The sequence below is a fragment of the Sphaerisporangium album genome, assembly GCF_003323745.1.
Taxonomy (GTDB): Bacteria; Actinomycetota; Actinomycetes; order Streptosporangiales; family Streptosporangiaceae; genus Sphaerisporangium; species Sphaerisporangium album.
Map to the genome: position 1 here is coordinate 384,455 of NZ_QOIL01000002.1, position 57,671 is coordinate 442,125.

A 57,671-nucleotide genomic window follows, 5' to 3' on the forward strand; every position below is an offset into this window, starting at 1 on the left:
CCGGCGGCGGGGCGTGATCCCCCCCCCGGCGAACGCCCCGCCCGAGGGCGAGCGGGGCTACGGCCGGCGCTCGCGCTTGGCGGCGTGGGGGAACGGCCAGGGGTTCGGCCGGCAGCCCTGCAGGGAGATGGTCTGCTGGGTCATCACGGGGGCGAGGCCGCGCGGGGAGGGGCAGTTCTCGTGCCCGTGGCCGAGCGCGTGGCCGACCTCGTGGCTGATCACGTACTGCCGGTAGAGGGGCAGGTTCCCCCGGTACCCCGGCGTGCCCATCGCCCAGCGCCGCGCGTTGATCACCGAGCGGCGTCCGTTCCAGCAGGACACCTCGCCCAGGGTGCGCAGCGGCAGGCACTGCCGGTCGGTGAACGCGGGGCTGGACAGGGACACGCGGAACCGCACCGGGCCGCGGTCGACCCGCTTGAACCGCATCCGGCCACCCGCGCCCCATCCGCGTGGGTCGTTGAGCGTCTCGTGCACCTGGGCCGCGAACTCCTCCGGGTCGAACGGAAGGCCCTTCTCGACCTCCACCATGTACCGGACGAGCCGCCCCTCGCGGCCCTTCGGCGGCCGGGCGACGCCATGCACGAGCGCGTACGCGCCCTTCGCCGCCCGGGGCACCTCGACCTCGTCCGGCCGTAACGCCTCCTCGCGGGAGCCCCGGTGCCGCCTGCGGTCCGACAGCTCGTCGAAGGGCTCGTCGTCGTCCTCGGAGGGGTCGCCGGTGACGTCGAGCGGCACGCCGTCCGCGACCGGGAAGGGCGAGGGGCCCGGGGTGCCGGCGGGCACGCCGGGCGAGGCGGCGGGGTGCGGCGGGCCGGGGCTCCCGGCGCCGACCGCGGCGCCGCTCACGACCACGGCCCCGCCCGCGCTGACGACGACCCCGGCCGCCCAGGCGAGCAACAGGCCCGTCCGCCTCCATGGACCAGGGACAAGCGGCATCGTATTTCTCCGCACAAGGCTCGACGGCGATGATCGACGGCAAAGCCTAATACCCCCGCCCACCTCAGGCGATTCGGGGGGAAGGCCGCCCTCCGCCCGCCCAGGGGCGCGCCGCCCGGCCGAAGGGGGCCGGGCGGCGCTTGGCACGGACGATCGGTGCGATCGGTGGTCGTGGGCGGACGGTCAGCGAGGGTTGTCGGTGGACAGGCGGTAGCTCTGCCCGCCGAACGTCACGGTGAAGTTGGACGGGGACGCGATCGGCAGGTCGTAGCGGAGCTGGACCTCCTTGGACTGGCCGGGGGCGATGCTCTCCCAGGTCGGGACCGTCAGCCGGACCCGGTGGAAGTCGCCCTTGAGCCCGCCGGCGTTGGGCCCGGTGTGCCCGGTGGACACGATGGAGAGCGTCCACCCCGTCTGCTGGGACATGGTCGCCGGCGCCGAGGTGCCGTAGTCGAACTCGATCGTGGCCCCGCCGGGGATGGTGGTCGTGGAATTGTTGGTGAACTTCAGCTTCGGCGAGATCGGGTAGTTCGCGTCGCCCACCGCGTACCCGTACAGATCGGCCGACACGTTCAGCGTCTGCGCCGGCATCGCCCGCGTGCCCGCCTTCAGGTTCCCGTACGGCGCGGCCGTCCTGAAGGTGTCGTAGATCTTCGTGGTGAGCGTGTCGCCGATGAAGTACTCGCCCCGGCCGCCGTCACGCTGCGGGTAGTAGGCGTAGTCGCCGGCCAATTCCCAGATCATGATGCCGCCGAGGCCCTTGCTCGCCACGTAGTCGGCCTTGGCCTGCACGGACTGGTCGTCCTCGGTGGACAGGAAGACCTTCTTGTCGTTGTTCCACAGCCAGGGCGCGACCATGGACGCCGAGTACTTGCGCGCGTAGGTGCCCGAGACGCGGTCGGTCGGGTCGGTGTCGGGGGTGAGGCCGTACTGGGTGATGTAGCTGCCCTGCCTGCCCTCCTGCAGGTTCTTGAAGTGCCACACCGGGTTGACTCCGGCCGGGACCTCCTTGCCCTGCGCGTCCAGGTCGTGCCAGAGGTTGTCGATGCCGATGGCGCCGTCGCCGCACGGCACCGTGGAGCCGATCGTGCCACCGGTGCCGGGCGGGCACTTGGTCTGGTCGGGCAGCGTGGAGGTGCCCCACAGGCCGTCGGTGCCGCCGGTGACGCCCTTCCACCCGCGGCTGTAGTAGCCGAGGCCGAGGTTGATCCGCCCGGACTGGATCGCGCCGCGCAGGTGGTGGTACGCCCAGTCGCCGTTCATGTAGCCGATGCCGCTGTAGGTGCCGTAGACGTTCCAGTGCTTCATCTCGGCGTCGGTGCCGTCGTCGTACAGCGCCTGAAGCGGGCCGACGAACTGGTTCCAGGCGCCGTGCAGGTCGTAGGTCATCATGTTGGCGAAGTCCAGGTACGGCGTGACCTGGTACGCCTCGCTGCCGCGCAGGATCCAGCCCGAGGCGCTGGTGGCGGCGGTGAGCAGGTAGTACTTGCCGTCGGCCGCGGCGGCGGCGTCCAGCTTCTGCCGCAGCGTGCGCATCAGGTTGACGTACCCGGCCATCAGCGTGGCCCGGCGCGGGTTGGAGAAGGTGAAGTCGTCCGGGTTGCCGGCGTTGGGGGCGGACGTCGCGTACTCGTAGTCGATGTCGAGCCCGTCGAAGCCGTAGTCACGCAGGAACTTCACGGCCGAGTCGGCGAAGGTGTTGATGGACGCCTGCGAGCCGGCCATCGTGTAGAAGCCGCCGCTGGCCTGCCGGTTGCCGTTGTCGTCGAGGTAGCCGCCGGTCTCGGCCCAGCCGCCCACCGACAGCAGCGTCCTCACGTTGGGGTGCTGCTTCTTGAACTTGTTGAGCTGGTTGAAGTGGCCCTTGTACGGATACGCGGGGTCCATCTCCGCGCCGGGGACCCCGGGCCATTCCATGCCGACGGACGCGTTGTTCGGCCCCGGGGTGCCGACCGAGACCTTGCCCTGGCCGTCGATGTGCCCGAACGCGTAGTTGATGTGGGTGATCTTGTCCCAGGGGATGTCCTTGGCGAGGTACGCCGGGGCGCCGTTCTTGCCGGTCCGCCAGGAGGTGAAGTATCCGACCACACGGCGCGGGTGGTCGGCCCCCATCTTCTCGCGGCCGTTGGTGTCGTACACGGTGCAGTACGGGACGCCGGTCACGCCGGGCGACTGGTACAGCCCGTCGGGACGGCAGGCCGACTGGTCGGTGGGCTGCTTGTCGGTCCGCACGGTGACGGTGCCGGAGAACGCCGACTGGTTGCCGGCGGCGTCCTTGGCGCGCACCTTGAAGGTGTACTCGGTGTCGGCGGCCAGGTTGCCGGCCGTCGTGGTGGTGGCGGGCGGCGTCCCGGTGACCGTCGCCGCGAGCGCGTCGCCGTTGTAGACCTCGTACGCGGTGACGCCCCGGTTGTCGGTGGAGGCGCCCCACTGCAACGTCACGCTGGAGGCGCTCTTGCCTGTGGAGGACGGCGTGCCGGGCGTGGTGGGCGCCTGCGTGTCCGGGACCTCCTCGCGCAGCGTCCGCACCGTCGTGGCGGGGGAGGCGGCGGACTCCTGGCCCGCGGTGTCGCGCGCCTTGACGGCGAAGGTGTAGTCGGTGTCCGGGGTGAGGCCGGTGACCGTGGCCGAGGGGCCGGTGACCGTCGTCACCTTGGCGGCGCCCTGGTAGACGTCGTAGGAGGCGACGCCCTTGTCGTCGGTGGACGCCGCCCAGGTCAGCGCCACGCTGGTGAGGGACGGCGTCGCCGACGGCCTGCCGGGCGCGGTCGGCGGGGTGTCCGGGGTCGTCCCGCCCTCACACGGGTTTCCGTTGATCTTGCAGTTCGCCGGGGGAGTGGACGGGCCCATTCCGACGAAGCCGAAGCTGTTGGTCCCCGTGGTGCCGCCCGGCGGGACGTTGGCGTTGGCACTGGAGGGTCTCACCGTGACATGGCCGCCGCTCACCGTCGGCGTGCCGTTCCACCAGTTGCCCATGGACTGGCCGGAGGCGAGGTCGAACTCCAGCGTCCACGTGGTGGCGGCGGTGTCGCCCGCGTTCTTCACCTCGTAGACGCCCTGCCACCAACTGCCGCGGTCCGAGGCGGTGAACTTGGCCGACAGCGACGCGGCGGCGTTGGCGGCGGGGGCGCCGACCGCCGCCATGCCGGCCGTGGCGGCCGCGTACACGACCGCCACGGCGACTGCTCTCCATGAACGGAGACGGGACATCAGGCTTCCTCTCTAGCGGAGCAGACAGGCGTGCGTGTCCCCCCAAGCGCGTGCTACATGCACGACCCCCCAAGCGAGCGTGAAATCCCCTCGTCAGGGAGGTTTCAGATAGGAAAGTTTCCTATCAATTCGGGAAGCTACCCGTCCCCGTGAAGGTCGTCAATCCCCGAGTTTCCGGGCCCCGCGGCCGACGAACCGGGTCGCGACGGACGGACGACCACCTCGGAGGCAGTCCTTCGGCGCCGTGCCTCCCCCGACGGGGAGGCACGGCCCACCGGTGAGACGACGTCCCCGTCCCCGCGCGCGTCGGCGGCCTCTCGCCTGGTTCTTCAGCCGGTCGCGATGGCGATCCCCGGGAACGCGGTGGTCGCGTTGCTCCACGGCGCGTAGTACAGCCGCCAGGAGCAGATGCGGCCGGTGGTGACATAGCCGGTGCACGGGACCTGGGCGCTGGTGTCGATGAGGGAGATGACCCCCACGGCGTACTGCCGGGTGGTGCCGGACGGTTCGGGAGTCTCCACAGGGCCGCCGCTGTCGCCCTGGCCGGCCGCGTTCTTGCGGGTCGAATTCTCGATGAGGGCCATGCCATAGAGCACGTCCCGGGCAAGGTAGATCGTGACGTTGGTCATCTTCACCTGGCACAGGCAGATGGTGCCCGAGTAGGCGCCGGAGGTGCAGAGCCACATGCCCACGTAGGTGGAAGAGGTGCCGGCGACCGGGTTGCTGTACTCCGGCGGCGTGGCGGCGGGGTCGTTGTTGTAGACGCGGCCCGCGGTGCCGGCGCGGATCAGCATCACGTCGCGCCTGACGTCGGCGTAGGCGATCGGGCCGATCACCTGGCCGGTCGGGTCGGTGGCCGTCTGCCCGACGCTGCCGCAGTGGGCCGCGGACAGCATCCAGCTCGCCCCGCCGGCGGTGACCGCGAAGCCCGTCGAGCAGCCGAGCCCGGTCGAGGCGTTGCGCCAGGCCGCGCCGCCCAGCCAGGGCGCGTCGTCGTTCCAGCGGGCGGCCGGGGCCGGCGTGACGCCGGCCTCCACGGTGACCGGCACCGCCGAGCCGGCGACCTTCGAGCGGGTCTCGCCGTAGTCGGCGCCCGAGACCGTCAGGCCAGAGCCGTCGGGGTTCGGCGCGATCGAGGTGACCGCGCTTCCGGAGGCGCGGCCGAGGCGGTTCGTCTCGCTCTCCAGCTCGCGGGCCGAGTAGGCCGCGGGCAGGACGCTGACCGGGACGTCGCGCCGCAGCCGGCCCACGAGGTCGCCGATGCGTTCGGGGACGGCCCCCTTCCAGTAGACGCGCAGTTCGCGGTTCTCCGGCGCGGCGACGATGCCGGCGAACCCGGCGCCGCCCTGCGTCCTGACGGCGGCGGTGAGGCGGTCGGCGGCCTTGACCAGCTTCTCCTGGGTGGCCAGCAGGTCCTTCCAGGACGTGAAACCGCCCGGGACCTTGCCGTCCGGCTCGACGGCCCGGGTGGCGGCGTCCTTGACGGGGGTGGGAGCGGGGGCCGCGGTGGCCGGGGCGGCGCCCGTCGCGACCACGGCGAGGGCGACTCCCAGCGCCACTGCCAGACGACCGGTGGCTCGTGGGACTCGTGAGGTGATCGGGGGGATTTTCACCTTGATGCTCCTCCGTGCGTTACTCGCGGGGATATATTCGATATTCCATGCATATGTGGGCTAATCAATGTCTTGACTTGTATTTCTGGAGTGGTAAAGCTATATGGCCGGGCAGTGTTGTGCCTGGATTCCGGCTTCACGCTTATGGCACCCCACCGCGCCTCGATGGCCTGCCACCTGGGATCACGGGGTTGCTCGCATCCGAAATCCGGCATACTCCACGCCATATCTACTTCTTGGTATGAAAAACGGCGGTTCCGTGTCGATCGCCGGAAGAGAATCCCGGCAAGCGCATACGACCGGGAAGCCGCAGGGCGCCGGGCAGGGTCGAATATCCGCGCCTCACTCGCCTGTCCGCGGGTTCGCCGATCGGTATCGGACTTCGGCGTGGGTCGCCGGGCGCGGCCGGCTGACCGGCCTCCCTCGACCGCTTCGGCGGGTGAATTACGAGCTATGATCTTTCTGTTCAGATTTGCGCTGGTGTTCCCCCTTACCAACCCGCCGACGAACGTCTGATGTTCGGCACCGAGCGAAAGGTCGCCATGCGCCCGTCGGCTGGTCGGTGGCCATGGCGCGCCTCCGGACGAGGCTGATGCCGTCTCTCGATCTCACACAGTGGGCGATCCTCGTCTTCTCGCTGGTCCTCGTCGGCTTCTCCAAGACCGGGGTCTCCGGGGCGGGCACCGTGGCCATCGCGCTGTTCGCGCTCGTGCTGCCGACGAAGATCTCGACGGGCATGTTGCTGCCGCTGCTCCTGGTCGGCGACGTCGTGGCCGTCGCCTCCTACCGCCGGCACGCGGACTGGCCGAGGCTGCTGCGGCTGTTCCCGTGGGTGGCCGCGGGCGTGGTGGGCGGGGCCGTCGTCGTCCGCTGGGTGGACGACGCGCAGATGAGACGGCTGATCGGCACGATCCTCCTGGTGGTCGTCACCGCCCACCTGTGGAACCGCCGCCGCGGCCCCGAGAACTCCGTCGCCCACAACCGCGCGGTGGCGGCGCTGGCGGGCGTCTTCGCCGGGTTCGCCACGATGACGGCCAACGCGGCGGGCCCCATCATGGCGATATACCTGCTCGCGGCGGGCCTGCCGGTTCTGAACTTCCTCGGCACCAGCGCGTGGTTCTTCCTGACGATCAACGCGTTCAAGGTGCCGTTCAGCGTCGCCCTCGACCTCGTCACCCCGGCCACCCTCGCGTTCGCCGCGGTGACGGCACCCGCCGTGCTCGTCGGCGCCGCGGCGGGCCGTCTGCTGATCGGCCGCATCGACCGGACGTGGTTCGAGCGCGTGACCGTGGCCCTCACCGTCGTCGCCGCGATCCGCCTGCTCTTGTGACGCCTCGGATCTCTCGCCGCCGTTGATCGATTAGACGGGCTAGTCGCCGAGGCGGTTGACTGAGGGCGAACGAGTTGAAGGTGATCCTGGCGGAGGAGGAGTTCTCATGCAGACTCGCCGTATCGGCGATGTCCAGGTCGGTGCCGTCGGGCTCGGCGGCATGCCCATGTCCATCGAAGGGCGCCCCGAGGACGAGAGCCGTTCGATCGCGACCATCCACGCCGCCCTGGACGCCGGCGTGACGCTGATCGACACCGCCGACGCCTACCACCTTCACGCGGACGAGGTCGGCCACAACGAGACGCTCATCGCCCGCGCCCTCGCCTCCTACGGCGGCGACACCTCGGACGTCCTGGTCGCCACCAAGGGTGGTCACCTGCGCCCCGGCGACGGCACGTGGACGCTGAACGGCTCGCCCGACTACATCAAGCAGGCCTGCGAGGCGTCGCTCAAGCGGCTCGGCGTCGAGGCCATCGGCCTCTACCAGTTCCACCGGCCCGACCCGCGGGTTCCGTACGAGGAGTCGGTGGGCGCCATCCGCGACCTGCTGGACGCGGGGAAGATCCGCCTCGCGGGCATCTCCAACGCCGACCCGGCCCAGATTCGGCAGGCGCGCGAGATCCTGGGCGGACGGCTGGCCAGTGTGCAGAACCAGTTCTCCCCGGCGTTCCGCTCCAGCGAGCCGGAGCTCGACCTGTGCGACGAGCTGGGCATCGCCTTCCTGCCGTGGAGCCCGTTCGGCGGCATCCGCCAGGCCGGGCGGCTCGGGTCGCGGTTCGGCGCCTTCGCCGAGATCGCCGAGGCCCACGGGGTGAGCCCGCACCGGGTGACCCTCGCCTGGATGCTCGCCAAGTCGCCCGTCGTCATCCCGATCCCCGGCGCCTCACGCCCGGAGACCATCCGCGACTCGGTCGCCGCGGCCGACCTCCACCTGTCCGCGGACGAGGTGGCCCGCCTCGACGCCTCCTGAGGTGTTCGGGAACGCCGACTCATAGGCGTCCCGAACCGCTATGCCGCAGGCGCGGCCATGAACCAGTGATCGGGGCGCCGACTCCAGGGCGCCCCGAACCGGCCGAGCGGAGCGAGGCCAGAGGAACCGCTACGGCGGCGGCAGCGGGAGTATCTCGCGGGTATGGTACTCCATCAGTTCCTCGCCCTGGTCGTAGAGGCGGGCGAGGGCGTCCAGGCATGGGCCGACCGTCTCGGGGTCGGTGAGCCTGCGCGCCCCCGTGTGGGCGCCGATCTCGTCGTACAGCACCTCGTAGCACAGCGTGGGCGAGAAGATCACGAGCTCCGGCAGCGGGCCGTCCGCCTCGAACTCGCGCACCGCCTCGGCGGGGACGACCCGGACGCGCTCGCCCGCCGCGACCCGCAACGCCAGGAAGTGCACCTCCCACTGCAGGTAGGGCGTGACGGGCGTCTCGACGACGCGCAGCCGGCGGAACTCCGGGCGCTCGGCGTACATCCGCGTCAGCGGCGCGCGGAACTCCTCCTGCAACGCCAGCGCGCGCGGCCAGTCGCCGTCCGTCATGGCCCGCCAGCTCTCCAGGTCGCCTTCGTGGAAGTCCTGCGCGCGTTCGAGCTTCCAGATGGTGTCGGTCGCGGCGGCGAAGACCCGGTCGAACTCGTCCTGGTAATCGGCGACGGGAAGGGTCTCTCCTTCGGCGGCACGAAGCCGGTGGAACGGGTCCACGATCTCCTCCGGCGGGATCAGTTGGAGCTGACGGCGCTGACGGCGCTCGTCTCGACCTTGGCGAGCGGGCGGATGGCGACGATCGTCATCCCCACGCCGTCGCGGGCGTTGTCGGAGGACCGGGTCTCGCTTTCGGCGTGAATCATCGCGCGCCTTCCGGTAGAAGCCTCGCGGCCTTGCCGCACGGACGACGCCGATCCTCCAGCGCGTGCCGGAAGGGGTCAAGGCCGGACGCCGCGCGGCCCCGCGTGGCACCCGCACCGGCGCGCGCCGTGCCGGTGTGTCCGGGGATCGGGGTGTCTAGGGAGAGGCGCGACCGGCCTCGTGGGCGTCGACCAGATTCTTGGGAGCCGTCAGGCACCACGCCTCGGTGACCAGCTCCAACAGCTCGTCCGGCTCGATCTTCGTCAGATGCACCACGACCCACCCGAACCGCCCGGCGGTGAACTGCGCCTCGAACACGTCGGGCCGCTCGGCCACCAGCGCGATCTGCTCCTCGATCGTCGCCTTCAGCCCCACCGTCTCGGTCTTCTCCCACAGGTACCCGAATCCCTTACCCCGCACCTTCAGCGCGACCCACTCACCCCCGTCGCTCTGCTTCACCTCGGGAAGCTCGTCCAACATCCCCAGGAACTCATCGACACTCACGCCCATGGCCCACATCTACCAGACCCCACCGACAGGATCCGCGCCCCCCAGCACCCCGCCCGAACCTTGTCGACCTGCCCGCAGATCGCGTTCGCGCCCTTCGACGACCGACCTCGATGACAGGGGCGTGGCGGTCAGCCCGGTGACCCGGGATTCAGCACACCGGTGGTGAGTCCGAGCAGGACGGAGGCGGCGGCCACCTGACCGGACCCGTTCACCCCGCGTAGCTCCGCCTCGAAGGTGAAAAGGTCACGGAACGCCTCTCCGTACCTGCGCTGCTCGCTCAGCGGAAGCCGGGGCACCTGGGCACGCCGGGCGTCGAATCGCGTCAGCCCCGATTGAGTGCCCCCTGTCGGCACCGTCGAGCCGCGGACGAACCCCGCGAGGAAGTACGGATCGAGACGCTCCGGATCGGGCCTGAGAAGGGTGAGGCGCGGCCCGAGCAGCAGGCCGGTCTCCTCCGCGACCCGGGCCGCCACCTCCCGGTCGCGCGTCGCGATCACCACGTCACCCGGCAGGATCGCGATCCTGTTCTCCGGCCGTGTGCGGTTCGTGGCAGGCCCTCCCGCGAACAGGTGACCGGCCTCCAGCACGGGCTCACCCGTGCCGTCCAGGTCGTACCGGCCGGCCTGATGGACGGTGAGCGCGCCCGTGCGTTCCAGTTCGGTGAGCGGGACCATCGGCATGTCCCGGGGACGGCCGGGGAGCGCGTCCGGCACCAGCGCCGCGAGGCGTTCGAGGCGGCCCAGGAAATCGGCGCGGACCGCGGGGTAGTCGCCCGCCGTCGCGTCCGCCACCCCCACATGCCGCGCCGGGCCGACGTCGATGTCCTCGTCGATCAGATCGATGATCGGTACGGTACGGCTCTCGCCGGGCAGGTCCAGAACGCGGTCCGGGTCCTCCTGGAAGTCCCGCCATCGCTCGACGACGGTGTCGAACGTGGCCGGCTCCGCCATGGACATCAGCACGCGCGACGGCGTGCGGCCGTCACCGGCCGGCTTGCGCAGCACCCATATGTGCACGGGCAGGCCGGAGCCCGGGGCCATCTTCGGCGGGAGCCCGATCACCGCCTGGACGGCGCCGCGGCGAAGCAGGTTGCTGCGTATCCGGCGGCCGGATCGCCGGTTGGCGGCGATCTCCGGCATCAGCATGACCGCGACGCCGCCGGGCCGCACGTGGGCGAGCGCGTGCTGCACCCACGCCAGCTCCGACTCCGACTTGGGTGGCAGCCCGTACTCCCAGCGCGGATCGCTCGCCAGCTCCTCGTATCCCCAGTTGCGTTCGTTGAACGGCGGATGGCACACCACCGCGTCCACGAGCAGGCCCGGCCAGGCGTCCTCACGGAGCGAGTCGCCCGTCCTGACCACGCCGTCGACCTCGGCCAGGGACAGACGCGTCTGGGCCAGCCGCGCGAGCGCGGGGTCGCACTCCTGCCCGTAGGCGTGTTCCGCCTCGTTCATCGTCGCCAGGAGCACTCCGAGTCCGCAGGCCGGATCCATGACCGTACTGACGTCCGGGCCGGCCAGGTTCGCCATGAACCGCGCGACTTCGGCGGGTGTCTCGCCCAGCCGCCGGGAATGCACATCGGCGTAGCGGTCGAGCAGAAACCGGCTCGCCTCCGCGGGGTCGTGTTCCGCGGCGAACTGCTGGAGGAGCTTCCACGCGGGCCGCGGCACCGAACGGGGCGTGCCCACGCCCCGCAGCAACTCGGTGGCCTCGGCGACCACGTCACCGAGGCCGAGATCGTCCGCGGCCATCCTGATCTGCTGCCAGACCCGTTCGGCGAGGGGCAGTTCCTCTACCTTGCCCTGGCCGAGCAGCCACGCCTCCACCTCCTTGAGCGCGAAGGTGGGGCTGGTCGGTGTCCCGCCGACGGGTTCGGGGAAGTCCTCGTAGCGCCGCCGCCAGTTGCTCACGGCCGCCCGCCCGACACCCGCCATGCGCGCGATGTCGGCCGAGGTGACGGTCGCCCCGTCTCCGCCCATCGCCGGCCTCCCGGTCCTCCGCACCCGGCGCTTCCCACGCCGGCACCTCCTGTGTAGATGCAAACGTAGCGTAGGAGGCGGCGCGTCCAGATCGCGGGGCCGAACACGTGTACGGGATTCACGTGGCGACCCCTCCCGGAGCGCTCCGGGGACCAAGCGCTTCAGGCGGTCCGACGGCGAAGAGAACGGTGTAACAGGTGCCTTCGCGCGACTTCGGCGGCGCCAGGCCGCGCCGGCGTCGTGCGTCAGCGGCGGACCATCGTCCAGGCGCCGTCGGCCTTGACGGTGACCAGGCGGGTGCCGGTGGGCAGCAGCACCTTGCCCTTGTACGCGCCGATCTCGTTGACGAGCAGCTCGGGGTAGGACCCGACGCGCGTGTAACCGTACACGATGAAGTTCGACTCGCCGCCGTGGGCGGCGCGCATCGTGCGGAGCCCCTTGGTGGGGGAGAGCTTGAGGACCTGGTCCCCCTTGCCGCGCAGCGTCGCCGAGCACCAGCAGCGGGCCTTGGACAGCGGCTTGAAGGTCGCGGTCCACGCGCCGTCCGCCGTGATGGCGAGACCGGCGGTCCCGTTGCTCGCGTAGGCGTTGTAGAGAACGGTGCCCCCGTAAGGGCCGATCTCGTTGACCAGCAGGTCGTCCTTCCTGCCGTTCGGCTTGATCGTGTAGACGATGAAGTTCGCCTCTCCGTCATGCGTGAACTGGATGAGGCCGGGCTGCTTGGTGGTGCGGATGCGCACCACCTCGTCGCCCTCGCCGCTGTACCTCGTATCGGCGTGGGCGGTGGTCGCGCCGATGCCGGCGGTGGTGAACGCGAGGGCGGACAGGGTGAGCATGGTGATCAGGCGGCGCAACATGTCTGTTCTCCTGGAAGAAGGTGTCCTGCGCTGTCAGCGCTCGTCGGACGGGTCACTGGAAGGGGCGTCGGGTTCGGGGGAGGGCCGGCCGCGCTTGCGGGTCGTGCGGTGCCAGTTGGCGAGGGCTTCCTTGGACACACGGTTGGGGTCCTGGTACGAATCCCGGGCGTACCGGCGCAGTTGCCGTGCCTCGGCCGACAGTTCGTCGGAGTTGGGCGCCCAGGACAGGTTCTTCTCCAGCTCGTCTCCGGCGGAGTTGAGCACCTCCTCCGCCCTGGCGAGGTCGCCGTTCAGCAGGGCCTCGGAGGCCTGGCGTTTGGCGTCCTGCGCCTCCTGGAAGAGGCGCTCCGCCCGGACGGTCAGGTCGGGAACCCGGCCGGCAGCCTCGTCCCCCGGTACCACGTTCACGCTCACCGGGACGGTGACGGTGTAGGTGGTGAGCGTCGCGGCTTCCACGTAGGTGAAGACGAGGTCCGCGATCGTCGCCGGACCCAGCCGCGAGATGGCCGGAACGAGTAGCCGCAGGAGGGTCTTGCGCGTCTCGCCCGCGTAGAGGTCGCCGAGCTCGGCCATGATCGCGCCGTTCGGCAGCCTGTTCGAAGGCAGGCCGCCGTACAGCAGAACGGAGCTGACAGGGTGACGAGGGGTGACGGCGAGGGAGAGGGCCTGGGTGACCTTGGCGAGCAGGCCGTCGACCTCACCGGCGATGAGCCTTCCCGCGGTGTCAGGGTCCTCCGCGTGCAAGGCGCTGCCGGCCCCGCCGTCGGCGATGGCGGCCATGAGCCTCTCGTCGTAGTCGAGGCCGTAGCCGAGGGTCGTGGTCGAGACACCATGGCGATGGGCCGCCATCGCCACCTGCCCCAGCTTCACGGGGTCGGTGGTGCCCATGTTGGCGTGTCCGTCGGAGATCAGCAGCAGCGTGGCGCCCCGATCGCCCGCCGCCCGATGGGCCTCCTGGATGCCGCGCAGCAACCCGCTGGACAGGTCGGTCTGGTTTCCCGGGCGGAGTGCGGCGATCGCGTGCTTGGCGCCCTTCTTGTCCGTCAGCGGCCCGGCGGGCAGATCCACCCGGGCGGTGTCGTCGAAGCTGACCAGGCCGAAGTCGTCGGCCGGGTCGAGCCGGTCCACCAGGGAGAGCAACGCGCGCTTGGCGCCGTCGAGGCGCCCTCCGGCCATGGAGCCGCTCCGGTCGAGGACGATCTGCAAAGTGGCGGGCCGCCGGGTCGCTGAGGGCTTGGGTCGCGGGGCGGTGATCTGCACCAGGACGGTGACCTCGCCGTCCTGATCGAGCGGGACCACGTCGAGGTCCAGATGAGCGGAGACGTGCATGACGAAACTCCTGGTGAAGGGGGAAGCGATCAGGGGGGGCGGCCTGCCTCAGTAAAGCATGCGTGAACTCAGTGCACAAGTCGCATATGTTGGACATGCTGCCCGACGCCGCGAACTGCTTCCGCGCCGTTTCCCGGCGCGTGTCACCTCCGTGGAAGATTTCCACCGCCGGGCCTCGGCTCCGTGGACGACGCCAACGTCGAAGGGCACGGCCGCCAGGTGTTCCGCACCCCTGCGCGCAGCGCCTGATCCAACCGGCGGCCGCGACGAACACAGGGGGCGGACGAGCCACCAAATACCTCTGCGAAAGTGTCCATAGACGGATATAGCTCCACGGATCTGCTCACCGCAGGAGGAACGATGGCGAAGATCTGCGTGACCGGGGCGAGCGGCAAGCTAGGGCGGGCCGTCGTGCGGGACCTGCTCGACCATGGCTACGAGGTCGTGGCGACCGACGTCAGGCCGGGGCCCTCCGACCTAGGGGCTCAGGTGCTGCTGGCCGATCTGACCCAGTACGGGCAGGCGGTGGAGGTCCTGCACGGCGTCGACGCCGTCGTCCACCTGGCCAACATCCCGGCGCCGGGGATCCACACCCCCTCCGAGACGTTCAACAGCAACACGGTGATGAACTCGAACGTCTTCCTGGCTGCCGCGCAGCTGAAGATCGGCCGGGTCGTCTGGGCCTCCAGCGAGACCACGCTCGGACTGCCGTTCGACGCGCCGCCGCGCTACGCCCCCGTCGACGAGGACCACTACCCCGTCCCGACCTCGACGTACGCGCTGTCCAAGGTCGTCACGGAGACTCTGGCGGAGCACGTCGCCCAGTGGTCCGGCATCGCGTTCGTGGCCCTGCGCTTCTCCAACATCCTCGGCCCGGACGACTACAAGGCCTTTCCCGCCTACTGGGAGGACCCACTCCTCCGCAAGTGGAACCTGTGGGGCTACATCGACACCCGCGACGCCGCCGCGTCCTGCCGCCTCGCCCTGGAGGCTCCTATCGAGGGCGCCCGAAGCTTCATCATCGCCGCCGCGGACACCGTGATGAACCGCCCGTCCGCCGACCTGATGAAGGAGGTCTTTCCCGACGTGGAGATCCGGCGCGACCTGGCAGGGTTCGAAACCCTCCTCGCCATCGACAGCGCCCGCGAGGCGCTCGGCTTCACCCCGCGACACTCCTGGCGCGACCACGAGTGAAACCGTGGGCGCCCGAAAGGGGGCCGGCCCATCGGGCGCGGAAGGAAATCGGCTTCCGCGCCCGACCAGATTTTTCACACGGTCTTCCGCCGTTCTCGTCGACGCGCTGATATTTCATCAAGTTGATCCCGATGGACGACCGTCGCCTGCCGTCAGGGCTGGATGGCCGCCGTCACCGGCTCCGGCGGCCCGCCGCGGAGGAGCCGTGGATCTCCTCCGCCGGACGCTCATGCCCGTCCTCGGGTGCCTCCAGGGAGAAGGCCTCGCTCTCCCTCGCGTAGGTGTCGCTGAGCTTGGCCCGCAGCCGGCCGAGTGGGTGCCGCATGACGTCCGGAGGCAGGCCGTCCGAGGCGGCCGGGATGGCGGGGATGGACTTCTTCCCCCTCACCAGCTCCGCCAGATCCTCCGTCGGAGGTACGTGAACCTCGACGTACTCACCGTTGGGCAGGCGCTTGATGACACCCGACTCCACACCGTGGACCAACATCTCCAGATCCCTGCGCTGCAGGCCGACGCAGACGCGGTAGGTGACGAAGTACGCGAGCGCCGGTCCGAGGAAGATCAGCACCCGCCCGGCCTCGGTGGTGGTGTACAGCGGGATGTGGAACGTCTTCGAGACCAGGTCATTGGCGCCCATCACCATCAGCAGCGTGTAGAACATGATCGCCGCGACGCCGATCGAGGTCCGGTGCGGGTTGTTGCGGGGCCGGTCGCACAGGTGATGTTCGCGTTCGTCCCCGGTGATCCATTGTTCGGCGAGCGGGTACAGCAGCAGGCCGGTGAAGATGATCCCCATGGGCAGCAGAGCCGGGATGATCACGCTCAGCGGGATCGTGTGTCCCAGGACGTTGATCTCCCAGGACGGCATGAGCCGCAGTGAACCCTCCAGGAAGCCCATGTAGAAGTCGGGCTGCGAACCCGCGGAGATGTCGGCCGGGCTGTACGGGCCGAACAGCCAGATCGGGTTGATCTGGGCGAGCGTCCCCAGCAGCGCCAGGGCGCCGAACGTGAACAGGAAGTACGCACCCGACTTGATCATGAAGGCGGGGTAGAACGGCGCGCCGACCACGTTGGTATCGGTGCGGCCCTTGCCCGGCATCTGCGTGTGCTTCTGCACCCACATCAGCATGAGGTGGGCGGAGATCAGCGCCAGCAGCAGGCCGGGGATCAGCAGGATGTGGATGGTGAAGAACCGTCCGATCACATCCTCCCCGGGGTACTCGCCGCCGAACAGGAAGAACGAGAGGTACGTGCCCACCACCGGGATCCCGATCAACACCCCCTGGGTGATGCGCAGCCCGGCGCCCGAGAGCAGGTCGTCCGGCAGGGAGTACCCGGTCAGGCCTTCGGCGAGGGCGAGGATGAGCAGCAGCACGCCGATGGTCCAGTTGAGCTCACGCGGCTTGCGGTAGGCCCCGGTGAAGAACACGCGGAGCATGTGCACCATCATGCCCGCGACGAACAGCAGCGCCGCCCAGTGGTGGATCTGCCGGATCAGCAGGCCGCCGCGCACGTCGAAGCTGATGTGCAGCGTGGAGGCGTAGGCCTCGGACATCCGCACGCCCATCAGCGGCTGGTAGGAGCCGCTGTAGACGACCTCGCCCATGCTGGGCCTGAACCAGAACGTCAGGAACGTACCGGTGAGCAGCAGGATGATGAACGAGTAGAGCGCGATCTCACCGAGCAGGAACGACCAGTGGTCAGGGAAGACCTTGCGGAGGTTCCGCTTGAACCACGTACCCGCCCCCAGGCGGTCGTCGATGAACCTCGCGCGCTCCGCGAGCACCTTCGGCGTGCTGTCGAGAGTCATGCCCGCCCCCTAGCCCCGGCGTCCCCCACGCCCCCGGCGAGAGCATCCCCACGTCGCCCCGGACAGCCGAGCAGTCAGTACCTACCACGGTACGCTTCACAGTGGCACGGCATTCGAGCAGGTCAGGCGGGGCGGCGACAGCCCCCGTGCCGCCACCCCTCCCGCGTCAGAGCCCGTACGACGCCCGGGCCCCCTACCACGTCCGGCTCGACCTCGCCGCGCCGGGGCCGCGAGCAAGGAGCGGGACGATGCCGCCTCGGCTCCGCCGATCTCCTATTGACGGCGCCAGGGCGCTGTTTTATCGTCCTTTCAATTATCCCTTGCTATTAAAACGTTTTTAAAGCGCCTGCCCCCGGCGAGCCTGTGGCTCGCGCGGCCGGCGTTCCCGACGTGATGCCCGAGTGGCGCGGTCCGACCCGCGAGAACCGCGCGATGTGACGTCAGGGCCTTGCGACCCGTCCACCGACCGTGCGACCCCGAATGCGAACCCGGCATTCCAGACGCCCTAACAGCTTAAACCGTTTTACCAGCGCCGATCATCTGTTCCGTACCCCCACGGATCTTCAGGAGAGCCGGTATGACCCCCCCATCCGCTCGTCCGCGGTCCCGCGCGCTCACCGCCGTCGTTCTGACCATGGCCCTGCTCCTGCTCGGCTGGACCCCCGCCGCCGGGCCCGCCACCGCCAAGGCCGAAGCCGCCGCTCCGGTCTCCCTGGACGGCGCCTCGTGGATCTGGTACCCCGAAGGGAACCCGAGCCAGTCCGCGCCCGTGGGCACCCGCTACCTGCGGCGCACGTTCACCGTGCCGTCCGGCGCCGTCAGCGACGCCCACCTCGTCGTCACGGGCGACGACACGATCGACGTCTGGCTCAACGGCGTGCCGCTGGCCGGCTCACCGCGCCAGACCGACTCCTGGCGGCGGGCCCTCTACGTCGACCTGGCCTCCGCCCTCCGCGCCGGATCCAACACCCTCGCCGTCGCGGCACGCAACACCACGACGAGCCCTGCGGGAGTCGTCGGCCGGCTGAGGGTGACCACCGCGGGCGGTACCGCCGACCTGGTCACCGACGCCGCGTGGAAGGCCTCCGCCACGGCGACCCCCGGGTGGATCCAGCCGGCCTTCGCCGACGGCTCCTGGCCCGCCGCCGCCGTCTCGGGCACGTACGGCATCGCTCCGTGGGGCGCCGTGGCCGCCCCCGACCTCTCCACCCCCTCGCCGCTGACCGTCGCCGCGCCCACGACCGAGCGCCGGACGACGCCCATCGGCGTCGACGCGGCCCTGCCGCGGTTCGGGTGGAGGCTCACCGGCGGCCAGGGCGAGCAGGCACAGGCGGCCTACCAGATCATCGTGGCCTCGACGTCCGCCGGCGCGCAGGCCGGCACGGGTGACCTGTGGGACAGCGGACGGGTGGTCGGCGGCCGTTCCCTCGACGCGGTCTACGGCGGCCGGGCCCTGGCGTCCGGCACCCGCTACCACTGGCGGGTGCGGGTGTGGGACACCCAGGGCCGGGCGGGCGGCTGGGGGCCGGTCACGTGGTTCGAGACCGGACTGCTGGATCCCTCGGCCGAGTGGCAGGCCGACTTCATCGGCGCGTCGCCCACCGCTCCCTCCCTGAGCGGGGCGAGCTGGATCTGGTACCCCGAGGGCGATCCCGCGTCGAGCGCCCCGCAGGCCACGCGCTACTTCCGGCGCTCGTTCACGCCGCCCGCCGGGACGGTCACCCGGGCGACGCTCACCGTGACCGGTGACGACACCGCCGACGTATGGGTCAACGGCACGCAGGTCCACTCCTCTCCGCGCGGCGTCGACTCCTGGAAGTCGGCCGCCGTCGTCGACGTCACGGCCCGCCTGCGAGCCGGATCCAACACCGTCGCCATCGCCGCGCAGAACACCACCGTCTCCCCGGCGGGCGTCATCGCCGCCCTGGAGGTCGACGTCGCCGGGGCAGGCCGCACCAGGATCGTCACCGACGCCGCGTGGAAGGCGGCGCAGACGGTCGCCTCCGGCTGGCAGGACCCTGCCTTCAACGATTCGGCATGGCCGGCGGCCCACGTGGACGCCGCCTACGGCTCCGGCCCCTGGGGCACGAACGTCTCGGTGGCGGAGCCCGCGCCGTACGTCCGCAAGGGCTTCACGCTGAGCAAGGCGGTGGCCGAGGCCCGGCTGATGGTCACGGCGCTGGGGTTGCACGAGACGCGGATCAACGGCGCCAAGGTCGGCACCGAGGCGCTCGCGCCCGGCTGGACCGACTACAACAAGCGCCTCACCTACCGCACCTACGACGTGACCACGATGGTCCGCCAGGGTGACAACGCCATCGGCGCGCTGCTCGGCCACGGCTGGTACTCCGGCTCCATCGGGTTCGCCGGAAGCCAGAGGTACGGCACCCAGCCGTGGTACTCCGCCCAGCTGCGCGTGCGCTTCACCGACGGCACCACGCAGACCCTCCGCACCGACACGTCGTGGCGCACCGCCCCCGGCCCGATCACCGCGGACGACCTCTACCACGGCGAGGAGTACGACGCGCGGGCCGCCCGCACGGGCTGGGACACCGCCGGCTACAGCGACGCGGGGTGGGCGGCGGCCACGGTTCGCGCCGGCGCCAAGCCTCGTCTGGTGGCCGCGATCGACCCCGGCGTCGCCGTCCAGGCGAGCATCACGCCCACGTCGGTCACCCAGCCCAAGCCCGGCGTTTGGGTCGTCGACCTGGGGCAGAACTTCGCGGGGTGGAACCGGCTGCGGGTGCGCGGCCCGGCCGGCACCACGGTGACCCTGCGCCACGCCGAGATCCTCAACGCCGACGGCACCATCTACACCGCCAACCTGCGCGCGGCACGGGCGACCGACCGCTTCACCCTCGCCGGCACCGGCGCCGACGAGGTGTACGAGCCGCGGTTCACCGTGCACGGCTACCGCTACGTCGAGCTGACCGGCTTCCCCGGCACGCCCACCACCGCCAGCCTCACCGGCCTCGCCGCGTGGACCGACGGCGCGGCGACCGGCACCTTCACCTCCTCCAACGCGCTGGTCAACCAGCTCCAGCACAACATCCTGTGGGGCGCGCGCTCCAACATGCTCTCGGTGCCCACCGACTGCCCCCAGCGTGACGAGCGGCTCGGCTGGACCGGGGACATCGGCATCTTCGCCGCCACCTCCACGTTCAACTTCGACGTCCACGGGCTGCTGGACAAGTTCGCCGACGACCTGGCCGACGCCCAGCACGCCGACGGCGCCTTCACCGACGTGGCCCCGGACGTGTGCTGCGGCGCCGGGAAGGCCGGCTGGGCCGACGCGGGCGTCATCGTCCCCTACACCCTGTGGCAGCGCTACGGCGACCTCCGCGTGGTCGACGAGCACTACACGTCCATGAAGCGCTGGGTCGACTACTCCAGGAGCACGGCCGGAGCCGACCTCATCCGCAACCGGGACACCTACGGGGACTGGCTCAACGTCAACGACAACACCGCCAACGACCTGATCTCCACGGCCTTCTTCGGGCACAGCGCCCGCCTGCTCGCGCAGATGGCCGCGGCGACCGGCCGCCCGTCCGACGCCGCCTCCTACGGCACCCTCGCCGACCAGGTGGCGCAGGCGTTCACGACCCGGTTCGTCGCGGCCGACGGAACCGTGTCGGGGAACACCCAGACCGGCTACGTCCTGGCCCTGGCATTCGACCTCGTGCCCGGCGGCCGGACGCAGGCGGTCGCCGACAAGCTGGCGGCCAAGGTCGCGGCGAGCGGGGGTCACCTCAGCGTCGGCTTCCTCGGCGTCGAGAACCTGCTCCCCGCGCTCGCCGACCACGGCCACCTCGACACGGCCTACCAGATCCTGCTCCAGCCCGGCTATCCCGGCTGGGGCTACATGAACAGCCGCGGCGCCACGACGATCTGGGAGCGCTGGGACGGCATCCGGACCGACGGCTCGCTCCAGGACGCCGGAATGAACTCCTTCAACCACTACGGTCTGGGCTCCGTGGGCGACTGGCTGTACCGCTCGGTGGGCGGCCTCGGCGCCGACAGCGCCGATCCCGGTTACCGGCGCCTCACCATCGCGCCCCGGCCCGGCGGCGGCCTCACCTCCGGCAGGTCCGACCTGCAGACGGTGTACGGCCGGGCGCTCAGCGACTGGTCCGTCAGCGGCGGCACGCTGACGCTGCGCGTGGAGATCCCCGCCAACGCCACGGCCACCGTCCGGGTGCCGGCGGCGTCCGCCACCGCGGTCACGGCCCCGCCCCAGGCGGTCCCGATGGGCTACGACCAGGGCGCCGCCACCTACCACCTCGGCGCGGGAACCTACACCTTCACCACCCCCGCCTGACTCACCCGCGTGACCCGGCCCCACCCCGGCCGGCTCACGCGGCCTTGGCCATCCCGCCTACCCGCGATCGGACGAGTGGGTGCCGCCGGAGCGCCGGCGGGACCCACTCGCCGTTCTCAGGCGGCGTGCGGTGCGGGTGGTTCGAACCAGCGAATGGGCGAGGCGGGCGAAGTCGCACTGAGCGGCATCGGGCCGAAGCAATCTCCGTGAATACCCCCTTTCGGCCGCGCCTTCTGTGCCAAGCTCAAGCGGGATTCACGGGACTGAGGAACGAAAGCGTAGCGCTGGAGGCGCAGTCCGCCGTGTAGTGAATTCACATACGATAGACGCAGTCGGGGCTTGCTGACGTATTTCGTTCGGCAGCTATGTCGGGACCATGTCTGGATAGCGTGCACCCTTATGCCCTCGAACCCCACTCGCCTGTACCAGGCGGTCCTCCGTGACAAGGCTGCGCCGATCTCCCTTCGGCTCCGCCGTACCCTCGGGCAGTGGCTCGTCGGTAAAGGGCTGCCGTTTCCCGACGCCGGCAAGCCGCTGCAAGCCTTTGACGTGGACGGCACGCGGGTCCGCGTGGAACGAAGGGGTGACTGCGGCCGGTACGTCGTCGAAGAGTCGCTCGAGGGAGCGTTGCTGCGTACCCGGGTCACCTACCACGAGCCCATCCCCGGGCTGGCGGGGTGGGTCGTCGTCACGGTGGAGGAAGACGGTGCGGGCGGGGATGGTCACGCTCCCGGGTTCGTTCCGGCGTATTTACGCAGCGAGCGGATCAGCGACGGAACCGTCCATCTGACGGACGCGCCGGACGTCCTGGACGAGTACGACGTCGGCCGGCTGATCGACACCCTGTGCCAACGCGAGCGCCGGGTGCCGGTGGTCGTCATGTCCGTCGACCCGCAGGACCCTGCGGCCGTCACGGCCAGGGCGGACTACCTCGCCGCGGCGACCGCCGGTGCCGGCGTGGTGGTGCGTTTCGCCGACGGGGGCGCCCAGCGCCGGTTCAACGAGGCGCTCGGCCCGGACCTTGAAGTGTTCGGCGGGGGCCTCCGCACCTACGTGGCGCCTTTCGATCCGAAGACGGAGAGCTATCCTTTTCGGCACCTGCCGATGGGGGGCGGCACGCTGCGCTCACAGGGAGATCGGGCTCTCAACGTGGTGGCGGGGGGAGTCATCGGCCAGACGGCCCGCCGCACGCTTCCCGACGACGTCCAGCGCGCCTACCGGATCGTCTCCCGGATCCTTGCCGGCAAGGCCGAACCATCCGATATCCATGACGCCGTCGCGCCACGACTCATCGTGAACCAGGACCAAAAGGAGGAACTGCGCCGCAGGTTGATGGCGCTGACGGTGCGTCCCGCGCCGGTCGCGGCGCCCGGTCCCGCCCCCGTCCACTCGCTCGCCACCGTCGACGCGGTCGCCCCTGTCAGTTCGCCGGCCGGCGTGGACTCGCCCGCCTCCGCCGATGAGACCGTGGGCCCGGAGCCGGAACAGTCCCGCGCGCAGCAACCGGTCGACCGCCGGCCCGAGCCGGTCTTCGACGTGGGCGCGCTCGCCCAGACGGTCGCCGCAGCCGTGGTCAAGGAATTACACGGCGAGTTGGAGGCGGCGCTCGACCTCGCGGCCCAGGCCGGCGGAAACGGCTCGGAGAGCGGGCACCTGCTGCGTCAGATGCGGACACTCGGAGCGCACGTCGACGGGCTGCGCGAGGTCGTTCTCGACCGGCAACGCAGTGAGGAACTGCATGCCCAGGCGGCAGGGGAGGCCCTGCTCGCCGAGGCCGAAGGCGAGAGCGACCGGCTCGCGGCCGAGATGGAGCGGCTCCGCGCCGAGCAGGAGATCCTGCAGAACGAGTACGCCGAAGCTGTGGCGAACACGCGCAAGCTCGGAAAACGCGTGCGTTGGCTGGAGAAGAGACTGGCCGAGTCCGGCCAGCCCGCTTACGGCGTGTCCGCCGAGGAACCCGACTTCGAGCCGACCAGCCTGATGGACGGCCTGAACATGGCCCGCGAGACCCTCGGCCATGTGGTGATCGGGGACACCGACACGGCGGCGACGAAGCTGGACCTTGCCTATCCGACGCTCTCCCGGGTCTGGGCCGCCAAGACCTGGGACGCCCTCCGCGCCTTGGACGCGTTCGCCAAGGCCAGGTCTTCGGGAGAGTTCGCCGGAGGGTTTCTGCAATGGTGCATGAGCGCCGCGGATCTCACCATCCCCGCCGGCACGGTGGCCATGAGCGAATCCAAGACGGTGAACACCAACGGCAAGTACAGCACGAGCCGCACCTTCGCCGTCCCCGAGGAGGTGCACCCGTCGGGCAGAGTGCTCATGGAAGCGCACATCAAGCTCCGCAAGGGCGGCGTCCCCGCGCCACGCATCCATTTCCACGACGACTCGGGCGGCGCCACCGGCAAGATCTGGGTCGGTCACGTGGGAGATCATCTCCCTAACACGCTCACGAACTGATCAATGTCCGGATGCCGCTGTCGGCGGTCGTTCGAGGCGGACGCGGGGGATTCGCCGAACGGAGTGCGGGCTCGCCTGCCGTGCATGACGTCGTGGTGACACCCATTGGCCGTCACCCCTTCGCACTGTCGGAGGCGTCGAGCGGACACCCTTGCGCGCGCGGTGCAATACCGAAGAGTGCCAACCATTGGAAGCGGGGATGGAGAATTCCCACTGGTATGAAGCAGGCGAATGGGCTCTATCGTGGCAACGCTTCGCGTAAAGGAAGGAAACGTTCGTCATGACTAGTCCAGCAAGCCGGCCCGGCCCGGCCCCTCGGTGGTGTTCCTGCCGTGTCCCCGATGAGGCCGTAGAGCGTCCGGGCGTCAGCCGCCGGCAGGTACTCGGCGGGCTGACCGCGACCAGTGCGCTCGCTCTCGCGGGCTGGCCCGGCTCGGCCGAGGCCGCGACGACGGCGAAGGGCGGCGACCGGTCGGTGACCATCACCATCATGGGCACCTCCGACATCCACACCAATGCCGTCAACTGGGATTACTACAAGGACGCCGCGTACAGCGACAGCGCCGGGAACGTGGTCGGCCTGGCGCGGGTGTCAAGCCTGGTGAAGCAGATCCGCGCCGACCGCGGGCGGGACCGCTGTCTGCTGTTCGACGCGGGAGACACCATTCAGGGCACCCCGCTGGGGTTCTACTACGCCACCGTCGAGCCGATCACGAGGACCCGTCAGATCCACCCGATCGCGCTGCAGATGAACGCCATCGGCTACGATGCCGTCGCACTGGGCAACCACGAGTTCAACTACGGCCTCCCGTTCCTGGACAAGTGGATCAGCCAGATGAAGGCGCCGGCGCTGGCCGCCAACGCCGTGCACGCGGGCACCGACCGGCCGGCGTACCGCCCGTACATGATCAAAACGATGCATGTTCCTGGCCACCCGCCGATCAGGGTCGGTCTGCTGGGCCTGACCAACCCGGGCGTCGCCATCTGGGACAAGGGCAATGTCTCCGGAAAGCTGGACTTCCTGGATCTGGTCGAGACGGCCAAGAAGTGGGTCCCGATCATCCGTGCCCAGGGCGTCGACGTCGTGGTCGTCAGCGCGCACGCCGGTGACAACGGCCTGTCGTCCTACACCGGCGACATCCCCGTGGAGAACGCCTCCGCCATGGTGGCCCAGCGGGTTCCCGGGATCGACGCCATCCTCTTCGGCCACGCGCACAACGACGTCCCCCAGCGGTTCGTCACCAACGAGATCACCGGCGAGACCGTGGTGATGAGCGAGCCGAAGTGCTGGGGCCAGAGACTGTCGGTCTTCGACCTCACGCTGACCCTGAACCGCGGCCGCTGGAAGGTCACCGCCAAGTCCGCCACGACGGTGAACACCAACACCGTGCAAGATGACCCCGAGCTCGTCAAGCTGGTCAAGAAGCAGCACGACGCGGTGGTCGCCTACGTCAACCAGGTCGTGGCCACGTCCACCGTGGCGATGTCGGCGGCGGAGTCCTGCTGGAAGGACACCGCGATCCTGGACTACATCCACCTGGTGCAGACCGCGAAGGTCAAGGAGGCCATCGCCGGCACCGCGTACGCGTCACTGCCGGTGCTGTCGATCGCCGCGCCGTTCAGCCGCGCCGCCACCTTCCCGGCCGGTCAGGTCACGATCAAAGACATCGCCGGGCTCTACATCTACGACAACACGCTACTGGGCAGCATCCTGACCGGCTCCCAGATCAAGGCGTACCTGGAGTACACGGCGCAGTACTTCAAGCAGGTGGCCGCGGACGCCCCGGTCGATCCGCGATCGTGGACCAACGCCAATAACCGTCCCGACTACAACTACGACCAGTTCTCGGGCGTCACCTACGACATCGACATCGCCAAGCCCGTAGGCTCACGGATCCTCAACCTCGCCTACAACGGCACGGCGGTCGCCGATGACCAGCAGTTCGTGGTCGCGGTCAACAACTACCGCCAGTCCGGCGGTGGCGGCTTCCCCCACATCGCCACCGCCCCGGTCGTCTACAATGCCCAGGTCGCGATCCGGGAGGCGATCGTCGCGTACGCCTCCGCGACCAAGACCATCGACCCCTCCGGCTTCCACACGGAGAACTGGAAACTGGTCCGCAACGGCGTACCGGTCTTCTGATCCGATCGCCATCCCACCGTGGCCCCCTGGAATGGAATCCGAGGGGCCCGGTGGAGATTCTCGCCCGTGCCGCCGGGCCGGGCTGCTCGGCCGAGACGGGTCATGAGGTCGGCGAGTGACTGCGCGGCTCGCGCCGCGTGCTCTCACAGGCCGAGATCGTCCCCCACGGCCAGCTCGTACAGCTCCACCGCGTTGCGCATGCAACTGGCTGTGACGCATCCGGCGTAGTGATCGCCAGGGACGTGGTACGCAGCCCCGAGGGCCAGCTCGCGAAGGGAGCGCCTACGTCGAACGATCTTGGCGAAACGCTGCTGAACTCTATTCACAAGCAGTATGCTGATGCCGACGGATACCGCAAGGGGCGGGATGGCGTCGATCCTGTCGACTCAGGCTGTGATCCCATCGCTTAGATCAGGCGTCACATAGACACGCCGAGTAACGGTGCCGTGAACGCAGTCGATGGAGACCATGGAGGTCCCGTGACTCAGCTCAACCTCAGTGGAACGGCACTGCGCATCGTCGCTCTGGTCCAGGGCGCCCCGGATGGGCTGACACATGCTGAGTTGACGGCGGTGGCCCAGGCCCGTTTTCCTCGCCTTCCCGCGGCTCGCATCGCGAGCTTGATCTCGGGAGCGCTCGCGGCCGGCGCTCTGGTAGAGGCGGACGGAAAGCTGCGTATAACGGCGACTCGGCGCAAGAGCCTGGTCACACGGTCGTGGGTCACGAGCAGGCCGATCCGAGCGATCGTGCTGGACCTCGAATCGGTAGTACGCACGACCAGCGTGGAGCCGTTCGTCGACAGAAGGATCTTCCAGATCGGGGCCGTGCGGTTCGGCGCCGACAGCGACTGGGTGCGGGTACAGGCTCGGTTCGACAGGTGGGTGCGGTTACCCGACGACGGCTGGGAGATCACTTCCGATCACCTGCGCGACGTGCACCAGGCGGAGGCGATTCCGCCCGCGGAAGCGTTGGAGGCGCTGCGGGAGTTCGCGGCCGGAGCCGACTGCGTCGTGGCGTACAACGGGATCAGCGCGGATTTTCCTCTGCTCAATGAGGCCTTCCAACGTGAGAACGTGCCTCCACTGCCCGGAGAGTGTGTCGACGCCTTCTATCTTGCACTCGCTCTGTGGCCGGGTGCGCCCACTCATCGTCTGGCCGGACTCGCCCGGCACTTGGGCATGGACGTGGCCGCGTTGTCCTGGCATGACGCGCGGGACGACGCGGAGCTTCTGGCAAGGATTCTCGCGGAAGGGGCGAGCCACCTCGCGGGATGGCCGTCGGCACTCACCGATCTGGTCGCCTCGGTATGCCCCGACTCCACCGCATGGCGGTTGTTGCGAGAGATCGCCGGTACGGGCCCCCTTGCCGGAAACAGCCGCCCGCACGGGCATGCCGACGTGGTGGCCCTCACCGAGGACTTGATGGTGGCGCCGCCCGCTCGTGGCGGCGAGGCCGGTCGCGTGGCGATGACCGTGCCCGGGCAACTTCGTGGGGTGGGTGGTGCGCTGGATCCGGTTCTGCTGGCCCAGGTCGCTCATGGCGGACAGGCTCGCCGCCGGCAGGCACAGGAAGAGATGACCGCGGCGCTGCGACAGTGGGCGCAGGAGGGCGTGGCGGGTTTGGTGGAGGCTCCTACCGGCACGGGAAAGAGCCTCGCGGTTCTCGCGGTCGCGCTCGACTGGCTCAGCGGCGGAACGAATCGGAACGTGATCGTCGCCACCTACACCAAACAACTCCAGGCGCAACTCGCCGCGGACGTCGCCCGTCTGGATGAGGTGGTCCCGGGCCTGCTCCAGATCAGTGACGTGGTGAAAGGCAGGGCGAACCGCCTCTCGCTGCGAGCACTGATGGTCTCGCTGGCGGACGCCACCAAGCTCGACCGCACAGGCCGGCCTCGGCCGGGCACGCGCAACCGGTTCCTCGCCGCGCGCGGCTTCCGCGAACTGCTCGTTTTTCTGCTGCTCAGGCTGCTGGCCGCCCGCGATCCGGTGAAGGTCTGGTCGGCGCGCTCGGTTGATCCGGTGGACGTTCCGGCCTTCTTCTTCGAGTACCTGGGGCCGGTGGCCGTCGCATGGCTTGATTCGCTCTCGCAGGCGAACGGGGGTGACTACGATGCCGCCGCTTCGCAGCCGATCGCCCGGCACACCGACCTGGTCCCGGAAGCCATCGAGGGACACCGTCTGATCCTCGCCAACCACGCACTGCTCATGGCCCACCTGGACGAGCTGGCGGCACTGGGACCGGAGACGCTGCTGATCATCGACGAGGCGCATCAGCTCGAAGACGCGGCGACGTCGGCGCTGACGGTCAGCCTGGACTACCGCGCCGTCGAGGACCTGTACGGGGAAGCCGTGGCCTGGGTGGAGGAGGCGCCTGGCTGTCCTGAGCGTGACGCGGTGGCGGCCACGGTGGCGAATCTGGGCAATCTCCTGGACCACGAGCAACTCCCCAAAGTCGCGAGCCAGGCGTTCGACGCCAGGTCGGTAGGCGTGGGAGCGCTGATCGGCAGCCGGGCGGTGACGCTCGCCAGCCCTTATGGCGGCACCGCCGGAGCCGCCCGGGTGCGCATGCTCGCGGCCTCGTTGCTGAGGCTGGCCGGAGTCGCCGAGTCCATCGCAGGATCGCTGGCAGCCTTTGTCGCCGAGCGCAGGGCGACCCTGGACTTCTTCGCCACCGAACGAGTCCAGGGACTCCTCAGCCGGGTGAAGGCGGTGCAGACCGCGGCGAGCAGGCTTTCCACCGACATCGACGCGGTGCTGGGTCCATCACCCACGTTGCTGCCGTCCGGCGGGGCGGAAGGGCTGCCACCGGGTGCCTCGAACCAGGTGGTGTTCGCCGAAGAGATCGAGGCGCTGAAGTCCGGTCTGCGTACCTACCGCTTCCGGCTCGCGAGCTCGCCGATCGACCTTCCCGAAGATCCGGCCTGGCGCCGTTTCCTCACGGTGTACGCCCGCACGTACTTCGTCTCGGCGACCCTGCGGGTAGGCGGATCGTGGACCTTCATCCGTGATCGCCTTGGCCTTCCCCAGGACACACGAGAACTGCATCTGCCCAATCCGTTCAACCTGGCGGAGCAGGCCGAACTGGTGTGCTTCGCGGACTTCCCCTCGTGGGCGGAGCAGACGGAGGGCGCGATGCGGACGGTGGCGCACCAGCTCGCCGGGTACGCGGGGGAGATGATCCGTCCGAGTGCGCATGGAGGCCATGATGGCGGCGCGCTCGTCCTCACGACCGCGAGGTCCACCGCCGGCGGCATCACCGATCACCTCGTGCGGGAGCTACGGCGACGGGGCTACGACATGCCTGTGATCTCGGCCCTGGAACGGGGGAACAACCGTGCCTTCGCGGAGTTCACGGATGTGGAATACGGCGGTGGCCTGCTCGTGGGGACGAAGGGACTCTGGCAGGGAGTCGACGTCGCCGACCCCGACAGGCTGAGACTGGTGTGGGTGAACAAACTGCCGTTCGCGCCGTTCGCCGCACCGGTGATCGAGGCGCGGAGAGCCGCCGTGGCGGCGCGGGCGGAGTGGGCTGAGGCGGACGACCCCGACATGGCCGCGACGATGCGGTACTACCTGCCCCTGGCGGCGCTGCAACTGCGGCAGGCGGTCGGCCGTCTCATCAGATCGGAACGTCATCGCGGCGTCGTGGTCATCTCCGATCGGAAGCTCGCCGGCTCCACCGCGCTCCGCCGCGCCTACAGGCAGATGTTCCTCGGCTCCTTGGAGCCTGAACTGCTGCGCCCGGACCCGGAGACCGGCGAACCCGGAGGTGGGAACGTTACATCGATGGCCGAAGGGTGGCGCCGTATATGGCGCTTCTTCGCAAGAAATCATCTGATGGAGCCGGACCGGGCGGCTGCGCTCTCGACGGACAAAGCCCTCGCCGAGCACACATTGCTCCCGCAGACCCGTGGAATCCGTGCACTCGCTCTGAAGGCCGACGAGGTGACAACACTCCGGGAACGGGGCGAGCTCGCCGATGAGGTGGTAAGGCGATCCGCACAGGTCGGCGGGCTCCTTCGTCTATCCGAGGCCCCGGCGACGCTCAAGGACGGCCAGGTCCAGGTCATCCGCGCTGTGGCCGACGGACGTGACGTTCTCGGACTCCTGCCGACCGGCTTCGGGAAGAGCTTCTGCTTCCAGCTTCCCGCCCTTGTCCTGCCCGGGGTGACGATCGTGGTCTCGCCGCTGGTGGCGCTCATGCATGACCAGGCACTGGAGTTGAACAGGTCCATCGGCGGCGCGGTCCGCGCCCTGGTGGCCCCGCTGCGGGAGTCGAGTTCAAGGGCCGGAAAGACGGAGGTCGCCGATCAGTTGCAGGGCCGCGCCGACCACGGCATCAAGCTGATCTATCTCTCGCCGGAACGCCTCTGCCAGACACGGATGCGCGAACTGGTCCGGCAGGCCGTCCGGACCGGGGTCGTCACTCGCATCGTGCTCGACGAGGCACACACGGCGGTCCAATGGGGTGACGATTTCCGTCCCGCCTTCCGCCGCGCCGAAGGTCTCCTCGCCGAGTTGCGCCGGGACTTCGCCCTGCCGGTGACGGCCCTGACCGCGACGGCGAACCGGACCGTACACGAAGGTCTGCGCGAGCGGGTGTTCGGACTCCCACCTGTTCCGGTGCAGGGGAGAACGGAGAAGCTGGTCACCGTCCGGGAGAATCCGATCCGTCCCGAACTCGCCATCTTCCGCAGGTCCATCCGGGCGGCCGGACCTCTGACCGTGGCGGGCCTCACCGAGGAGATCCTCGACAAGATCACCGACCACTCGATCTTCTACTGCCTCACCGTCAAGGAGGTCGTCGCCCTGCACGCGCATCTGCGTGAATACCTGGGGGACGCCGGCGTCAAGGTCCTTCGCTTCCACGGGCGCCTCACCGAGGCGGAGAAGGCCGCCGTCATGACGGAGTTCCGTGAGGCGCCGCGCCGCGGCGAGGAGCACTTCGTCCCGCTCGTCGTGGTGGCCACGTCGGCGTTCGGGCTCGGCATCAACCGCCCCGACGTCCGGACCGTGTTCTGCGTGTCCCCGCCCACCGACCTGGCGGCCCTCTATCAGCAGATCGGCAGAGCAGGCCGGGACGGGCTCGGCGTGAACGCGGGGCTCGCCCTCATGACGGGGAACGGTCTGCGCACCGTCCGATTCATGGCCGGCCGGGATCTGCCACCGGCTCTGCTGGCGCGAATGGGCCGGGCCGTCCTGCATTCCCAGGGGATACTCGACGCGGCGTCGGTCGCCGACACGCTTATCGGGGAGGATCTCGCGGCGGGCCGGTTGGCCCCGGGTGAAGCTGGCGAAGAACGTGTCGCCGAGGAGTACCGCGACGGGGTCACGCGGGTGTTCGCGGCCCTCGCGGCCCTCGGTGCGGTGGAGGACCTCGGTGACTTCCCGCCTGTGGTCGCAGTGAAGCCCACCGAGCCGGGGGCGATGGCCATGAGCGAGGTCGCCGAGAAGGCGGTGACCGCACTGCTCGCGCTTCCCACGCGGCACGGGCTCCTGAACCTCGCGCACCTGGACGTCGCCAAGCTGGACGAACACCTGGGTAAGGACGTGCCCGGCTATCGGGACGTGGTGCCGCATCCGGCCGCTACCTGGGAGTTCCTCGCCGACCTGCACGACCGCGGCAGGATCGACGTCTCGGCCGCGCCCTCCCGCCGTTTCGTCACCGGAGTCATCGCGCACCGGTCCGATCTTCCGAAGGGATTCCAGGCGACGCTGTCCGGCAGGGCCGCTCGCGCGGCGGCCGAAACCGACGCACTGGTGGACTTCTTCGAAGACAGATCGACGTGCGCCAACCGCAAGTTCGCCGACTACTTCGGCATCGGTGAGCTTCCCGAGGGCTGCTGCACGACCGCCGCCAACCGCTGCTCCGCCTGCTGGGACTTCCACGTCCGGCCGCTGGGGGAGAAACCTCCGGCGGTCGCGGAGGCGCTCGCCACGCCACGTCCCCGCCCCGCCGGCGCTCACACCGACGCCGTGCATCTGGCCAGACGCCTGGACCAGCAGGTCGCCGCCCTCCTCTGGCACGTGACCAGGGGCCTTACGGCGTTCGACCTGCGTCTTGCGCTGCGCGGCGAGGAGTCATGGTTCCACGCCGCGGAGCGCAGACGAGTGAGGCTGCCGAACGCGGTGCTCACCAGCCGCTACTTCGGGGCGAACCCAGGCGTCGACCTGGCGCGGATCGAAGAGTCACTGACGCGTCTGGCCGCGGATGGCCGGGCGGTACAGATGGGCAAGCGCTGGCGCGACACCGGGAACGTGCGCCGTGAGCAGGCCAGAGCGCAACGAGCGGGAGGGAGCGCTCTGTGACCGTGTGGCAACCCTATGTGGACGACCCGCTGTTCATCCCGGAACTCACCCTCGGCTACGCGGCCCTGCCGACGGCCGAGGCCGAACGGCTGGTCAGGTACCTGGAGGCGGTGGCGGACCGCCGAGGCGTCCTGCACACGGCAGTGGCGTTCAACGCCGTCTACTTCGGTTACGACATCCAGTACGGCGGCTACCCGGGCGGTCCGGTGGACTTCGACCGCTTCCCCGTGGTCCCGACCGAAGACGTGGAAGTCGACGCCCCACCGGTCGGGGCGATGCTGAACATCACCGCCGGGCCGGAGCCGCTCTATGCCGAGGTGCTGTACAAGGAGGGAGCCCACCCGCTGCTGGGCGAAGACGGCTCCTTACCGGGCTGGGTCTCCGGTGCACCGGTCGGCGCCACCGGCCCGGACGAGGCCCCGGCAGCGGACGTTGTTCCGGTGGCCGCCGAGCGGATCGTCGCGGACTTCCACGCCTTCGGACAGGAGCTCACGGTGACGCGGGCACGCCTGGAGCGGCTGAGGCGTAGGGGCCGCGGGCTCAACGCCGACGGACATCTGCTCGTCCGGTCACGCTATCCGACGGCGGTAGGCGCCGCGGCCGACGACCTGGAGCTCTACATCCGCTACCTGCTGGGACCCGCTCGCGGGCAGCTCCTCGACGGCCCCCTGCCCTTGATCCTCGCCGATGACGCCGAGGAGGACGTGCTGACCGCGGCGCTCCGCGGCGTGATGCGCACCATCGACGAGGCTCTCGACGAGGCGGAGTCGCTGCGTCGATGGCGGCACTACGCCTTCCCCCGTGCCGCTCTGGCCGCGAGACTGGGTGATGACGGACCGCTGGGCTGCGGTGATCTGCGGACCGTGGCGTCCGCGCTGCGCAGGCCCCCCGAGACCTCTCGCCGCCGTTTTGGTCCCGCGGACACGATCACGTATACGGCCATCGGCCCGCGGCTCAGGATGTTCAACGGCGCTTCCTCCCGGCTCCAAGGCATCGACTACGCCGCCGCGGTCTGCCATGCCAACACGGTGATCTCCGACGATGTCCGTGGCAGTGCCGATGAAAAGAACGTCCTGCCGTCCGGCGTACACGTGCGCCTCGACGATGCCTGGCAGGGAGGAGGAGTGTGGCGGGCGTCCTATCCTCCCGGCCCTTACGCGGATGTGGAGCCGCTGACCCCGCTCGGCCTCGGCTGGTTCGGCCAGTTGCCCGACGCGCCACCCGAGGACCTGGTGGACGAGCCGATCGACGAGAGCGACGACAGCACGTTGCTCTCGATCTCCGACTCCCATCTGAGCTGGACGCTTCCGCTGCGGCTCACCCACACACTGCAGGGGACAGCCCCGTTGCCCGAGCGGGTGGCGGAGGAGATGACCTACTTCGGCCTCGCAGGCGGTGCCGTACGGCTGCGCCTGCGACATGACGGTTCCGAACTCGCACCCGCGGAGGCGGAACAGGAGGTGAGGATCGAAAGCACCGGGGCCGCTCTGCGGCTGACCGGAGTGGACTGGCCGTTGGAGTTCTTCCCTGGCATCGTCCTCACCTTCTCCTGGCCTCGCGGCGCGCCGGCGTTGAACGCGACCTCGACGCTCCTGGATGTTCCGGTGCTGTTCGACGGTGACCTGGTCGAACATCGTTACGCCTCCTGGGTGCTCACGCGGGACCGGGCTCCGGGCCTCGGCCGGCCAGGTGAGAAAGGTCCCGACACTCTGCGTGCGCGCGTGCTGCGTGCGGTACGCCGCGTCGGACTGCTCGATCCCGAAGGCGTGGCGGCTCTCGTACGCGAACGTCTCGCCGACGTCGTCTTCGGGGCGCACGTGACGGTCGCTGCCCACCTGATGCTGGAGCCGGTCGTCGCAGAACTCATCGACACCGGTGTTCTCCAGGTGGAGTCGGGTGGCCGAGACGGCAGGGGGCTGATTCGTTTTCCCGCTCGGGAAGGGGACACGCCGGTGGAGATGCTGGTGTGGCGTCCTGCGGTGACACCGTCTTCCCCGAAGGGCGACGACGGACGGGATTCCCCGGACGAGTGGGGCGAAGGCGTGGAAACATCAGGAGAACGAGAACAATCCGATGATCGATCGCGTTTGATTCGCTTCCTGCGTCCCTATGACGTTCAGCCGTTCCTGCGCAGGCTACGGCCAGGCCATCAGGCGACGGAAGAAGCGAAAGCGGAGTATCGGCGACTCCGTGAGCGGTACGGATACAGCGGCGAGCTGCCCCCGGGCTACACCCTCGTTCGCGGCCACCGCAGAGGCGGTTGAGGACCGCTCCACACGTATCCCGATATTTCGGGAAATCCGGCAAATCCTGCCCTGGAGAAACTCGGAGAAGTATGGGAAAAGCCCCGGAATCTCAGCCGCTTTATGGCCTGCGGAGGGAACCGAACTACGAGCCGGCGGATCCGGAAGCGACCTATGCGGCGCTGGACCGCTTCCTTGAGGCACTGAACGCCGTACCGGGCCTCTGGGGCCAGGTGCTCACGGAACTCACCGCCGAGGATGTGCGGCACCTGCTGGCCAGAATGCAGAAGCACGCACGCGCTCACATGCTGCGTCATCTCGGCATGAAGGACATGTCGCGTGTCGGTCCCTCGCTCGGGATGCAGGTGCTGAACGGCCTGCGCAGGCTAAGGCCGCTGGACGCCCTCAGCCTGTCCCTGCATCTCGCCCGACCTGTGCAGGAAGAGCTCGTAACCGACCTCGTTTCGCCCGGTGTCTCCGATGCCAGGCCTGCCTCGTCTCGCTGGTCCGGCGCTCAGAGGCGCTGGGCTCTGTGGGCCGCGATGGCGTCGAGCGCCTTCGACGCCCGGGTCCTGCTCCACGCCGCCCGGTATGACTGGTGGCTTCCGCCCGGCGTTCCCACCGACGAGGGCGATGCCCTGCTGGCCACCGCCCAGGCGGTCGTCGCCGCCACTCCCGACTTCTCCTTCGACAGCGCGTTCACCGTGCCCTCCGCCGGCCACACGGCTCCTGACGCTACCGAGCAACCGGAGGCGGGCGAGCAAACGACCCTTGAAGAGGGGACCCGGAACATGTCCGATTCCGTTCACTTACCTGATGAGGCCGCCGACGTCCGGAACGGCCTGGCGAAGGCGCTGTCCGAGGCACGCCAGTCCGCCGAGCGCATCCGCACGGTACTTCAGGATGGCTTCGTGCCGGCTCCCGCCGACCTGGCACCGCTGGGGGCATTGACGAAGAAGCTGGATGAGGCCAAGGCATGGCTCGCGGCTCGGAGCGTGATCCTCCCTGAGGAGAGTGTGCCCGCGGCCCTCAAGGCGATATCCACGGTCGAGGACAGCTGGGTGACCACCGGCGAACGCGCTCGCCTTGCCGCGCTCACCGGCCTGACCCATGTGACCGGTCCTGGGGAGTTCCGTTCTGAGCTGGACGGCTTGGCCGCCCTGGTGGAAACGCTGCTCGCGGCTCCCGACTGGGATGGCGAGCAGCGGGAACTGGTCGAAAGTCTGCTGGCGCTGGGGAAGCTGGTCGAACTGGCAGCCTCGGAGGGTGGTAGCGCCGCCGCCGACGCTGCCCTCCTCGCGCAGTGCTACACCCGCGCTGGAACGCTCCCCCGTGAGCTGGCGGTCCTCACCGGACTCGCGACGGCCGGACAACTCGTCCAGGGGCCGACCCGCCACCCTGGCACGTCCGCCCAGTCGGCGCCGACGGCAACAGAGCCGTCAGCGGAACCGGTCATGGGCCATACGAGCGACCATGACGAGGAACCGGCCGCCGTTGCGGCCTCTTCGGCCAACGACGTCCGCTCGCCGGCTGTCGTCCCCGAAGCGCACGGCACAGCGCCGTCCGAGCCGGATGGTGACCTCGAAGGGTCCGTGGCGGGGAAGCCCGCTGAAGAGCCCGGCCTTGGAAGGGCCGTGACGCCACCGGTCCAGGAGGCGGAGCGGACTCCGGCCGAGGCTCCGTCACAGGTGGACATCGGGGTCGCCGCTCTGCTCGCGCAGGGGCGCTTCGGCATGGCGCACGCCGTGGCGCGGGCCGCCGGATGGCCGGAGCCCCGGCTGTGGGCGCTACGTGTGGCCGCCCTGGCCCAGGCGGTGCGATCGGACACTGGTGCCTGCGCGGCCAGACTGCGCGTCGAGCTCGCCGACGGAGACCTTCAGCCGGAACCGCTGACGCAGTTGCTCACCGTGCCGGCGTTGCTGAGGACAGCGCTGATCACAGGAGAGTACGCCGCCGGGGCATTGCTCGTCACTGCCTCCACCCGCGTGGAACAGTGCCTCGGAAAGGTGGCCTCGGAGGTCGGTGAAAGGGCGCTGAGGGGAACCTTGCTGGAGGCTCCGCTGATCGGGGTGCTCGCCGACGTCTCGGAACTGGAGCGAAGGATCGCGGCGGCGGGCGAGGCCGCCAGGGTCCGGCTGCACTCCTCCCGCAAGATGCCCCTTCAGCGGGCGACGGAGATGGCGAACGAATGGCTCAAACCGATCAAGGGTCTGCTCGGCACGCTGCTGACCGCTGCCGAGCAGGATGACCGTGCCGCCTTGGACCGGGTCGCCGCGGAGGTGCGTAGGCTCTCCCAGCCGGATGAGGTCGTCAAGGAGCTCGACAAGCTCGACCATCGCCACATCAGGGCGAGCTCCGGCAAGCCGGTGGAGGGGTTGGCCCGACGAAACCTGCTGGGTCTGATGACGGAGTCACTCATGGTGGTGTCCGAGTGGACCGAGGCCGTCACGGCGCTCAACCGCCAGATGGCCGGCGGGCGCGCGTGGGCGACCGAAGAGATCGCCACCATGCGCGCCACGATCCGGGAGTGCGAGAAGGGGGTGCTCGCCGGCTTGGCCGCACAGTCGGCCGGTACGGACAACCCGCTGGTCGCGGCTGCCGCCGAGGCGGCTTCCAGGTCGATGAAGGAGATCTTCGACCTGCTCGAGGGGGACACCAAGTTGCCGCTCGGGGAGGTCCCCGCGGATCTCGCCCTCACCGCGGAACTCCTCAAAGTGCCCGGAGCCACTCTCGACCCGCAGATCTTCCTCACCGAGGTACCAGACGGATCCACCCCCGAAATATTGCTCGACGCGGCCGCCATGGGATGGATCGCGGCATTCGACGCGCAGCTCGGGGTGGAGAACTATCCGGTCGCCAAGCAGATGATCGAGCTGGCGAAGAAGGGCTGGTTGCCCGCCCATGGTGGAGAATCCGACCTGCTCGCGCGTCCGCAGAGCCTGGACGCGCTCACCTCGGCCGAGGCTCGAACCCGATCGAAGCTCACCGCGGAGCGTGCCCGGCTCCTGGACGAGCTCGGCCACGCCCGCGCGCGGAACGAGATATCGGACGAGCAAGAGAGCGACCTCGCCGAAGCACTGCGGCTGGCCGACCCCGCCCTCCGCCAGGACCTCCACCAGGTACGGCTCGCGCTCCGGCAGGCCGCGGTCAACCTGTCCTCCTCCCGGGAGGAGGCGGCCCGACGGATGCGTGACCGGCTGCGAGCGCTGAGCGACCGGCCAGACCTCGCCGAGGCCGATCTGGAGCGGGTCCGAAGATTGATCGACGAAGGCGAGCTGGCCACCGCCGAGGAGCACATCTACCTTCTCGACAACGGCGAGCAGATGCCGGTCCCGACCGAGCAAAGGGACCTGGAGCGGTTCTTTCCCGCAGTGCCCGAGGCGCTCGCGGACGGCATCACCAAGAAGTTCCTCGCGACCGTACGCGCCGGTGGCCGCTACGCCGGTTTTGACGCCCTGGACTACTCGGGACTGTCACCAGACGGGCGCGGGAACGCGGCGGGGGCGCTGGAGCTGTGGGCGAAGCTCGGCCAGACCCGGCCGGAGGAACGGGCGAACATCAGCCAGCGGGATCTGCTGCCGGTGATGCGGCTGCTCGGCATCGAGGCGGAGCGAGCCGAGCGGCGGGACGACCTGCGCCGAGACAGGGCGCGCCGGTTCATCGAGCTGACCGGGGTCTCAGTGATCGGCAAGGCACTGGTCCCGGCGTTCGGCACCAAGCTGGGAATCGGAGACCGGCGCGGCGGTCGGCTGCGGGTCCTGCTGGTCTGGGACAGACCCACCGCCGACCTTCTGATGGGCTGGGTCGATCAGGACACGTCGGGAGACGGCGTTCTCGTCGCCCACTTCGGGACGATGCCGCCGGCCGTCCGGCGCAGACTCGCGGCGAGAGCGGTCGCGAGCGGTGCTCCCGTCGTGGTGGTCGACGACGCGGTGCTCGCCTACGCCGTCGCGAACGGCTCCAGCCATCTGGAGGTCACGATGGCCCTGACGCTGCCCTTCTCCTCGGTCAACCCCTATGTCCGGCACAAGCGCATGCTGGTCGCCCCCGAGATGTTCTACGGCCGTGACAAGGAGCGCCGCAGCATCCTCAACCCGGACGGCACACAAGTGATCTTCGGAGGGCGTGGTCTCGGCAAGTCGGCTCTGCTGCGCGAGAGCAAGGACAGATTCGAGCGGGAGCCGGCGCGGGTCGCCGTACACCTGGAGCTGAACATCACCTCGATCGAGGGCGGCGGCCTCGGGGCGGGCGCAGTCTGGGATCGGCTGCGCGAGACGCTCAGGACAGCGGGGGTGCTACCCCCGCCCAAGCCCAAGAGCCGACGCGACGCGCACGCCGCCGTCCGCGAAGGCGTCCTCGACTGGCTGCGTCACGACTCACGGCGCAGGCTGCTCATCCTGCTGGATGAGTCGGACGGGTTCTTCGAATCAGATGCGCCGGGTTTCCACGAGACGAACCGGCTGAAAGAGCTGTGCCTGGAGACGAAGGGCCACGCCAAGGTGGTCTTCGCGGGGCTGCATTCGGTTCAGCGGTTCACCAAGCTCAACGGCAACGGCCCGTTCCGTCATCTCGGTCAGCCCACGGTGATCGGGCCGCTCAGCCCGCAGCACGCCTTCGATCTGATCACGACGCCGCTCGGTGCCCTCGGCTTCGTCTTCGCCGATCCGGACCTCGTGCATCGCATTCTCAACCACTGCTCCTACCAGCCCTTCCTGCTCCAGATGTTCGGTCACCGGCTGGTGGACACCATGCACGCCAAGCGGCTCAAGGGCCAGGACGGCCCGCCGTACACCATCACGGCAGAGGACGTGGAGGCCGTGGAGTCCGATCCGGACCTGCGGCGCGACATGATCAGCGCCTTCCGGGACACGCTCAACCTCGACCCGCGGTACAACGTCATCGCCAACGTGCTGGCCCATCATGCCTACGAGAACACCATGGACACCCGCCTGTCGGACGCCCAGCTGGCGGACGAGTGTCGCTTCTGGTGGCACGAGGGCTTCGCCAAGCTCGACCCCGAGAGCTTTCGTTCCTACCTCCAGGAACTCGCCGGTCTCGGTGTGCTCCGGCCGAACAACGACGGAGTGGGCTGGCGGCTGCGCTCGTCCAACGCGTTGCGAATGATCGGCAGCCGCGACGAGGTGACCGCCGAACTGGTGCGCGCGGATTCGGAGTCGGTCCCGCCCGAGTTCATCGCGCAGCAGACCCGCCGCACGCTGCGGGACGGAACCAGGTGGCCGTTGACGATCGCACAGGTGAACGACCTCCTGGGTGACCACGTCAACCAGGTGCGGCTCGTGCTCGGATCCGCCGCCACGGGGATCCACACCGTCAGAGTTACGCTCAGCGAGGTTGTGAAAGACCTCGGCGACCGTTTCGACATCATCGTGGCGGGCGGCCGCAAGCAATTCACCGACGCTTTGACCGGCGGCATTCCGGGGCAGCGACGTGTTGTGGTCTCCGACTTCCCCTACATCGGCACCAAACCCGAAGGATGCTGGGAGGGGTTGCGAGCCGCTATAGAAAGCCGCCCTCAGCGCAGCGGTGTCACCCGCGCCGTGGTACTGATCGCGGACCCGGCCACCATGCCGTTTTGGATGCGGGTCCTGGCGCAGGACCTCCCCGAGCTCGGTGTGGTCACCTTGCGCAGGCACGACCGCCGCACCCTCAAGGTCTGGTCGGTGGAGACGGGCAGGTTCGGGAACGAGCACGACCGGGACCGCTTGCTCGCGGTGACCTCCGGCTGGCCATACCTCGTCGAGAAGGCTTTCACCCAGTGCACGGACACCGAGAGCGAGGACGAGGCGCTGCGCCGGCTCAGCGCGGAGCTGGACAGCCCTCAGGGCCTCGCCGACCTCGTCGAGCTTGTGGGACTCACCGCGGACGAGTCGCTCGCCGCCGTCTTCACCGAGCTGCGCACCCTTATGGAAGCCGAGGGGTTGCCATTCGGGGATCTGGTGACGGCCGCGGGCCTCACCGGTGCCTGTCCCGACCCGGCGGCCGCGGTGCGCTGCCTGGAGGCCCTGGGCGTCTTCGACCGCGATGCCGACGGCGCCTATCGCCTCGACCCGCTGCTGTACAGGGCTTGGCCCAGCCGGCGACCGCACCTCGGCTGAACCTTCGAGGCCGCGCAGTGACGAAGGCGCCCGGGCCCGGTCGACCGCCCGTCGATGTCCGCATGCCAAGGGTGAGGCAGATCGTGGCATGTTCGGGTGTGCTGTATCCGGTATCCGGTATCCGGTGCTCGGTTGTCCGGACGGCCATGCGGTCAGGGTGCCGCGGAGGTAGGTGTCGTGGTCGGAGCCTGTCCCGGGGTGGCCGTGCCGGGGCTCGCCGGGGTCGAAGGTGGGGCGGTCGGCGGCTCGCGGTGGCGGTCGGCGCCGTGGCCTCGCGGGCCGTGACCGTCTCGCGGGCCGTGACCGCCTCGCTGGTCGGGGCCGTCGCCCCGATCGTGGGGGCCGCCGGGGCCATAGGCGCTGCCGCCCCGATCACCGCGATGGCGGTCGCCGGTGACTGCGGCATCGACGGCGATCGCCCCGGCTCCGAGGTTGATCCCCAGCACGAGCGTGCCGGCGACGAACAGGAGCGGTACCTGTCGACTCCGCCAACGCGTACCGATGGTGCGGAACCGCCTCAGGGCTGGCCGGTCCGCGGTACCGGCCTGGGGGTGAGGCGGTCTCGGCCAAGGTGTCGTCGTCGGTGTCCGGCTTCGGTGCCTCGTCGTTCATCGTTGTTTCCCGTTCGGTCGATCGTGGCTTCTGAGCGGCAGGCAGAAGGACGTGTCCCCGTTTCCGCCGGCCCCGTTCCACCATCCCGATCGCGGCGGATCGTCAAGGCGGCAGCCGCCGATGACGGGCATCGGTGGCTGCCAGGAGGACAGGAGGACAGGAGGAGGGGAATCAGGACGTGGCGATCGCGGTGAGGACGTCCAGCTTCGCGGCGCGGCGGGCGGGGAGCATTCCGGCCAGCAACCCGGCCAGGGTGGCGACCGCCACGACCAGGACGAGCCGGCCCGCCGGCACGACCAGCGCCAGTTCGGCCGTCGACCCCAGGGCGGACACCGTGCCGGCGGCGAAGGCGATGCCCAGGCCGACGCCGACGACGATCGCCAGGACCGCGATGAGCACCGCCTCGCCGCGGATCATCCACCGGAGTTGGCCCCTGGTCATGCCGACCGCGCGCAGCAGCCCGATCTCCCGGGTCCGTTCGATGATGGAAAGCGCGAGCGTGTTCGTGATGCCCATAAGGGCGATCAGGATGGTCAGCATGAGCAGGACGCTCACCAGCCCGAGGATCTGGTCGATGGACATCGTCCGCCCGGCGACCGCGGCGGCCTGGTCGCGAAGCTGCGCGGTCGGGTGGTCGGCGAGCTTCGCGGTGATCGCCTTCTTCGCGGCGGCGTCGCTCACTCCGTCGGCCACCTTGACGAAGACGCTCGCGTCCATGTTCTCCCGGTAGTTCCGGGAGTAGGTGTCGAGCGAGATGATGTAGTCGGTGGACAGGGCCTGGGCGTCACGGTCACGCAGCAGCCCCACCACCGGCAGGCGCTGCGTCCCGGTCCGGGAGAACGTCATCGGCAGGCTGTCCCCGAGGGCGAGGTGACGCTCCCGGGCCGCGCGCTCGGCCAGGACGACGCCGCCACCGGAGATCGCGTTCAGGTCGCCGGCCGCCATGCGCAGCGAGGTGACCCGAGGCAGGGTGACCGGGTCGACGGCCGTCAGCGCGTTGGTGTGCGCGCCGTCCTTCCAGTGGCCGTAGCGGAGGCGGGACGCCACCGCCACCTCGGGCAGTTCGCCGACATGGTGGTGCACGTGGTGCGACAGGCCGCCGAGCATCTCGTTCCTGGCGCTCTCGATGACGTAGTCCGCGGTGATCACCTCGGTGTAGGACCGCTGGATCGAGTCCTTGATCGAGGTGGCGAGCACGGTCATGAAGCTGATGAGCGCCAGGCCCAGGGCAAGGGCGAGCGCGGTCGCGGCGGTACGCCGTGGGGTCCGGGCGGCGGACTCGCGCGCCAGCCTGCCCGGGATCCCGGTCGCGTCGAGGGGACGCCCGATGAGCCGGGCCAGGCGCGGGGTGAGCGCCGGTCCGAGCAGGGCCAGTCCCGCGATGGCGGCCAGGGCCGCGGCGCCGACCAGGGCCAGGGAGCCGGACCCGGCGAGGACGGCGACCAGGCTGCTTGCGCCGATCCCCGTCATGCCCCATCCGGTGATCGTCCGGACCCGCCCGCCGGGCGCGGACGCGGCGGCGGACCGCCTCATCGCCTCGACCGGAGCCACCGAGGCGGCACGGCGCGCCGGCCCGATCGCGGAGAAGACGGTCACGCCGACGCCCACCGCGAAGGCGACGATCATGGTTCTCGGCGCCACGACGAGGCCGCCGTCGGGCAGGGTGATGCCGAAGGCGCCCGCGAGGTCGCGGAGCCCGGCTGCGGTGGCGACGCCGAGCCCGATGCCCGCGACCGAGGCCGTGAACCCGACCAGCAGGGCCTCCCCGAGCACGGACCACAGGACCTGCGCCCCGGTCGCACCGGCGGCACGCAGGACGGCGAGTTCACGGGTGCGCTGCGTGATGACGATCGAGAACGTGTTGGCGATGAGCAAGGCGCCGACCAGCAGGGCCGCCGCCGCGAGCGCGAACAGCATCAGCTGCAGATGGTCGACCTGGGTCTTCGCCGCGGCCGCGCTGGACGCGGCGATGTCCTGGCCGGCCGACACCGCGTACCCGGAGCCGATCGCGGCCTCGACCCGGTCGCGCAGCCGCTGGACGTCGGTGCCGTCCGCGGCCACGACGGCGACCTCGGACACATCGCCGCCCAGCTTGAGCAGGTGCTGCGCCGTGGGCAGAGTGACCAGGCCGACCGTGCTGTTGGGCAGTCCCGGGCCGTCGCCGAACCCGGCGAGCCCCACCACCCGCAGGCTCTCGGTCTGCTCCGCCCGCACGGTCACGGTGTCACCGAGCTCGATGTGGTGCCGGCGGGCGGTGTCGGCGTCGACGACCAGCTCGTCGTCCGCGGCGGGCGGGTCGCCGGCGCGCAGCGTGAACGCGCCGACGGGTGCGGGCTCCCAGGAGGCCAGCAGCGACGCGCCCGGCGGGACGATGGTCTTGCCGTCGGCGCTGAGCAGCCCCTGGCCGCGGACGACGGGACGCGCGGCCGCCACCCCGGGCACCGCCCGGATGCGGTCCACGAGCGTGGCGGGCAGCGGGTCGCGTTCGACCTCGACGCCCATGGCCGAGTCGAACGCGGCGGCGTCGCGCACGGTCAGGTCCACGCCGGCGGTGGACGTACGGAACTGCTCGTCGAGCAGCCGCTGGGAGGTGTCGGTCAGGATCAGGCTGCCGGTCACGAACGTGACTCCGAGGACGACGGCGATCAGGGTCAGCGCCAGCCGGGCGCGGCGGGCCAGGGTGTTGCGGAGGGTGAGACGCCACATCGGGATCACCTCGTCTTCCGGGTCGCCGGCGCGTCGATGCTCGCCATGCGGGACAGGATGGCCGCGGCGGTGGGCTCCGCCAGGTCGCCGACGACGCGCCCGTCCGCGAGGAACACCACGCGGTCGGCGAAGGCGGCGGCGTTCGGGTCATGGGTGACCATCACGATGGTCTGTCCCAGCTCGTGCGCGGCGTGCCGGAGGAAGCTCAGCAGCGCCTCGCCCGCCCGGGAGTCCAGGTTGCCGGTCGGCTCGTCGGCGAACACGATCTGCGGCCGGGCGGCGAGGGCCCGTGCGACCGCGACCCGCTGCTGCTGTCCGCCCGACAGTTCGGCCGGGCGGTGACGCAGCCGGTCGCCCAGGCCGAGCGTGGCGACCAGATCGTCGATCCATGCCCGGTCCGGCGGCCGTCCCGCCAGGGGCAGGGGGAGGACGATGTTCTCGGCGGCGGTGAGCGTCGGCACCAGGTTGAAGCTCTGGAAGACGAATCCGATGCGGTCGCGGCGCAGCAGCGTGCGCTTCCGCTCACCGAGTCCGCTCAGGTCGGTGTCGCCGAGCAGCACCTGTCCCGCGTTGATCGTGTCGAGGCCGGCCAGGGCGTGCATCAGGGTGGACTTGCCGGAGCCGGACGGCCCCATCACGGCGGTGAACCGCTCGGCCGCGATCTCCAGGTTGACGCCGTCCAGGGCGCGTACGGCCGTGTCGCCGCGGCCGTACGTCTTGACGACGTCGCGCACCTGGGCGGCGATGGCAGACCGGGTCGGGGACGGCTGGGCGGCGGGCGCGAAGCCGGTGGTCATGGGAGCCTCCTGGGCTGTGGAGAGGGGATCTCGGGGGTAGGGCGGGTCAGGATCGGCAGGGGTCCGTTCCGGGACGCGGACGCCGGGAAGCGGGCCGGCGTCCCCAGGCCGTCGCGGCGCGGCACCGGCGTACGGCGGTGCCCAGCCGGCGGCGCTCGGCGTCGCGCAGGAGCTCGGCGTGCCTGAGCTTGACGAACTCGGTGGTGAGGGCGGGGTGCATGGCGACCTCCTCGGTCGGAATCGGCGTGACGGGTCGGTGTCACAGGAGGAGAGTCGCGGGCCGCGCTGTCCACGTACTGGCCGGACGCTGACCGAGGCCTCGGACGCCCGGCGATCGGCGGACAGGGCCCGGACAGCCGTCGGCCGCGTGCCCGCGCGCGCCGCGCGTGCCGGCGTGAACGCGGACAGCGGAAGGACAGTGCGGCGCCAGCGGGATGAGACAGCCTGCCTCACATGGCAGACGGGGGCCGCCGGGAGGCGGATGCGCGGAAGACGGAGGCGCAGGAGACGGCGAACACGGTAGAGGTGCCCATACCCGCCATGCTGTGCCGCCGGTGCGTCCGCACCGCCAGTGGCCGGGTCCGCGACGTCCCCGGAGTCGTCTCCATCGAGGTGGACGCCCGGGAAGGACTCATGCGCGTGCGCGGAGACGCGGACCCGCGGGTGATTCTGGCCGCGCTACGGTCCGCCGGCTTCGCCACGGACGCGGACGCTGATCGCCGCAGGGCGGCACCGGATTCGCCGTCCCGGCGCCGATGAGAGAAGCCGCGGCGAGCGGGGGCAGGGTGCCCGGTGGCTAAGGCAGGGCGGCCGCGGGGGTGGAGTCGACGGTGAGGGCCGTGTGGCGGGCTTGCTCGGCCTCCTCAGGCAGACCCGCGGCTTCGGCGCAGTCCGCCATGAGGGACCACAGCCGGGCTCGCGCCCACGGGAATTCGCGTTCCTCCAGCAGCGCCAGCGCCCTGCGGCACTCCTGCGCGGCGCGGGCGGCGTCGCCGTGGCCGCAGGCGATGCGGGCCCGTCCCCACGCCGCCCACGCCTGGCAGCGCGGGTTGCGCATCCGGCGCGCCACCTCGTCGGCTTCGGCGAGCAGGGCCGGCACCTCGTCGTCCTCGCCCACGTCGAGCAGCGTGTGCGCCAGGTGCGCGAGGGCGAAGGGCAACCCGTGCGGGGAGTCGAAGCGGCGGGCGTCCTCGATGGCCTCACGCAGGACGGCGGACGCCTCGGCATGATGCCCGGCCTCGCGCAGGGAGATGCCCAGGTGGGCCGCGATCGCGCTGTCCAGGATCCGGTCACTGGTGCGCCGCAGGAGGTCCCGGCTGTGCCGCCACTGCGCGGCGGAGGCGTCGAACTCGCCGAGGCGCAGGCTCAGGAACGCATCCAGGTAGTGGGTGATGGCCCACCACCATCCGTCCTCGGAGTCGCCGAGTTCCGCGCGGCTCTGCGCGATCATGGCGCGGTACTCCTCGGCGTCTCCGCCGTACTGCCCCGCCCAGGCCACGACCAGCCGCGAGATCGCGGCGTTGTGGCGGTCGCCGATCTCCTCGAACAGCGTGAGGCTCTGCCGGGCGGCGGCACGCGACCGCGGCGTGGGGTAGTAGACGTTCAGCGCGCCGATGCCCTGCAATGCCCTGGCCCGGGCGGCGGGGGCTCCGCCGCCGGACTCGAGGAGCGCGGACAGTGCGCGCGTCCCCTCGTGGCGCAGCCCGTAGTTCCAGAACCACACGAGCGCGCCGGCCAGCCGCAGCCCGGCCTCGACGTCGGGGCCGGCCGGATCGAGTGAATGGTCGACCGCGGCGCGAAGGTTGTCGTACTCCTCGGTCAGGCGGGCCAAGGAGTCCCCGCCGGAGCGGACGTGCGGGCCGTGCTCCTCGGCCAGCCGCACGTAGTGGTCGAGAAAGCGGGAGCGGCACGCCTCGGCTTCCCCGGCCTCCGCGAGCCTCGACGCCGCGTACTCGCGGACGGTGACCAGCATCCGGAACCGCCCGGTCGAGGGGTCCGGGACCACGAGCGACCGGTCGACCAGCCGGAGCAGCAGGTCCAGCACCTCGCCGGGCTCGATGCCGTCGAAGCCGCAGACCTCCTCGGCCGCGGTCAGCGTCCAGCCGCCGCGGAAGACGGCGAGACGGCGCAGCAGGCGGCGCTCGGCGCCCGACAGCAGGTCGTGACTCCAGTCCAGCGTGGCGCGCAGCGTGCGGTGACGCGCCTCACTCGTGCGCGGTCCCGCGGTCAGCAGCGAGAACCTGTCCTTCAGCCGCGCCGCGATGTCGGTCACCGACAGTGCCTTGACCCTGGCCGCGGCCAGCTCGATCGCCAGCGGCATGCCGTCGAGCCGCCGGCAGATGGACGCGACCACCGGCGCGGTCTCGGAGTCCAGGGCGAAGGACGGGCGGACGGCACGGGCGCGGTCCAGGAACAGCTGGACGGCCGGCGTGTCGGGGATCGCCGTCGCCTCGCCGGTCTCCTCGGGCACGGCCAGCGGGCTCACCGCGAGCTGGATCTCGCCCGGGACGGCCAGCGCCTCGCGGCTGGTCGCCAGCACCGTCAGGCCGGGGCAGGACTCGACCAGCCGCTCCACCAGGACGGCGACGTCGTCGATGACGTGCTCGCAGTTGTCGACGACGAGCAGCGCACGGCTTTCCACGAGATGCTCCACCACCGCGTCGGCGAAGGTCGTGCCCGAGGCGTCGGTCACGAGACCCAGCTGAGTGGCGAAGGTCTCCGCGACGTCCGTCCCGGGCTCCAGGGCCGCGAGCCGGACCAGCCGGACGCGGTCGGCGAGGGTTTCGTCCGCTCGGCGGGCGACCTCCATGGCGAGCGTGGTCTTGCCGACGCCGCCGGGGCCGGTGAGGGTGACCGTCCGGGCCTCGTGCAGGCGCCGCAACGCCGTTTCCACGTCGTCGTGCCGGCCGATCACCGACGACAGGCGCTGAGGCAGCGCGTCGCCGCCCCGGCTCGTGGCGGCCGGCCCGGCGGGTTGCCGTGTGCCCGACGGTTCCGTAGCCGGCGCCGGACCGTCGAGCGACGGGCCGGCCGGACGGACGCGATCGGTCGACGGAATCGGCGGGGCCACGCGGTGGAGCGATGGGTCGGCCGGGGTGACGCGATCGGTCGACGGCGCGGCCGGGACAAGGGGATCGGGGGACGGGGTGGGCCGGGTGGCGGGCGGTGAGGGGACCTGCTGACGCAGGATGGCCTCCGCCAGGGCCTGGAGCTCCGGAGACGGGTCGATGCCGAGCTCGTCGGCGAGATGGTGGCGTAGCGCCTGGTACGCGGCGAGGGCCTCCGCCTGCCGTCCGCTGCGGTACAGGCCGAGCATCAGCAGACGGTGCAGCCGCTCGCGCAGCGGGTTGTCCGCGACCGACCGTTCGAGATCGGCGACGGCCTCGACGTGCCTGCCGGCCTCCAGCAGCAGCTCCAGCCGGTCTTCGACGGAGCCCAGCCGCAGCTCCTCAAGTCGGGCGCTCTCGGCGAGCGCCCATTGGGTCTCGCCGACGTCCGCGAGCGCCGGGCCTCGCCACAGCCGCAGCGCCTCGTCGAGGAACTCCAGCGCGGCGGCGACCTGGCCGGTCGAGGCCCTTGCGCGGGCATGGCGGACAAGGTGCTCGAACCGGTGCGCGTCAACCGACTCCGCCGGTATGGCGAGCTGGTAGCCCGGAGCCCGGGTGACCAGGACGTCGCCACCGATGCCCGCGGCCCCGAGGGCGCGGCGCAGCTTGGACACCCGGATCTGCAGTGCGTTGGTGGCGTCGGCCGGCAGGTCCTCACCCCACAGGGCGTCCGTCAGGCTGTCGACGGACACCACTCGCCCCGCCGCGAGGACCAGCCGGGCCAGCAGCGCGCGCACGGACGGCGGCAACGCGGCCGGAGATCTGCCAGGTGCTCGAACCTCGACGGGGCCGAGGATCCCGAACGTCACGGCCGCCACGTGGGACCTGTCGGTGTGACGGCTGTGTCGTGCATGTCGCTCCTCGTCGTGCCCGGCCACCGCTCTCGGGTCAGTGGTGATGGACCGAGGAGTCGCGGTGACGCCCCATGGTACGTGGCCTCGGCCTCATCGCGGAGGGGCGGTCCGGATGACCCGGCTCCAGGTCCTCACGCGATCCGGAGCCCTGCGGCCCGCCGCTCGGACCAGAACGCCGACGAGGTCCGCGCCGCCGGCAACGCGGCGGAGGTCAGGCGGCCTCGTAGCCGGCGTGGACGATGGCGGACCGGATGGCCGCGGGGTCGGCCGTCCCGGTGACGGTCACGGTCCTGGTGGCCAGGTCGACGTCCACGGCGCTGACGCCGGGGACCTCGCCGACGGACCCGCTGATCGCGTTCACGCAGTGGTCGCAGCTGATGCCGGGGACGGAAAGGACGAGCTGGTCCATGGACGGCTCCTTGTCGCCGGGGCGGGCCGCCGAGTGCGGCCCGCCGGGATGAGAGCACCCTGCGCGGCGCCGCTGTCCGCGTCCTGTCCATGCGGGTCCGCGAGCGAGGCCGGCGCCTTGCGTCCGCGGACAGGAGACGGCCAGCGGCAGGAAAGCGGCGGTTGCGAGGTTCCGGTCAACGGCCCGTGCGGCGGGCCCTGTCGACGAGGAGCTGAGCTATGGCGACGGCGACGAAGGTGTCCCGCGGGCTGGACATCGGCGGCATGACCTGCGCGTCATGCGTAGGGCGGGTGGAGAGGGCCCTCACCAGGGTCGAGGGCGTCGAGCTGGCGGAGGTCAACCTCGCGACTGAGGTCGCCACGGTGACCTACGACCCCGCCCGCGTGTCGGTCGAGACGCTGACGGGTGCGGTCGGCAAGGCCGGGTACACCGCCACTGCGCGCGACGACCCGGGCACCGGTACCGCTGGCGAGCCGAGCGCCTTCGGCGACGTGCCGGGCACCGGGGCCGTTGGCGACGTGCCGGGGACCGGTGTCGTACAGAACGTGCCGGGGACCGGTGCCGTACAGAACGTGCCGGGCAGCGGTACCGTCCGAAGCGAGCCGGGCACCGGCCGAAGCCCGACGCCGCCCGAGACCGGTGAGGAGGGCCGGCGCCGTGAGCTCACCGGCCTGAGACGCACGTGGCAGATCACCCTGGCCATCGGGCTGTCGATGATGGTGCTGATGTACCTGCCGCTGCCCATCGACGCGATGGACTGGCTGATGCCGCTCCTGCTGGTCGTGGCCACGGTGGTGCAGTTCTGGGCGGGCCGGCCGCTGTACCGGGCGGCGTGGGCGGCCGGACGCCACGGCGCGGTGAACATGAACACGCTCGTCGTCATGGGGACCACGGTGGCGTACGGCTACAGCGCGTTCGTCACCCTGTGGCCGGCCCTGGCCGAACGGCTGGGGCTGCCGCTGCACGTGTACTTCGAGATCTCGGTCGTGGTCATCGCACTCGTCCTGACCGGCCGGTGGATGGAGGCCCGCGCCAAGGGGCGGACCGCCACGGCGATCAGGACGCTCATGGGTCTGCAGCCGAAGACCGCGCGCGTCCTGCGCGGCGAGGCCGAGGTCGAGATCTCCGTCGAGGACGTCGCCGTCGGCGACCTCATCCGCGTCCGCCCCGGCGAGAAGGTCCCCGTGGACGGCGTCGTCACCGGCGGCGCGTCCACCGTCGACGAAAGCATGATCACCGGGGAGAGCCTTCCGGTCGGCAAGGGCGTCGGCGACCCGCTGATCGGGTCGACCCTCAACCGCACCGGTTCGGTGGTCATGCGGGCCACCGCGGTCGGCCGGGACACCACCCTGGCGCAGATCGTCCGGCTGGTGGAGGACGCCCAGGGGTCCAAGGCCCCGATGCAGCGGCTCGCCGACACGGTGTCCGCATGGTTCGTGCCCGCCGTCATCGGCATCGCCGTCCTGACCTTCGCCTTCTGGGCGTTCTTCGGCCCCGACCAGGGACGGCTCACCCTGGGCATCGGGACGGCGATCGCCGTCCTGATCATCGCCTGCCCCTGCGCGCTCGGCCTGGCCACTCCCACGGCGATCATGGTGGGCACCGGAAAGGCCGCCGAGCTTGGGATCCTCATCTCCGGAGGCGTCGCGCTGGAGCAGGCCCGCAGGATCACCACCGTCGTCCTGGACAAGACCGGCACCATCACCCGCGGCCGCCCCGGCGTCACCCAGGTCACGGCCGCGCCCGGGACCGACCCCGACGAGCTGCTCGCGTACGCCGCCGCCGCCGAGACCGGGTCCGAGCACCCGCTGGGGGAGGCGATCGTGGCACGGGCACGGGACCGCCGTCTCGCTCTCCCGGCCGTGGAGTCCTTCGAGGCCGTGCCGGGCCACGGTGTCGAGGCCGCGTGAGCGGCAGGTCCGTCGTCATCGGCAACGCCGCGCTGATGCGGCGCCACGGCGTCGCCGCTGCCGGGACGACGGCGGTGGCCGGCGGGACCACAGCGGTGAACCACGGGACGACAGTGGCCGCCGGCGGAACGGCGGTGGCCGATTGGATGGCCGCGGTGGCCGGCGGGATGGCGGCCGAGGGCGCGACCCCCATGTACGTGGCCCTCGACGGGACCCTCGCCGGCGTGATCGGCGTGGCCGACACCGTCAAGCCCGAGTCCCGCGACGCCGTCGAACAGCTCAAGGCGCTGGGCCTGGAAGTGTGGATGCTGACCGGCGACAACACGGTCACCGCCGATGTCGTCGCCCGTCAGGTCGGCATCGACCGGGTCATCGCCGACGTGCGGCCCGAGGAAAAGGCCGCCCAGGTGGCGAGGCTCCAGGAGGGCGGCGCCGTCGTCGCCATGGTCGGTGACGGGATCAACGACGCGCCCGCCCTGGCGACCGCCGACCTCGGCATCGCGATCGGCACCGGCACGGACGTGGCCATCGCCGCCTCGGACATCACCCTTGTCGGCGGGGACCTGCGCGGGATCGTCTCGGCGATCGCCCTCTCCCGGCGTACCGTGACGACGATCAAGCAGGGACTGACCTGGGCGTTCGCCTACAACGTGCTGCTGATACCGGTGGCGGCCGGCGTGCTGTACCCGTTCAACGGGGTGCTGCTCGACCCCTCGCTCGCCGCGGCCGCCATGGCGATGAGCTCGGTCAGCGTCGTCACCAACGCCCTGCGCCTGCGCCGGTTCCCGAGGACCGGGACGGCCGAGATGCCGAAGCCGCGACTGCGCACGAGGATCGCCGACTCGGCCTACCTCGTCGGCATCGCCGCCCTCGCGGCGGCCGTGGGCGCGGGCTTCACCGCGCTCAGCCGTACCGACAGCGCACAGCGCGGCATGAACGGCGTCCTGGCCTGGGTGCAGTCGACCGGAATGCCGATGCGCCCGGCCATGAGCGTCATGATGACCGCCGACACCGAGCCCCGGCACGCCGGCGACGCCGGGCTGAAGGTCGGCGTCGAGCTCCCCCGGGACGTCGTACCGGGCAGGCCCGCCGCGGTCCGCGTCCGGGTGACCGACGCCGAGACCGGCCGTCCGGTGGACGACATCGGGCGCAGCCACGAGGCGTGGATGCACTTCATCGTCACCAGGGACGACCTCGGCACGTTCGCGCACCTCCATCCCCAGCCGACCGGCCGTCCCGGAGAGTTCTCCGTGCGGCCGACCTTCCCGACCGCCGGCCGGTACCTGATCCACACCGAGTTCCGGCGGCGCGGTGAGATGACGGACGTCCTGGAACGCCAGGAGGTCGTGGTCGGGGACCGGGCACAGGTCACCCCGGAGAAGGCCGCGCCGTCCGCGTGGGAACAGGTCGTCGGCGGTGTCCGCGTCACCTTGACCGGCGAGGCGGAGGCCGGGTCGAGGAGCCGCTTCACCTACCGGTTCACCGACGCCGTCACCGGCAGGCCCGTGGACGACCTGAGGCCGTACCTGGCCGCCGCCGGCCACGTGGTGGTCATGCCGCTCGACGGCAGCGGGTTCGCCCACGAGCACGCGGAGGCCGAGGACGGGCAGGGCCGTCCCGTCTTCGCCCTGCCGGTGCAGACCTTCGGCCCCGACCTCGGCCTGCACGCCGACTTCCCGCGGCCCGGCCTCTACCGCCTCTGGGGCCAGTTCCGCCAGGCGAACGGCCAGGTCATCACCACCACCTTCACGGCCGACGCCCGCTAGGCCGGCGAAGCCTCAGGAAACACGCCGCGGGGCAGGGTGGCGGCATGGAGCTGCCCCCTGCCCCCCCCCTCTGCCAAACCGGCGTTCGTGGCCAACCGTGGGAGGGAGGTGTCGCCGGGCATGGGCCCGGCGACATCGAGTTGGGAGCTTCCTCAGGCGGCGTGCTGCGTGGGCACTTCGAGAGAGACCACGTCGGAGACGGCGGCGGACAGGCGACGGCTGAGGGAACCGGGGCGCGAGACAACAGTCACGTGCAGACCGGCTTCGGCCAGCCAGCGGGCGAGGTCGACGAAGTAACCGTCTCCGGACCCGATGACGACCCGTTCGAACCGTAGGTCGATGCGGTCGTCGTGAGCCGTCTCTCCCAGCGCCTGGTCGGCGCCGTCGGGGCCAGGACGCGTCAGCAACCGCACTCCGGGGAAGGCGATCCCGACCGCCACGAGCGCGGAGGGGTTCACCGCCACCATGTATTGATCCATCTCTCCTATCGGCACGACCATCTCGTACACCGTCATCACCTCCTCTACCTCGCAGGTCGTGGGGTGAGGCGCGCCCACGAGATTCTCGATGTCGAGCAGGTGCATGGCCCTGCCATGCCGCAGCGACTCCTGGTGCTCCAGGCGACGGGCGCGGCGGCTCGTCCGCGAGGCGCGGGTGCGGAACTCGTCCAGGTCGGTGACGGGGGTGATCACGATCCAGGTCCTTCCCTAGTGCGGCGTGTGCGTCCAGTTTAATTAAAACACATGTGAACTCGGTGCACGAACACTTAGGGCAGGCCTGTCTTCCGGGATTTTCGTCATGAACGGCGGGCCGAGCCTGAAGCCTGGCAAGAGGATCCAGTGGCCGGCCATCAGGCGGTGCCGGGCGCTGAGCCTTCTGTCCCGGTGCCCGGCGTCGGGTGGCGCCACGTCCACTCCCGGAGTCGCGCGAGACCGGGGCGCAGGTCCGGCAGCGAGGGGAGGGGTGAGCGCAGGCCTGTGGGTGTGGGGAGCGCGAAGCCGACGGCCTTGCCGGGGGTGCCGGTGGTGAGCAGTGACGTGACGTACGCCGCGCAGTGGCCTTCGGAGAGCTGGTAGGCGAGCAGCAGGCCGCGCCCGTTCTCGGTCATCAGGGAGATGTCAGGCTGGTCCAGGGTGGCGAGGCGGTCGAGGGCGTCGCGGATCTTCTGCGCTTCCGGATCCCCGTCGACGATCTCGCACCACGTCGGGGTGCCGTTGACGCTGCCGCAGATGCCTACCTGAGAATGGGCGAACTTGAGCAGGCCCTTGACTCCGCACGAGGCGCCATCCCCATGGCCAAGGCGCTGAGCTGCGCCCGCTCGGTCGAGTTCGTCCAGGCGTTCGCCGACCGCCTCGAACCGTACAGCAACACCGTGGCGGTCCGAGAATTCCGCGACCACCTGCGCATCGAACTGGCCGTGTGACGTTCGGCCTGGTCACGCCTTCGCGCTCGTCGGCCACTCCATTCTCTCGGAGATATCGAGGCAGTAGGGCCAGGCCAGTTCATCGACTGAGGTCCTGTGGGAGCCTGGCGCTGGAGACAGCCGCCTTCGATCACGTCGTTCAACGCCAAAACGAATAGACCTCTCCGGCCTGGTCAACCGTCCAAGAGGCCGACCACTAGTTCCTCTATCTCTTGGGAGTAGGGGCCGGTGGCCAGCGTTCTACGGACCAGGCGGCGGAGAGCGATGAAGTCAGTGTTCTCGTCAAGTTCGAGGCTCATCACCAGGGCGGCTTCGTGGAGACCTAGACCGGCCAGACGCGCGTGGACCTCGTTTTCCGGATCGAAGAATGGAATCGGTAACTTCCATACATGCTTGTCGATGTGTCGCTCATCTTTGCCATAGGACATGAGAGGCCGCACGAGCTGTGTGAGCACAGGGGCATTGAGAATGGCGCACAGAAAGTAGCCCTCATCATGACTGTTCACCGTACCCCAGTACAGTGCTTTGTCGCATATCGTGGAAGGGTCATCTACGAGGCCGGCGGCCACGTGCATCCCTGATGCTCCATAGACCACCCGAAGCGCGGATGGTGGAAGCTGTGAGGTCAGCTTGCGCCGGAAGTCGAGCTGTTCGGTTAGTGTGAGGCGATTGCTGGACCTGTGGTCTACCCATATCCGTTCCGCTTTCCTCCACCAAGTGGCAAGATCGGGGTAGAGATCGATCCGTGGATGCTGCCCGTCAAGAAGCTGGTTCTTCTCTAGAGGGAGAATCGCTTCTCGAGGCGTCAGGAGACGGTAAGGTAGAACGCTCTCCCCGAGAAGAACCGGCCGGACGAATTCGCTTTCGACAACGCCTTCCAGGGACGGTAGTTCCTTCCAAGGAGACTTCTCCTTGCTGCCGCGCACCGATCTGACCGCACGTCGTCCATAGGGCAGTCCCAGGGGCCCCGTCGGCCTGCGTTCGACGAAGAATAGGACGCGTGGGACGAGGGTCGCCCCCTGGAAGAAGCGTAGTTTGTAGGGAGACTCGAGCATGTTCGCATCGTGAACGACGAGGTCAGCTGCCTCGAAGGACAGGAAGCTAGAGACGACATCCCATGTAGGCGCTTGTTTCGGCAGCCTGCCGATCCACCGGAGCGTCGAGGTCGGCAGGGGTGTTGCACCGTCGGCGGGCCCGGTTCGCGTGCCGAACACCACGGCGGCGCCACGCGGAAAGAAGTGTGGTCGGAGCCTGCGCAGGTCCCACGAGTGGGTGAAGGCCACCGTGGTCAGTTCGGCTTGGTCGGGGTAGAGGCCGGAACGGAATCCCTTGAAGTAGCCGCGGTCGAGTGCGGCATTGGGGAGGACGAACGCGAAGGCCCCGCCCACCCTCAGAAACTGTTGGACCGCTCGGGTGACGAAGAGACCGGACAGGTCCTGATGGGTGGCGACCTCCCTTCCGTGCCACAGGCCACGGGCTTCGCACAGTTCCCTGAACCTCCGCTGCATGTCTTCGGGCATCCGCCGGTAGGCTAACCAGGGTGGGTTGCCGACGAGCACGTCAGCGCGGTTTTCGGGTCGGCTCAGCCACCTGGGGCGGGCGAGGTTGCGAACGTAGTAACCCCAGATGTGGTCTTGGTCGTCATCATGCAGGCGGCACATCCTCGCGAAGCTGTCCCGGATTGCTTCGCGGTCCTCAGCGGCGATGGCTCTCCGGTTGAACAGGGCCGTCAATGGTGGGACGGTGCCTGGGCGACGGGGTGAGGCCGCGAGCTTCGCCAGTTCCTCGATCAGAGTGTCGAAGTTCGCCGCATCCGCGAGAAGCGTCTCGGGGAAGCGCAGTTCGTTGCCGTAGATCTGCGGTCCGTCCTCACCTGTATCGACCACGACCTGGCCACCGGTGAACAGATCCGTCTTCTCTTGTTTCCACTGAACGCTGTCCCCGAGGTACACGGGCACGTGCACACCCCGGCGGTCGTCGGCGCGGAGGCGTTCCTTTCCGATCGCCAACAGATACGTGACGCGGGCAAGTGCCACGGCCACAGGATGCAGGTCGAGACCGTAGACATGCCGGGTCACCCCTTCAAGAGCGTCCGCAAGCGGCACGGCATCGGTTTCAGCGGCGGTTAGGTAACGCCGTACCGCATGAAAAAGGAACGTTCCCGATCCGCAGGCGGGGTCGAGCACGCGCTGCCGGAGGGGATCAGTGACAGCTTCCGCTATCACCTGCTCCGCGAGCCAGTCGGGGGTGTAGTACTCGCCTAGCCGGGCTCGCGTATCTGGACCGATGATGGATTCGTAAAGGATTTTCAGGACGTCGTGTTCGACATGTCGCCAGTCGAAACGGGCCAGGCGCCGCGCGAGTGTGCTGACGAAGGCCTCTCCGCCCGGCACCTCCAGTATCCAGTCAAAGAAGTCCTGCTCCACCACCCCTGAAATCCGCGCGAGGCGGAAGTGCTCCCCTCCCAAAAGCGTGGCCGGCTGAAGATCGATCACATCGAAGCCGAGAACGAGGTGTGCGATGATCTCGGCGCTGTTGACCAGCAGTGTGTGTTCAAGAAAGAGTTCGGTGTCTTCGGTGAACTGCGTGCCGAGGGCGCTACGAAGCAGGCCCGACCAGAGTCGGCGCTTGAGTTGTACGGTGGGCGTGGCACCGTAGGCCTCGTAAAGGGCGGCGAGAGCTGCATAGTCGAGTTGGTATGAGGCGCTGTCGGCGCCGAGCCGTACACGAATCTCGGACGGTGTCGGTGGCACGCCTTGTCGAGTGGCGAGCACTCCTTCGAGCCAGGTGAGGAGCCCGGTCAGGTCGGGGCGTCCTGTTTTCAGGATGTACTGCGATGCCTGCGCCAGCACACCGTCGTGTAATTGGTAGGCCCTCCATTCAGCCCCGTCTGTCAAGACGCCGACGTAGCGCTGGCCCGTCTCGTGAACGCGAGCGGCGACGTAGTCACGAAGTTGGTTCTCGGCGGCCCGGAGGGACGCCACGCTACCCGCAAGGCTCTTCTTGACCTCGATCACCGTGTAGCCGACCTCGATGTCGATCCGTCTGTGATTGCCGACCTGGGCCTCCAGATTGACTTCCAAGTCTGCCTCGGCCAACCCGAGACCGCCGATGAGGAGGAGCTGCCGGATATCGGCCTGTATGGTGGCTTCGCTGCGAACCCGGTGACGGTCGGAGAGGCGGCTGACGGTCTCGTACAGGGGATTTGCTACATCAATCGGCACTCACGAGCATTACCATGTATATGCGAACCTGAGAAGGTTCTAATTCTATATCTGTAGCGCCTGGTGTCTTGTCTTGGATGCCATGCTATAGCAAATTAACATCGGCAAGATCGGCTTTAGATCCTTGTCCACTCTCGCTTCGGTTCGATGGGCTGAAGGTGTTCTCTACGGTCAGGCCGGTGCCACTGGTTGTCATCCTGTAGATGAGAGTCGACCGAAGGGCTGTCCGCCCCCTGTTCGAGCTTTGCGAGGAGCTCCTGCGCCGTGCGCCCGGCTTTCTCCGAACAGCAAGGCGCGTACTCCGTTCAGGGCGTTCTCGCGTTCGATCTGCGGTGTACCCGGGTGAGCCGCGTGGTCTAGCAGGCGTCGCAGCCGTTCCTCCGTCTGAGGGTTGAACACAGGTCGTCCTTTCGTCACCGCACCATGAGGCGCGCTGGTTCTGTCAGGGCGGTTTCTGCCGCGCTGAAGTCGGCGAGCCGCATGGACAAGGTCTCGACGGCCATGGGGCGCGGAAGGGCCGTGCTGAACTTCAGCCCACTGAGTGCCCGTTCGTCGACTTCCGGGTACCGCAAATCATTCGAGAGACCCTGGACGGCCGAGTGCCAATCCGATCGGGTCAGGTCGTTGCGGAGTCTGATGTTCAGATCGTTCACGCGGTGCGTCGGAT

General features: G+C 69.9%; 34 protein-coding genes (2 of these 34 running past the window's edge). 14 read left to right on the forward strand and 20 right to left on the reverse strand.

The features are described from left to right. Positions 1-17: the 3' end of an AMP-binding protein gene (locus DQ384_RS04270; RefSeq protein ID WP_114027336.1), read on the forward strand. 1,639 nt of this gene lie to the left of the window's left edge; the window shows 17 of its 1,656 coding nt (coding positions 1,640-1,656); its start codon lies off the left edge, out of view; it ends in the stop codon at positions 15-17. A 40-nt stretch (positions 18-57) separates the two neighbouring features. Here DQ384_RS04270 and DQ384_RS04275 read toward each other — a convergent pair whose 3' ends face one another. The 3 genes from DQ384_RS04275 to DQ384_RS04285 form a co-directional block, all read right to left on the reverse strand. Then, complete coding sequence (locus DQ384_RS04275) at positions 58-936, reverse strand: DUF3152 domain-containing protein (protein ID WP_114027337.1); 879 nt, start codon at positions 934-936, stop codon at positions 58-60. 183 nt (positions 937-1,119) lie between these two features. After that, complete coding sequence (locus tag DQ384_RS04280) at positions 1,120-4,113, reverse strand: chitinase C-terminal domain-containing protein (protein ID WP_114027338.1); 2,994 nt, start codon at positions 4,111-4,113, stop codon at positions 1,120-1,122. A 362-nt stretch (positions 4,114-4,475) separates the two neighbouring features. Beyond that, a complete protein-coding gene (locus tag DQ384_RS04285) occupies positions 4,476-5,705 on the reverse strand; it encodes a chymotrypsin family serine protease (protein ID WP_114027339.1) in 1,230 nt (409 codons plus the stop codon). Between the two features lie 646 nt (positions 5,706-6,351). Between DQ384_RS04285 and DQ384_RS04290 the strand changes: the two genes are divergently transcribed. Then, the gene (locus DQ384_RS04290; RefSeq protein ID WP_114027510.1) at positions 6,352-7,089 is read left to right on the forward strand and encodes a sulfite exporter TauE/SafE family protein; all 738 of its coding nucleotides are present in this window, start codon (positions 6,352-6,354) and stop codon (positions 7,087-7,089) included. A gap of 106 nt (positions 7,090-7,195) precedes the next feature. Then, positions 7,196-8,059, forward strand: a complete 864-nt coding sequence (locus DQ384_RS04295; RefSeq protein ID WP_114027340.1) for an aldo/keto reductase — start codon at positions 7,196-7,198, stop codon at positions 8,057-8,059. Positions 8,060-8,188: 129 nt separating this feature from the next. Here DQ384_RS04295 and DQ384_RS04300 read toward each other — a convergent pair whose 3' ends face one another. The 6 genes from DQ384_RS04300 to DQ384_RS04320 all read right to left on the reverse strand — a co-directional run bounded on the left by DQ384_RS04300 (position 8,189) and on the right by DQ384_RS04320 (position 13,601). Then, positions 8,189-8,782 carry a DUF6879 family protein gene (locus DQ384_RS04300; RefSeq protein ID WP_114027341.1) on the reverse strand — a complete coding sequence of 198 codons (594 nt, stop codon included), beginning with the start codon at positions 8,780-8,782 and terminating at the stop codon, positions 8,189-8,191. A 17-nt stretch (positions 8,783-8,799) separates the two neighbouring features. Next, the gene (locus DQ384_RS43545; protein ID WP_281274000.1) at positions 8,800-8,928 is read right to left on the reverse strand and encodes a hypothetical protein; all 129 of its coding nucleotides are present in this window, start codon (positions 8,926-8,928) and stop codon (positions 8,800-8,802) included. Positions 8,929-9,082: 154 nt separating this feature from the next. Then, positions 9,083-9,436, reverse strand: a complete 354-nt coding sequence (locus DQ384_RS04305; protein WP_181871019.1) for an MmcQ/YjbR family DNA-binding protein — start codon at positions 9,434-9,436, stop codon at positions 9,083-9,085. A gap of 128 nt (positions 9,437-9,564) precedes the next feature. Continuing rightward, entirely contained in the window at positions 9,565-11,415 is a 1,851-nt protein-coding gene (locus DQ384_RS04310) for an N-6 DNA methylase (protein WP_114027343.1), read from the reverse strand. A 245-nt stretch (positions 11,416-11,660) separates the two neighbouring features. Next, positions 11,661-12,272: a hypothetical protein gene (locus tag DQ384_RS04315; RefSeq protein WP_114027344.1), complete on the reverse strand. Its 612-nt coding sequence runs from the start codon at positions 12,270-12,272 to the stop codon at positions 11,661-11,663. A 33-nt stretch (positions 12,273-12,305) separates the two neighbouring features. Next, positions 12,306-13,601 carry a vWA domain-containing protein gene (locus DQ384_RS04320; protein WP_114027345.1) on the reverse strand — a complete coding sequence of 432 codons (1,296 nt, stop codon included), beginning with the start codon at positions 13,599-13,601 and terminating at the stop codon, positions 12,306-12,308. Between the two features lie 360 nt (positions 13,602-13,961). Between DQ384_RS04320 and DQ384_RS04325 the strand changes: the two genes are divergently transcribed. Continuing rightward, positions 13,962-14,795 (forward strand): NAD-dependent epimerase/dehydratase family protein, encoded by an 834-nt coding sequence (locus tag DQ384_RS04325; RefSeq protein ID WP_114027346.1) that lies wholly within the window; start codon positions 13,962-13,964, stop codon positions 14,793-14,795. A gap of 172 nt (positions 14,796-14,967) precedes the next feature. Here DQ384_RS04325 and qcrB read toward each other — a convergent pair whose 3' ends face one another. Further along, positions 14,968-16,605, reverse strand: coding sequence for a cytochrome bc1 complex cytochrome b subunit (gene qcrB / locus DQ384_RS04330; RefSeq protein ID WP_114027347.1), 1,638 nt, complete (start codon positions 16,603-16,605; stop codon positions 14,968-14,970). 577 nt (positions 16,606-17,182) lie between these two features. Between qcrB and DQ384_RS04335 the strand changes: the two genes are divergently transcribed. The 3 genes from DQ384_RS04335 (at position 17,183) to DQ384_RS04345 (ending at position 25,526) form a co-directional block, all read left to right on the forward strand. Then, complete coding sequence (locus tag DQ384_RS04335) at positions 17,183-20,923, forward strand: family 78 glycoside hydrolase catalytic domain (RefSeq protein WP_220182765.1); 3,741 nt, start codon at positions 17,183-17,185, stop codon at positions 20,921-20,923. Between the two features lie 339 nt (positions 20,924-21,262). Continuing rightward, positions 21,263-23,383 carry a hypothetical protein gene (locus DQ384_RS04340; protein WP_147268631.1) on the forward strand — a complete coding sequence of 707 codons (2,121 nt, stop codon included), beginning with the start codon at positions 21,263-21,265 and terminating at the stop codon, positions 23,381-23,383. Positions 23,384-23,663: 280 nt separating this feature from the next. Further along, positions 23,664-25,526 (forward strand): bifunctional metallophosphatase/5'-nucleotidase, encoded by a 1,863-nt coding sequence (locus DQ384_RS04345; RefSeq protein WP_114027349.1) that lies wholly within the window; start codon positions 23,664-23,666, stop codon positions 25,524-25,526. Positions 25,527-25,669: 143 nt separating this feature from the next. Here DQ384_RS04345 and DQ384_RS40255 read toward each other — a convergent pair whose 3' ends face one another. Beyond that, complete coding sequence (locus DQ384_RS40255; RefSeq protein WP_147268632.1) at positions 25,670-25,852, reverse strand: hypothetical protein; 183 nt, start codon at positions 25,850-25,852, stop codon at positions 25,670-25,672. A 153-nt stretch (positions 25,853-26,005) separates the two neighbouring features. Here DQ384_RS40255 and DQ384_RS04350 point away from each other — a divergent pair, with 153 nt between their 5' ends. The 3 genes from DQ384_RS04350 to DQ384_RS04360 all read left to right on the forward strand — a co-directional run bounded on the left by DQ384_RS04350 (position 26,006) and on the right by DQ384_RS04360 (position 40,196). Further along, positions 26,006-31,837, forward strand: a complete 5,832-nt coding sequence (locus DQ384_RS04350; RefSeq protein ID WP_220182766.1) for a DEAD/DEAH box helicase — start codon at positions 26,006-26,008, stop codon at positions 31,835-31,837. 143 nt (positions 31,838-31,980) lie between these two features. Beyond that, complete coding sequence (locus DQ384_RS04355) at positions 31,981-34,101, forward strand: hypothetical protein (RefSeq protein ID WP_147268633.1); 2,121 nt, start codon at positions 31,981-31,983, stop codon at positions 34,099-34,101. 71 nt (positions 34,102-34,172) lie between these two features. Further along, positions 34,173-40,196 carry a hypothetical protein gene (locus tag DQ384_RS04360; protein ID WP_147268634.1) on the forward strand — a complete coding sequence of 2,008 codons (6,024 nt, stop codon included), beginning with the start codon at positions 34,173-34,175 and terminating at the stop codon, positions 40,194-40,196. Positions 40,197-40,979: 783 nt separating this feature from the next. Here DQ384_RS04360 and DQ384_RS04365 read toward each other — a convergent pair. Genes DQ384_RS04365 through DQ384_RS40955 form a run of 3 tightly spaced genes read right to left on the reverse strand, consistent with a single transcriptional unit; the run spans position 40,980 to position 44,531 of the window. Further along, the gene (locus DQ384_RS04365) at positions 40,980-43,514 is read right to left on the reverse strand and encodes an ABC transporter permease (protein WP_147268635.1); all 2,535 of its coding nucleotides are present in this window, start codon (positions 43,512-43,514) and stop codon (positions 40,980-40,982) included. A 5-nt stretch (positions 43,515-43,519) separates the two neighbouring features. After that, positions 43,520-44,311, reverse strand: coding sequence for an ABC transporter ATP-binding protein (locus DQ384_RS04370; RefSeq protein ID WP_114027353.1), 792 nt, complete (start codon positions 44,309-44,311; stop codon positions 43,520-43,522). Between the two features lie 46 nt (positions 44,312-44,357). Continuing rightward, entirely contained in the window at positions 44,358-44,531 is a 174-nt protein-coding gene (locus DQ384_RS40955) for a hypothetical protein (protein ID WP_181871020.1), read from the reverse strand. A gap of 320 nt (positions 44,532-44,851) precedes the next feature. Between DQ384_RS40955 and DQ384_RS44075 the strand changes: the two genes are divergently transcribed. Further along, positions 44,852-45,070: a heavy-metal-associated domain-containing protein gene (locus tag DQ384_RS44075; RefSeq protein ID WP_484378254.1), complete on the forward strand. Its 219-nt coding sequence runs from the start codon at positions 44,852-44,854 to the stop codon at positions 45,068-45,070. A gap of 37 nt (positions 45,071-45,107) precedes the next feature. On the opposite strand, the gene DQ384_RS04380 is transcribed toward DQ384_RS44075, so the two are convergent. Together DQ384_RS04380 and DQ384_RS04385 are read right to left on the reverse strand one after the other, a co-directional pair. Beyond that, positions 45,108-48,227, reverse strand: a complete 3,120-nt coding sequence (locus tag DQ384_RS04380) for an AfsR/SARP family transcriptional regulator (protein WP_147268636.1) — start codon at positions 48,225-48,227, stop codon at positions 45,108-45,110. Positions 48,228-48,483: 256 nt separating this feature from the next. Beyond that, positions 48,484-48,681 (reverse strand): heavy-metal-associated domain-containing protein, encoded by a 198-nt coding sequence (locus DQ384_RS04385; protein ID WP_114027356.1) that lies wholly within the window; start codon positions 48,679-48,681, stop codon positions 48,484-48,486. Positions 48,682-48,899: 218 nt separating this feature from the next. Here DQ384_RS04385 and DQ384_RS43550 point away from each other — a divergent pair, with 218 nt between their 5' ends. After that, on the forward strand, positions 48,900-50,591 hold the full coding sequence (locus tag DQ384_RS43550) for a heavy metal translocating P-type ATPase (RefSeq protein WP_114027357.1): 1,692 nt from the start codon (positions 48,900-48,902) through the stop codon (positions 50,589-50,591). Further along, positions 50,588-52,357 (forward strand): HAD-IC family P-type ATPase, encoded by a 1,770-nt coding sequence (locus DQ384_RS43555; protein WP_281274004.1) that lies wholly within the window; start codon positions 50,588-50,590, stop codon positions 52,355-52,357. Before DQ384_RS43550 ends, DQ384_RS43555 begins: the two co-directional genes overlap by 4 nt. Positions 52,358-52,509: 152 nt before the next feature. Here the strand turns inward: DQ384_RS43555 and DQ384_RS04400 are convergent, their stop codons facing one another. Next, positions 52,510-53,049: a PIN domain-containing protein gene (locus DQ384_RS04400; RefSeq protein WP_114027359.1), complete on the reverse strand. Its 540-nt coding sequence runs from the start codon at positions 53,047-53,049 to the stop codon at positions 52,510-52,512. Positions 53,050-53,207: 158 nt separating this feature from the next. Next, on the reverse strand, positions 53,208-53,465 hold the full coding sequence (locus tag DQ384_RS04405) for a hypothetical protein (RefSeq protein WP_114027360.1): 258 nt from the start codon (positions 53,463-53,465) through the stop codon (positions 53,208-53,210). A gap of 135 nt (positions 53,466-53,600) precedes the next feature. Between DQ384_RS04405 and DQ384_RS40960 the strand changes: the two genes are divergently transcribed. After that, the gene (locus DQ384_RS40960; protein WP_181871021.1) at positions 53,601-53,780 is read left to right on the forward strand and encodes a hypothetical protein; all 180 of its coding nucleotides are present in this window, start codon (positions 53,601-53,603) and stop codon (positions 53,778-53,780) included. Between the two features lie 173 nt (positions 53,781-53,953). On the opposite strand, the gene DQ384_RS04410 is transcribed toward DQ384_RS40960, so the two are convergent. Then, a complete protein-coding gene (locus DQ384_RS04410; RefSeq protein WP_220182767.1) occupies positions 53,954-57,004 on the reverse strand; it encodes an N-6 DNA methylase in 3,051 nt (1,016 codons plus the stop codon). A gap of 413 nt (positions 57,005-57,417) precedes the next feature. Then, positions 57,418-57,671, reverse strand: partial view of a DEAD/DEAH box helicase gene (locus DQ384_RS04415; RefSeq protein WP_114027361.1) — the end only. 1,846 nt of this gene lie beyond the right edge of the window; the window shows 254 of its 2,100 coding nt (coding positions 1,847-2,100); its start codon lies beyond the right edge, outside the window; the stop codon is at positions 57,418-57,420.

Excerpts from the sequence above, each read along its gene's own strand:
- DQ384_RS04325 (WP_114027346.1), top strand. The coding sequence starts at position 13,962 with ATGGCGAAGATCTGCGTGACCGGGGCGAGCGGCAAGCTAGGGCGGGCC.
- DQ384_RS04320 (WP_114027345.1), bottom strand. The coding sequence starts at position 13,601 with ATGCACGTCTCCGCTCATCTGGACCTCGACGTGGTCCCGCTCGATCAG.
- qcrB (WP_114027347.1), bottom strand. The coding sequence starts at position 16,605 with ATGACTCTCGACAGCACGCCGAAGGTGCTCGCGGAGCGCGCGAGGTTC.
- DQ384_RS04295 (WP_114027340.1), top strand. The coding sequence starts at position 7,196 with ATGCAGACTCGCCGTATCGGCGATGTCCAGGTCGGTGCCGTCGGGCTC.
- DQ384_RS04405 (WP_114027360.1), bottom strand. The coding sequence starts at position 53,465 with ATGACCGAGAACGGGCGCGGCCTGCTGCTCGCCTACCAGCTCTCCGAA.
- DQ384_RS04370 (WP_114027353.1), bottom strand. The coding sequence starts at position 44,311 with ATGACCACCGGCTTCGCGCCCGCCGCCCAGCCGTCCCCGACCCGGTCT.
- DQ384_RS04310 (WP_114027343.1), bottom strand. The coding sequence starts at position 11,415 with ATGGGCGGAGACGGGGCGACCGTCACCTCGGCCGACATCGCGCGCATG.
- DQ384_RS40960 (WP_181871021.1), top strand. The coding sequence starts at position 53,601 with ATGGGCGAACTTGAGCAGGCCCTTGACTCCGCACGAGGCGCCATCCCC.
- DQ384_RS04275 (WP_114027337.1), bottom strand. The coding sequence starts at position 936 with ATGCCGCTTGTCCCTGGTCCATGGAGGCGGACGGGCCTGTTGCTCGCC.
- DQ384_RS43545 (WP_281274000.1), bottom strand. The coding sequence starts at position 8,928 with ATGATTCACGCCGAAAGCGAGACCCGGTCCTCCGACAACGCCCGCGAC.
- DQ384_RS04360 (WP_147268634.1), top strand. The coding sequence starts at position 34,173 with ATGGGAAAAGCCCCGGAATCTCAGCCGCTTTATGGCCTGCGGAGGGAA.
- DQ384_RS04385 (WP_114027356.1), bottom strand. The coding sequence starts at position 48,681 with ATGGACCAGCTCGTCCTTTCCGTCCCCGGCATCAGCTGCGACCACTGC.
- DQ384_RS04335 (WP_220182765.1), top strand. The coding sequence starts at position 17,183 with ATGACCCCCCCATCCGCTCGTCCGCGGTCCCGCGCGCTCACCGCCGTC.
- DQ384_RS43550 (WP_114027357.1), top strand. The coding sequence starts at position 48,900 with ATGGCGACGGCGACGAAGGTGTCCCGCGGGCTGGACATCGGCGGCATG.
- DQ384_RS44075 (WP_484378254.1), top strand. The coding sequence starts at position 44,852 with ATGCTGTGCCGCCGGTGCGTCCGCACCGCCAGTGGCCGGGTCCGCGAC.
- DQ384_RS40955 (WP_181871020.1), bottom strand. The coding sequence starts at position 44,531 with ATGCACCCCGCCCTCACCACCGAGTTCGTCAAGCTCAGGCACGCCGAG.
- DQ384_RS04290 (WP_114027510.1), top strand. The coding sequence starts at position 6,352 with ATGCCGTCTCTCGATCTCACACAGTGGGCGATCCTCGTCTTCTCGCTG.
- DQ384_RS04315 (WP_114027344.1), bottom strand. The coding sequence starts at position 12,272 with ATGTTGCGCCGCCTGATCACCATGCTCACCCTGTCCGCCCTCGCGTTC.
- DQ384_RS04365 (WP_147268635.1), bottom strand. The coding sequence starts at position 43,514 with ATGTGGCGTCTCACCCTCCGCAACACCCTGGCCCGCCGCGCCCGGCTG.
- DQ384_RS04345 (WP_114027349.1), top strand. The coding sequence starts at position 23,664 with ATGACTAGTCCAGCAAGCCGGCCCGGCCCGGCCCCTCGGTGGTGTTCC.
- DQ384_RS04305 (WP_181871019.1), bottom strand. The coding sequence starts at position 9,436 with ATGGGCGTGAGTGTCGATGAGTTCCTGGGGATGTTGGACGAGCTTCCC.